This is a genomic window from Acinetobacter sp. YH12117 (assembly GCF_013418865.1).
GTDB lineage: Bacteria > Pseudomonadota > Gammaproteobacteria > Pseudomonadales > Moraxellaceae > Acinetobacter > Acinetobacter indicus.
On record NZ_VPBF01000011.1, the window covers coordinates 1 to 57,671 of the forward strand.

Annotated in this window: 47 protein-coding genes and 2 pseudogenes (1 of these 49 running past the window's edge); 26 read left to right on the top strand and 23 right to left on the bottom strand. The window is 46.5% G+C overall.

Annotated features, from left to right (window positions below):
* Positions 1 to 522 precede the first annotated feature (522 nt).
* On the top strand, positions 523 to 1,884 hold the full coding sequence (locus FTU55_RS05785) for an aromatic acid/H+ symport family MFS transporter (RefSeq protein WP_180046451.1): 1,362 nt from the start codon (positions 523 to 525) through the stop codon (positions 1,882 to 1,884).
* A 79-nt stretch (positions 1,885 to 1,963) separates the two neighbouring features.
* Here FTU55_RS05785 and FTU55_RS05790 read toward each other — a convergent pair whose 3' ends face one another.
* Complete coding sequence (locus FTU55_RS05790) at positions 1,964 to 2,647, bottom strand: TIGR04219 family outer membrane beta-barrel protein (RefSeq protein ID WP_180046453.1); 684 nt, start codon at positions 2,645 to 2,647, stop codon at positions 1,964 to 1,966.
* A gap of 137 nt (positions 2,648 to 2,784) precedes the next feature.
* Here FTU55_RS05790 and FTU55_RS05795 point away from each other — a divergent pair, with 137 nt between their 5' ends.
* From FTU55_RS05795 to FTU55_RS05805, 3 genes are all read left to right on the top strand, one after another.
* Entirely contained in the window at positions 2,785 to 4,236 is a 1,452-nt protein-coding gene (locus FTU55_RS05795; RefSeq protein ID WP_160243664.1) for an aldehyde dehydrogenase family protein, read from the top strand.
* A 525-nt stretch (positions 4,237 to 4,761) separates the two neighbouring features.
* Positions 4,762 to 6,249 carry a sodium-dependent transporter gene (locus FTU55_RS05800; RefSeq protein ID WP_075174678.1) on the top strand — a complete coding sequence of 496 codons (1,488 nt, stop codon included), beginning with the start codon at positions 4,762 to 4,764 and terminating at the stop codon, positions 6,247 to 6,249.
* Between the two features lies 1 nt (position 6,250).
* The gene (locus tag FTU55_RS05805; protein WP_005181164.1) at positions 6,251 to 6,361 is read left to right on the top strand and encodes a methionine/alanine import family NSS transporter small subunit; all 111 of its coding nucleotides are present in this window, start codon (positions 6,251 to 6,253) and stop codon (positions 6,359 to 6,361) included.
* 79 nt (positions 6,362 to 6,440) lie between these two features.
* Here the strand turns inward: FTU55_RS05805 and rsmB are convergent, their stop codons facing one another.
* Positions 6,441 to 7,745, bottom strand: a complete 1,305-nt coding sequence (rsmB, locus tag FTU55_RS05810; RefSeq protein ID WP_180046455.1) for a 16S rRNA (cytosine(967)-C(5))-methyltransferase RsmB — start codon at positions 7,743 to 7,745, stop codon at positions 6,441 to 6,443.
* Entirely contained in the window at positions 7,742 to 8,704 is a 963-nt protein-coding gene (fmt, locus tag FTU55_RS05815) for a methionyl-tRNA formyltransferase (RefSeq protein ID WP_016658903.1), read from the bottom strand. The genes rsmB and fmt overlap by 4 nt, the downstream gene beginning before the upstream one ends.
* A 423-nt stretch (positions 8,705 to 9,127) precedes the next feature.
* Here fmt and ilvD (FTU55_RS05820) point away from each other — a divergent pair, with 423 nt between their 5' ends.
* The 5 genes from ilvD (FTU55_RS05820) to FTU55_RS05840 all read left to right on the top strand — a co-directional run bounded on the left by ilvD (FTU55_RS05820) (position 9,128) and on the right by FTU55_RS05840 (position 15,315).
* Positions 9,128 to 10,957, top strand: coding sequence for a dihydroxy-acid dehydratase (gene ilvD, locus FTU55_RS05820; protein ID WP_075174681.1), 1,830 nt, complete (start codon positions 9,128 to 9,130; stop codon positions 10,955 to 10,957).
* 415 nt (positions 10,958 to 11,372) lie between these two features.
* Entirely contained in the window at positions 11,373 to 13,058 is a 1,686-nt protein-coding gene (gene ilvD / locus FTU55_RS05825; RefSeq protein ID WP_005181175.1) for a dihydroxy-acid dehydratase, read from the top strand.
* A 79-nt stretch (positions 13,059 to 13,137) separates the two neighbouring features.
* Positions 13,138 to 14,460, top strand: a complete 1,323-nt coding sequence (locus FTU55_RS05830) for a hypothetical protein (protein WP_104505695.1) — start codon at positions 13,138 to 13,140, stop codon at positions 14,458 to 14,460.
* A complete protein-coding gene (locus tag FTU55_RS05835; protein WP_075167674.1) occupies positions 14,441 to 14,728 on the top strand; it encodes a chorismate mutase in 288 nt (95 codons plus the stop codon). The genes FTU55_RS05830 and FTU55_RS05835 overlap by 20 nt, the downstream gene beginning before the upstream one ends.
* 410 nt (positions 14,729 to 15,138) lie before the next feature.
* Positions 15,139 to 15,315, top strand: coding sequence for a hypothetical protein (locus FTU55_RS05840; protein ID WP_005181183.1), 177 nt, complete (start codon positions 15,139 to 15,141; stop codon positions 15,313 to 15,315).
* A gap of 242 nt (positions 15,316 to 15,557) precedes the next feature.
* Here FTU55_RS05840 and FTU55_RS05845 read toward each other — a convergent pair whose 3' ends face one another.
* The 3 genes from FTU55_RS05845 to FTU55_RS05855 form a co-directional block, all read right to left on the bottom strand.
* The gene (locus FTU55_RS05845; RefSeq protein WP_075174685.1) at positions 15,558 to 16,868 is read right to left on the bottom strand and encodes a solute carrier family 23 protein; all 1,311 of its coding nucleotides are present in this window, start codon (positions 16,866 to 16,868) and stop codon (positions 15,558 to 15,560) included.
* 299 nt (positions 16,869 to 17,167) lie between these two features.
* A complete protein-coding gene (ppc, locus tag FTU55_RS05850; RefSeq protein ID WP_104472326.1) occupies positions 17,168 to 19,852 on the bottom strand; it encodes a phosphoenolpyruvate carboxylase in 2,685 nt (894 codons plus the stop codon).
* A gap of 139 nt (positions 19,853 to 19,991) precedes the next feature.
* Positions 19,992 to 20,603 carry a TetR/AcrR family transcriptional regulator gene (locus FTU55_RS05855; protein WP_104473566.1) on the bottom strand — a complete coding sequence of 204 codons (612 nt, stop codon included), beginning with the start codon at positions 20,601 to 20,603 and terminating at the stop codon, positions 19,992 to 19,994.
* A gap of 153 nt (positions 20,604 to 20,756) precedes the next feature.
* On the opposite strand from FTU55_RS05855, the gene FTU55_RS05860 reads away from it, so the two are divergent.
* The 4 genes from FTU55_RS05860 to dnaJ all read left to right on the top strand — a co-directional run bounded on the left by FTU55_RS05860 (position 20,757) and on the right by dnaJ (position 26,731).
* On the top strand, positions 20,757 to 21,857 hold the full coding sequence (locus FTU55_RS05860; protein ID WP_180046457.1) for an efflux RND transporter periplasmic adaptor subunit: 1,101 nt from the start codon (positions 20,757 to 20,759) through the stop codon (positions 21,855 to 21,857).
* 2 nt (positions 21,858 to 21,859) lie between these two features.
* Entirely contained in the window at positions 21,860 to 25,006 is a 3,147-nt protein-coding gene (locus FTU55_RS05865; protein WP_180046459.1) for an efflux RND transporter permease subunit, read from the top strand.
* A gap of 131 nt (positions 25,007 to 25,137) precedes the next feature.
* Positions 25,138 to 25,515 carry a hypothetical protein gene (locus tag FTU55_RS05870; RefSeq protein ID WP_005181203.1) on the top strand — a complete coding sequence of 126 codons (378 nt, stop codon included), beginning with the start codon at positions 25,138 to 25,140 and terminating at the stop codon, positions 25,513 to 25,515.
* 106 nt (positions 25,516 to 25,621) lie between these two features.
* Positions 25,622 to 26,731: a molecular chaperone DnaJ gene (gene dnaJ, locus FTU55_RS05875; RefSeq protein ID WP_104472330.1), complete on the top strand. Its 1,110-nt coding sequence runs from the start codon at positions 25,622 to 25,624 to the stop codon at positions 26,729 to 26,731.
* Between the two features lie 86 nt (positions 26,732 to 26,817).
* Here the strand turns inward: dnaJ and FTU55_RS05880 are convergent, their stop codons facing one another.
* Positions 26,818 to 27,090, bottom strand: coding sequence for a hypothetical protein (locus tag FTU55_RS05880; protein WP_016658893.1), 273 nt, complete (start codon positions 27,088 to 27,090; stop codon positions 26,818 to 26,820).
* Between the two features lie 248 nt (positions 27,091 to 27,338).
* Here FTU55_RS05880 and dapB point away from each other — a divergent pair, with 248 nt between their 5' ends.
* Positions 27,339 to 28,160 (top strand): 4-hydroxy-tetrahydrodipicolinate reductase, encoded by an 822-nt coding sequence (dapB, locus tag FTU55_RS05885; protein ID WP_016658892.1) that lies wholly within the window; start codon positions 27,339 to 27,341, stop codon positions 28,158 to 28,160.
* A 56-nt stretch (positions 28,161 to 28,216) separates the two neighbouring features.
* A complete protein-coding gene (locus FTU55_RS05890) occupies positions 28,217 to 28,861 on the top strand; it encodes an START domain-containing protein (protein ID WP_016658891.1) in 645 nt (214 codons plus the stop codon).
* Positions 28,862 to 28,960: 99 nt separating this feature from the next.
* On the opposite strand, the gene FTU55_RS05895 is transcribed toward FTU55_RS05890, so the two are convergent.
* The 4 genes from FTU55_RS05895 to FTU55_RS05910 form a co-directional block, all read right to left on the bottom strand.
* A complete protein-coding gene (locus tag FTU55_RS05895) occupies positions 28,961 to 30,400 on the bottom strand; it encodes a capsule assembly Wzi family protein (protein ID WP_180046461.1) in 1,440 nt (479 codons plus the stop codon).
* 145 nt (positions 30,401 to 30,545) lie between these two features.
* Positions 30,546 to 32,732 carry a polysaccharide biosynthesis tyrosine autokinase gene (locus FTU55_RS05900; protein WP_180046463.1) on the bottom strand — a complete coding sequence of 729 codons (2,187 nt, stop codon included), beginning with the start codon at positions 32,730 to 32,732 and terminating at the stop codon, positions 30,546 to 30,548.
* Positions 32,733 to 32,749: 17 nt separating this feature from the next.
* Positions 32,750 to 33,178: a low molecular weight protein-tyrosine-phosphatase gene (locus FTU55_RS05905; RefSeq protein WP_180046465.1), complete on the bottom strand. Its 429-nt coding sequence runs from the start codon at positions 33,176 to 33,178 to the stop codon at positions 32,750 to 32,752.
* A complete protein-coding gene (locus tag FTU55_RS05910) occupies positions 33,178 to 34,281 on the bottom strand; it encodes a polysaccharide biosynthesis/export family protein (protein WP_180046467.1) in 1,104 nt (367 codons plus the stop codon). Before FTU55_RS05910 ends, FTU55_RS05905 begins: the two co-directional genes overlap by 1 nt.
* A 316-nt stretch (positions 34,282 to 34,597) precedes the next feature.
* Between FTU55_RS05910 and tviB the strand changes: the two genes are divergently transcribed.
* Genes tviB through galE form a run of 11 tightly spaced genes read left to right on the top strand, consistent with a single transcriptional unit; the run spans position 34,598 to position 46,301 of the window.
* Positions 34,598 to 35,875, top strand: coding sequence for a Vi polysaccharide biosynthesis UDP-N-acetylglucosamine C-6 dehydrogenase TviB (tviB, locus tag FTU55_RS05915; protein WP_180046469.1), 1,278 nt, complete (start codon positions 34,598 to 34,600; stop codon positions 35,873 to 35,875).
* Positions 35,876 to 35,896: 21 nt separating this feature from the next.
* Positions 35,897 to 36,916 (top strand): NAD-dependent epimerase/dehydratase family protein, encoded by a 1,020-nt coding sequence (locus FTU55_RS05920; protein WP_180046471.1) that lies wholly within the window; start codon positions 35,897 to 35,899, stop codon positions 36,914 to 36,916.
* Between the two features lie 11 nt (positions 36,917 to 36,927).
* A complete protein-coding gene (locus FTU55_RS05925) occupies positions 36,928 to 37,467 on the top strand; it encodes an acyltransferase (protein WP_180046473.1) in 540 nt (179 codons plus the stop codon).
* Positions 37,468 to 37,470: 3 nt separating this feature from the next.
* Positions 37,471 to 38,598 (top strand): hypothetical protein, encoded by a 1,128-nt coding sequence (locus FTU55_RS05930; protein ID WP_180046475.1) that lies wholly within the window; start codon positions 37,471 to 37,473, stop codon positions 38,596 to 38,598.
* Positions 38,591 to 39,643: a hypothetical protein gene (locus FTU55_RS05935; protein WP_180046478.1), complete on the top strand. Its 1,053-nt coding sequence runs from the start codon at positions 38,591 to 38,593 to the stop codon at positions 39,641 to 39,643. Before FTU55_RS05930 ends, FTU55_RS05935 begins: the two co-directional genes overlap by 8 nt.
* Positions 39,640 to 40,782 (top strand): glycosyltransferase family 4 protein, encoded by a 1,143-nt coding sequence (locus tag FTU55_RS05940; protein ID WP_180046480.1) that lies wholly within the window; start codon positions 39,640 to 39,642, stop codon positions 40,780 to 40,782. Before FTU55_RS05935 ends, FTU55_RS05940 begins: the two co-directional genes overlap by 4 nt.
* A 44-nt stretch (positions 40,783 to 40,826) precedes the next feature.
* A complete protein-coding gene (locus tag FTU55_RS05945) occupies positions 40,827 to 41,450 on the top strand; it encodes a sugar transferase (protein ID WP_180046482.1) in 624 nt (207 codons plus the stop codon).
* Between the two features lie 27 nt (positions 41,451 to 41,477).
* On the top strand, positions 41,478 to 42,353 hold the full coding sequence (galU, locus tag FTU55_RS05950; RefSeq protein ID WP_180046484.1) for a UTP--glucose-1-phosphate uridylyltransferase GalU: 876 nt from the start codon (positions 41,478 to 41,480) through the stop codon (positions 42,351 to 42,353).
* Between the two features lie 18 nt (positions 42,354 to 42,371).
* Positions 42,372 to 43,628 carry a nucleotide sugar dehydrogenase gene (locus FTU55_RS05955; RefSeq protein WP_180046486.1) on the top strand — a complete coding sequence of 419 codons (1,257 nt, stop codon included), beginning with the start codon at positions 42,372 to 42,374 and terminating at the stop codon, positions 43,626 to 43,628.
* Positions 43,628 to 45,292 carry a glucose-6-phosphate isomerase gene (pgi, locus tag FTU55_RS05960; protein WP_180046488.1) on the top strand — a complete coding sequence of 555 codons (1,665 nt, stop codon included), beginning with the start codon at positions 43,628 to 43,630 and terminating at the stop codon, positions 45,290 to 45,292. The genes FTU55_RS05955 and pgi overlap by 1 nt, the downstream gene beginning before the upstream one ends.
* Positions 45,285 to 46,301, top strand: a complete 1,017-nt coding sequence (galE, locus tag FTU55_RS05965; protein WP_180046490.1) for a UDP-glucose 4-epimerase GalE — start codon at positions 45,285 to 45,287, stop codon at positions 46,299 to 46,301. The genes pgi and galE overlap by 8 nt, the downstream gene beginning before the upstream one ends.
* A 55-nt stretch (positions 46,302 to 46,356) precedes the next feature.
* Here galE and FTU55_RS05970 read toward each other — a convergent pair whose 3' ends face one another.
* The 12 genes and pseudogenes from FTU55_RS05970 to FTU55_RS06025 all read right to left on the bottom strand — a co-directional run.
* Positions 46,357 to 47,727, bottom strand: a complete 1,371-nt coding sequence (locus FTU55_RS05970) for a phosphomannomutase CpsG (protein WP_180046492.1) — start codon at positions 47,725 to 47,727, stop codon at positions 46,357 to 46,359.
* Between the two features lie 56 nt (positions 47,728 to 47,783).
* Positions 47,784 to 49,622, bottom strand: coding sequence for a glutamine--fructose-6-phosphate transaminase (isomerizing) (glmS, locus tag FTU55_RS05975; protein WP_180046494.1), 1,839 nt, complete (start codon positions 49,620 to 49,622; stop codon positions 47,784 to 47,786).
* 12 nt (positions 49,623 to 49,634) lie between these two features.
* Positions 49,635 to 50,999 (bottom strand): bifunctional UDP-N-acetylglucosamine diphosphorylase/glucosamine-1-phosphate N-acetyltransferase GlmU, encoded by a 1,365-nt coding sequence (gene glmU, locus FTU55_RS05980; protein WP_180046496.1) that lies wholly within the window; start codon positions 50,997 to 50,999, stop codon positions 49,635 to 49,637.
* A gap of 18 nt (positions 51,000 to 51,017) precedes the next feature.
* On the bottom strand, positions 51,018 to 51,494 hold the full coding sequence (locus FTU55_RS05985) for a phosphatidylglycerophosphatase A (RefSeq protein WP_104472366.1): 477 nt from the start codon (positions 51,492 to 51,494) through the stop codon (positions 51,018 to 51,020).
* 22 nt (positions 51,495 to 51,516) lie between these two features.
* Positions 51,517 to 52,434: a thiamine-phosphate kinase gene (gene thiL, locus FTU55_RS05990; RefSeq protein WP_104505833.1), complete on the bottom strand. Its 918-nt coding sequence runs from the start codon at positions 52,432 to 52,434 to the stop codon at positions 51,517 to 51,519.
* Between the two features lie 16 nt (positions 52,435 to 52,450).
* A complete protein-coding gene (nusB, locus tag FTU55_RS05995) occupies positions 52,451 to 52,900 on the bottom strand; it encodes a transcription antitermination factor NusB (RefSeq protein ID WP_005181335.1) in 450 nt (149 codons plus the stop codon).
* A gap of 4 nt (positions 52,901 to 52,904) precedes the next feature.
* Positions 52,905 to 53,375: a 6,7-dimethyl-8-ribityllumazine synthase gene (ribE, locus tag FTU55_RS06000; RefSeq protein ID WP_005181338.1), complete on the bottom strand. Its 471-nt coding sequence runs from the start codon at positions 53,373 to 53,375 to the stop codon at positions 52,905 to 52,907.
* A 19-nt stretch (positions 53,376 to 53,394) separates the two neighbouring features.
* The gene (ribBA, locus tag FTU55_RS06005; RefSeq protein ID WP_016658863.1) at positions 53,395 to 54,510 is read right to left on the bottom strand and encodes a bifunctional 3,4-dihydroxy-2-butanone-4-phosphate synthase/GTP cyclohydrolase II; all 1,116 of its coding nucleotides are present in this window, start codon (positions 54,508 to 54,510) and stop codon (positions 53,395 to 53,397) included.
* A gap of 664 nt (positions 54,511 to 55,174) precedes the next feature.
* Positions 55,175 to 55,297: pseudogene (locus tag FTU55_RS06010) on the bottom strand (VF530 family DNA-binding protein); the annotation flags it as partial.
* A 41-nt stretch (positions 55,298 to 55,338) separates the two neighbouring features.
* Positions 55,339 to 55,794 (bottom strand): annotated as a pseudogene (locus FTU55_RS06015) (IS3 family transposase); the annotation flags it as partial.
* Between the two features lie 131 nt (positions 55,795 to 55,925).
* Positions 55,926 to 57,422, bottom strand: coding sequence for a succinate CoA transferase (locus FTU55_RS06020; RefSeq protein WP_180046498.1), 1,497 nt, complete (start codon positions 57,420 to 57,422; stop codon positions 55,926 to 55,928).
* Between the two features lie 117 nt (positions 57,423 to 57,539).
* On the bottom strand, positions 57,540 to 57,671 hold the final stretch of the coding sequence (locus tag FTU55_RS06025; RefSeq protein WP_171062587.1) for a thiolase family protein. 1,044 nt of this gene lie beyond the right edge of the window; the window shows 132 of its 1,176 coding nt (coding positions 1,045-1,176); its start codon lies off the right edge, out of view; the stop codon is at positions 57,540 to 57,542.

The following is a 57,671-nucleotide window of genomic DNA, read 5'->3' on the forward strand; positions in this document are numbered from 1 at the left end:
TCCCGAACTCAGAAGTGAAACCTCTTAGCGCTGATGGTAGTGTGGGGTTACCCATGTGAGAGTAAGTCATCGCCAGCTCATTAATTCAAAATCCCCCTAGCTTAAACAGCAGGGGGATTTTTTTATGGGCGTAATTTCTAGTTTCTACATCTACGACTTGGATAGTATTTTTCTGGCTTTATGACACAATTTTTACATTTATTTGCAAATTTGTGTGGTAGAAGTTGTCATTTAAGCCTGTCTTAAAAATTGCAATGATGAAGCTTTTATTTCACTGTTTTGTAATATAAAAATTTTAAAAAATAGAATAAGTTTCCACTAATTATAAGATTTATAACTAAATTTTCTGCTCTGAAATTGAGCTTTATTGCTAAATCAAATCTGATTTTTAAGAAAAATTTATCATTTAGACCTTTTATCCATAGACAAAAAATGAATAATCATTCATTTTATAGACAAAAGTGAATGATTGTTCATTTTTTCATATTAAGAATAAAATCTCACAATTGGAGGTGAGGATTAATGACAGCAACAACAATGAATGTGAATGCTGTAGTGGACAAGGCGAAGTTCAAACCTTTTCATTTAAACGTCGTACTCTGGTGTTTATTTGTAGTCATCTTTGACGGTTATGACCTGGCGATTAATGGCGTAGCCCTACCACTACTGATGCAAGAATGGAATATGACTGCTGTGCAAGCAGGCATGTTGGCCAGTACTGCCCTGGCCGGAATGATGTTCGGTGCCATGTTTTTTGGCATGCTGGCCGATAAGATTGGCCGTAAAAATGTCATTTTAATTTGTGTGACCTTATTTAGCGGTTTTACCTTCTGGGGCGGTTTCGCATCTAACCCGACTGAATTCGGAATTTTGCGCTTTATTGCCGGTTTAGGAATTGGCGGAGTATTACCGAATCTGGTGGCCTTAACCTCTGAATATGCACCACAAAAACTGCGCAGTACCTTGGTGACCACCATGTTTAGTGGGTATGCGGTCGGCGGTATTATGGCTGCGTTACTGGGTGCCTGGTTAACTCCAAGTTTTGGCTGGGAAGTGATGTTCTATATCGCGGGTATTCCACTGTTACTGTTACCGATCTTGTGGAAGTTTTTACCTGAATCATTGACCTTTTTAGTGAAAAAACAGCAGGATGAAAAAGCGCGCCAGATTATCCAGAAAATCACGCCAGAAGAAAAAGTCAGTGCGCAGACTCAACTGGTCTTAAATGAAGTACAGGTGCCGGATGCCTCTATTGCCGCCTTATTTAAGCAAAACCGTGGCATGAGTACCTTATTGTTCTGGTGCTGCTTCTTTATGTGTTTATTGATGGTCTATGCACTGGGCAGCTGGTTACCAAAACTAATGATGGCCGCTGGTTACTCGCTGGGTAGCAGCCTGATGTTCCTGATGTCGATGAATATTGGCGCAGTAATTGGCACCATTGGCGGCGGGATTCTGGCAGACCGTTTCCATTTAAAACCGGTGATTATTGGCATGTTCCTGATGGGGGCTGTGGCGCTGGTTGGATTAGGCTTTAACTCGCCACAACCGGTGATTTACCTACTGGTGGCGCTGGCTGGGGCTTCCGCAATTGGCAGTAGTATTCTGCTATACAGCTTTGTGGCGCAGTATTATCCACTAGCGGTACGTTCAACCGGGATTGGTTGTGCCTCTGCGGTTGGTCGCGTGGGTGCAATTGTCGGCCCGATTATTATTGGGCTGCTATTGGGTATGGAATTACCGCATAAACTGAATTTCTTGGCGGTGGCGATTCCAGCGGTGATTGGTGCAATTGCAGTTGCCCTGATTCGCATCCAGAAAGCCTCTGAGCCGGTTACTGAAACGCCACCGGTGGTGTCTAAGGCCAGTCGCTCTTATAGCTAAACCGATGTAATTCATCTAAACCAACAAAAAGCCTCAGTAGAGGCTTTTTGTTTAAAGGTATAAAGATAATTTGCCTGGCTTAGAAGTGTGCTTCCAGCCCGAGATAAGGACCTTTAAAATCCAGCTGGAGATTACGCTCATCACCTTCGTTCAGTTCCACATCTAAAATGCGGTAACCGGCCTTCAGCCCGACATCGACCAGTAAATTATCAATAAAATTATATTTCAGTTCTGCCTGTGCATCGCTAATGACAGTATCATCAAACTTGGCATAGCTGGCTTCGGCTTTGGCACTTAAACCGGTAAAAGGCAGTTTCACCCCGGCTTCGGCATACAGCATTGGCAAGGTTTCACTGACCTGTTCCACTTCGGTTAAATTCTGCTGCACGGTACCGTCCAGCACCTTGGCACCCACACCAATATCGGCACTGACAATATTGTCCAGAATTTCGTAATAGACAATGAAGTCGGAATAATCGAGGTCGATCCGCTCCATTTTTTCATTCAGAACTTCGCGTTCTGATTCTGCCTCAAGTGTGCTGTGCTTGATTTTGACATTCGGTAATAACGGTACTGGATGTTCAACCGCTAAGGCAAAAGACAAACTGGAGTCATCTTTCATCTCGGGTTGGCCCAAGGCACTCGATAAGTCACTGTTATAATGCCAGTAATCGACGCTACCTTTAACACCAATAATATCGGCCTGTGCGGCGCTAAAACAGTCAAGACCGAGGATGAAACACAATGCTGGACGTGTACGCATAAAAATCCCTGTAGAGCTTGTATATTCTCAGAATAAATTTATTGTGGAGGATGGAACCGGGAAACATCTCGGCGCATCATATCGGGAATTGGTATAAATTGCATTGACGCATCATGCAAAAAATAGAGGACCTGCACATGGCTACGCACACTGATCATCCGCACGATTATCCTTTATATCTGGCTGGACAGCCGCATGTGACCGGCCAGTGGCTAGAGGTCGAAGATAAGTATCTGCAGCGCTGTTATGCACGTGTGGCGCTGGCCGATGCAGAGACGCTAGAGCAGGCGATTCAGGCCGCAGTCCAGGCGGAAGCGGCGATGGCGGCGTTAAAACCGTTTCAGAAACAGAAAATCCTGCTGCATTGTGTGCAGCGTTTTCAGGAATGCCGGGCCGAGCTCACCGAACTGCTGATTATTGAAGGCGGTAAACCGAAAAGGGCTGCCGCTGCTGAAGTAGAGCGCTTAATCAATACCTTCCAACTGGCTGCGGATGCAGTAACCCAGATGGATCAGGGCCGGATGATGCCATTGGCGGTGACTGCTGCGGCTTGCAGTTATCAGGGCATCAGCAAACAGGTACCGATTGGCGCAGTGTCGCTGATCAGTCCATTTAATTTTCCTCTGAATTTAACTGCCCATAAAATTGCACCCGCGATTGCTGCCGGCTGTCCCTTTGTTTTAAAACCGGCCAGCCTAACCCCGATTTCTGCCTTAAAAATTGCCGAGATTCTGGCAGAAACCGATTTACCGGCTGGTGCCTTTTCGGTATTGCCCTGTCCGCGTGAGCAGGCCGATGTGCTGGTCACCGATGACCGCTTTAAACTGCTGAGCTTTACCGGTTCTGATGTGGTGGGCTGGGATATGAAAGCGCGTGCCGGACGTAAAAAGGTCACGCTGGAGCTGGGCGGCAATGCTGCCGTGATGATTGAGGCCGATACCGAGGTCAATGATGCGCTGGTTGACCGGTTAATTGGCGGTGCCTATAACCATGCCGGACAGGTGTGTATTAGTGTGCAGCGTATTCTGGTGCATCGCGCGATTTACACACAGCTTAAAGATAAACTGGTCAGCCGTTTGCAGTCATTACGGGCAGCTGATCCGCGTCTGGACAGCGCTTTGGTTGGGCCGATGATTAAAGAGAACGAAGCCGTGCGCCTGAAAAAATGGCTGGATCAGGCCGTAGCAGAAGGCGCGACGGTACTGGTGGGCGGCGAACAGCAGGGGGTGATGTTCGAGCCGACACTACTGGAGCAGGTTTCGCCAACATCGGAAATTTACCAGAATGAAGCTTTTGGTCCGGTGGCTATTCTGGAGCCGTATGAACAGTTTGAGCAGGGCATTGAACGGATTAACCAGAGCCGCTTTGGTTTGCAGGCCGGGGTCTATACTCAGAATCTGCAGCAGATGCTGTATGCCTGGGACCAGCTGCATGTTGGCGGGGTGATTATTAACGATATTCCATCATTCCGGGTCGATAACATGCCGTATGGCGGGGTCAAGGATTCGGGTCTGGGCCGCGAGGGAATTCAATCGGCAATTCGTGATATGCAGGAAGAGCGTTTGCTGGTGATCCATCAACAGGGTTGATCGCTGGGAGATGCATCAAGGGCAATATTGAACTTGATGCATCCTCATCTATGGATCACGGCAATCTATTGATGAAATACAGTATCCGAAGAAAGCAGTGCGGGTAGGTGATAGGCATTTTATATCATCGGGTATAAATGACCGTTTAAAGGATGGCAATTGAGTTTTCAGTTTTACTTCATAATATATTCCAAAAAGTTTGGTAATTCATAACCAAAATTGTACAATAAATAAGCTGATTAATTGAGCGGTTGAATCAGGATAGATTATAAAAACCCAAGATTTGGAGCAGAAATTACAGAATAATTTTTTAAAAGTGAGTATTGTTGAACCATATAAAAGGGAGTCTTCACGATGCACTTTAAGCAAGTTTTCGTCATCCACTCCCTGTTTGTCATTTAGAAACCAGTACCCAAAAGGTCAAGGCTAAATCAAACACTCAAGATTAATATTGCATGGTGCTTTTTTGCTTGCGAGAAAACCACATAAAAAGCAGTGAAAAAAGCATCTAGGTTTAGGTGTTTTATGTCAGGAAATCGTGAAAACTGGTCCGCGCGATCAGGCTTTATTATTGCAGCGATTGGTTCAGCTGTAGGCTTGGGGAATATTTGGCGTTTTCCCTATGTGGCTTACGAAAATGGTGGTGGTGCCTTCCTGGTGCCGTATCTGGTGGCAATTTTTGCTGCTGGTTTGCCGTTATTATATTTAGATTACGCGGTCGGACATAAGTTCCGTAAAGCGCCGCCACTGGCGTATAAAAAGCTCATGAACAGCGAGTCCTTGGGCTGGTGGCAGGTGATGGTGACCTTGGTCATCGGGATTTACTATGCCAGCGTTCTGTCCTGGGCTGGTAGTTATATGTACTACGCGATTGGCCAGAAATGGGGGGCAGACACCCAGGCCTTCTTCTTTAATTCCTATTTGCAAAATGGCGAAGGGCTGGCCTTGGGCTTTGTACCGACCTTATTCTTCGGTCTGGTGATTGTCTGGGCGGTGGTGATGTTCATTCTCTACGGTGGTGTACGTCGTGGTGTGGAACTGGCCAATAAAATCTTTATGCCGTTACTGGTGGTACTGTTCACGATTCTGGTGATTCAGGCGATCCGTTTACCGGGTGCAACCGCAGGTTTAAATGCCTTCTTTACCCCGAACTGGGAAGCGATGGGCAACTATAAAGTCTGGCTGGCCGCATTTGGTCATATCTTCTTCTCGCTGTCTGTCGGCTTCGGGATCATGCTGACCTATGCTTCATATTTAAAGCGTAAAACCAATATGACCGGTTCCGGTGCGGTGGTTGCGCTGGCCAACTCATCTTTTGAAATTCTGGCCGGTATCGGGGTATTTGCGGCTTTGGGCTTTATGGCGTTCAGCTCAGGCTCAACCGTGGAGGAAGTGGTATCTGGCGGTATTGGTCTGGCTTTTATTGCCTTCCCGAAAATTATTTCCAGCATGGGCGCAGGCGGCGACTTATTTGGCTTCCTGTTTTTTGCCTCGTTGACCGTTGCCGGGATTACTTCCATGGTCAGTATTCTGGAAGTGCCGATTTCAGCTTTCCAGGACAAGTTAGGCTGGTCACGTAAAAAATCGGTCAGCATTATTGCCGGTGGTTCTGCCATTGTTTCGACCCTGATTTTCTCGACCCATAGTGCGATTACCTTTGTCGACATCATTGACTACTTTGCCAATAATATTGGTATTGTTGGCGGTGGTTTACTGTCGATTATTCTGGTGTCGTGGTTCCGTCGTCCGTTATTGTCGCAGTTACAGGCGCATATCAACCAGTACTCTAGTATTAAACTGGGTGCCGGCTGGAACTTCCTGTTAACCGTTGTGACTCCATTATCATTACTGGTGGCTTTAGGCCTAACCATCAAGTCGATTGTTGCAGAAGGTTATGGCGGTTATCCGGCTGAAATCTTATGGTTGGTGGGTGGCGGTACGCTGGCCCTGTTTATTGTGGGTGCCATTGTACTGAGCTGTCTGAAAGACAAAGTCCCGGAAGAGGAGAACTAAGATGAATACTGAAGCAATTATCATGATGATCATCTCGACTGTCCTGCTCTGGGGCGGTTTAATCTTGGCCATGATTCATCTGAGCAAACATCCAGATGAACCGGAGGATTAAGTCTGTGGTACAGGTTTGTGCAGACTAAACCGCTGTAGCATAAAAAAAGGAACCACCTGAGGGTTCCTTTTTTTATCGTCTAGATTTTTTCAATTCGGCAATAATAGAAGCCATCGCCGCGTCCGGCTTCCGGTAACAGCTGGCGACCATACTGCTGTTCGACGCCATAGTCTGTGGCAATTTTAATTTCTTTGGCATCGGCATGCTGGGCAAAGAACTGCTGCATCTGCTGCTCATTTTCTGCTTTTAAAATGGAACAGGTGATATACAGCAAGGTGCCGCCGACTTTTAGCTGGGACCACATCTGTTCCAGAATCTGCTGCTGCAGCTCGACAGTTTGCTGAATGTCAGCGGACTGGCGTAACAGGCGAATATCCGGATGACGGCGCATCACCCCAATGGCAGAGCAGGGTGCATCCAGCACAATACAATCGACCGGTTCGGTTGCGGTCCAGCGCGTAGCATCTGCCGCCAGAATTTCGACCTGCTGCGTATCGGTCAGTTGCAGGCGCTCCAGATTTTCCGTGACCCGTAGCAGGCGTTTCGGGTCCTGATCCAGTGCCACCAAAGTGGCCGGACTAAATTTTTCCAGAATATGTGCGGTTTTTCCGCCCGGGGCTGCACAGGCATCAATCACCACTTTGCCATTTAAATCTGGCAGTAACTGCGCACAAAGCTGGGCATGTTCATCCTGTACCGAGAACCAGCCGGCATCAAAGCCCGGCAGCTCCGGAATCTGCACCGCCTGCTCCAGAATAATTGCCACATCGGAACGTTCACCTGGACGAGCCTGAATACCGGCACCCAACAGTTTATTCAGATAGGCTTCACGGCTGATCTTGCGCTGATTGACCCTTAAAGTCAGTGGCGCTGTCTGTTTCAGGTCCTGGGTCAGCTGCTCCAGCTGTTCCGGCCAGTCTTTTTTCAGACGTTTAAACAGCCAGCTAGGTAAACCATGCGCCGCTTGCAGGGCCTGCTCAAAGACCGATGTTTCACGTGAAACACGTCGCAGGATGGCATTGACCACACCACTGAGTGCCTGAAAGCCCAGCTGCTTGGTGGCAGTCACGGTTTCTGAAATGGCTGCATGGTCGGCAATACGGGTACATAAAATCTGATATAGCCCGACATAGAGACAGGTTTCGACGGTTTCATTGTTCAGCGGTTTGACCAGCAAAGGCAGGGTAATGCTTTTCAGACCATACCATTGACGTAAGGTGCCCAAGACCAGTTCGTGATACAGCGCCCGGTCACGCTCGGCGACCTTGGTCAGATGCAGCGGTAAAATACTGGCCAGAGATTGGCCCTGCTGGACGGCCAATAAAGTACGAATCACTTGGGCGCGTAAGTTCAGATGTGACTGACCGGATGGATGTTGATTCATGCCAGCACCTGCCCAATACTTAATTTCTGGGTTTGTGCAATCTGGACCGGATTCAGCGCTTTACCACCCGGCCATTGCAGGCTGGTCAGACAGATGGCTTTGCCATCGCCACAGGCCACATGCACGCCCTGTTTATCTAGTGCCAGAATGGTCCCCGCCGACTGGCCATTGACCGCTTCATTCGACAGCACAGATCCCCAGACCCGTAAATTACTTTGCTCATCCAGCGGAATAAACGCCACCGGCCACGGGTTAAAGGCGCGAATATTGCGGTCAATTGTCACAGCATCCTGAGACCAGTCAATTTTCGCTTCGGCTTTAGACAGCTTGTGGGCATATACGGTTAAAGCTTCATCCTGTACTTCGCGCTGTTCCAGATACTGTTGTAAAGTCTGCTCCGAAGCCAGTACCGCCACAATTGCCTCTGCACCTTGAATGGCCAACTTATCATGCAGGCTGGCAGAAGTATCTTCGGCTGTAATCGGGCACAGGGTTTTATACATCATATCGCCGGTATCCAGCCCGGCCGCCATCTTCATAATGGTCACGCCGGTTTCAGCATCGCCGGTGGCAATGGCGCGTTGAATTGGCGCCGCTCCTCGCCAGCGTGGCAGCAGCGAACCATGAATATTCAGGCAGCCATATTTGGGTGTATCCAGCACCACTTGTGGCAAAATCAGGCCATAGGCCGCCACCACCATTACATCGGCATTCAGGGCTTTTAGTTCTGCCTGCGCAGCCAGACCTTCTTCTGTGGATGATTTAAAATGTAACGGTTGATACACCGGAAGATCATGCGCCAGCGCCAGTTGTTTTACGGCAGAGGCCGTAAGTTTTTGTCCGCGGCCTGCTTTGCGGTCAGGTTGAGTATAGACCGCCACAATTTCATGCTCGGTTTTTAATAAGGCATCGAGCGCTACAGCTGCAAATTCTGGTGTTCCCGCAAAGATAATTTTCACACATGAGATTCCATATAAACTTGCCCCACATTATATGCGAAAAGCCTTTTTAAGCCTAAATTGTCATGTAAATAGAGGTTGCATCTTCATGAGGTCGGCTGGGTGTTGTTCTTTGCAAACAAAATTTTATTTAAAAAATTAATATCAATAAATTTTGTTTATATAAAAGGTAAAAATTATTCATGAAAATGCTGGAGCTAATGCTTTATGATCAAATCATATCGGCTCCGTAGGCGAGTCTCCCCAGTTTTCATCAGTTGAAAGATCGCAGAATAAAAGGTTCAAAAGACCCGATCACCCAGCACGCTGACAGATTGAGCTGTAGTATGATGTGACGAAATTTCAACTGATAACCTGAAGATCAGTACATTTTAGCCAGAGATGGGGATTCACCCTCTCAAGCACAACTCGTTGGAAATACACATGCCTGACTATCGTTCAAAAACATCGACACACGGAAGAAATATGGCGGGCGCACGTGGCTTATGGCGTGCGACCGGGATGAAAGATGAAGATTTTGGCAAGCCGATTATTGCGGTGGTCAACTCTTTTACCCAGTTTGTACCGGGTCACGTGCATTTAAAAGACCTTGGTCAGCTGGTGGCACGTCAAATTGAAGCGTCAGGTGGTGTAGCCAAAGAATTCAATACCATTGCAGTCGATGACGGCATCGCCATGGGTCATGACGGCATGCTGTATTCCTTGCCATCACGTGACCTGATTGCCGACTCGGTCGAATATATGGTCAGCGCACACTGTGCTGATGCCATGGTTTGTATTTCAAACTGTGACAAAATCACCCCGGGCATGTTAATGGCCGCCATGCGTCTGAATATTCCGGTGGTGTTCGTGTCGGGCGGTCCAATGGAAGCGGGTAAAGTCAAAATCCGTGGCAATGAAAAAGCCATCGACCTGATTGATGCCATGATTGTCGCTGCAGATGACAACTTTACCGATGAAGAAGTGGCAGAATACGAACGTTCCGCCTGTCCAACCTGTGGTTCATGTTCAGGCATGTTCACTGCCAACTCAATGAACTGCTTGACCGAAGCGCTCGGTTTATCTCTTCCAGGTAACGGTTCTACACTGGCCACGCATGCTAACCGTAAAAAACTGTTCGAACGTGCTGGTTCTTTAATTGTGGAACTGGCCAAACGTCACTATGAACAGGATGATTACAGCGTTCTGCCACGTTCAATTGCCACCAAAGCCTCGTATGAAAATGCCATGACGCTGGACATTGCCATGGGCGGTTCAACCAATACTGTATTGCACCTGTTGGCTGCGGCCAATGAAGCCGGTGTTGATTTCACCATGGATGACATCGACCGTTTATCGCGTAAAGTGCCGGTCTTGTGTAAAGTGGCTCCGGCAAAAAATGATGTACATATGGAAGATGTCCACCGTGCCGGCGGGATCATGGGTATTCTAGGCGAGCTGGATCGTGCCGGTTTGCTGGATACTTCTGTACCGACCGTACATGAAGCCACTTTAAAAGATGCCTTAGATAAATGGGACATCATCCGTACTGAAAATGAAGAGGTGTACACCTTCTTCAAATCGGCGCCAGGTGGCGTTCCGACCCAGACTGCATTCTCACAGGACCGTTATTATTCACGCCTTGATGGCGACCGTGAAAATGGCGTGATCCGTAATGCTGAACATGCCTTCTCTAAAGATGGTGGTCTGGCCGTGCTGTACGGCAACATCGCGCTGGATGGCTGTATCGTAAAAACTGCGGGTGTAGATGAATCCATCCTGAAATTTAATGGTACAGCTCGCGTATTTGAAAGCCAGGATGCCGCAGTAGAGGCGATTCTGGGTGGTAAAATCAGCGCCGGTGATGTGGTGGTGATTCGTTACGAAGGTCCACGTGGTGGTCCGGGGATGCAGGAAATGCTGTACCCAACCAGCTACCTGAAATCTAAAGGTCTGGGCAAAGACTGTGCCTTGCTAACCGATGGCCGTTTCTCGGGCGGTTCATCTGGCCTGTCGATTGGTCACGTCTCTCCGGAAGCGGCAGAAGGTGGCGCGATTGGTCTGGTCGAAGATGGCGATCGCATTGAAATTGATATTCCAAACCGTAGCATTCACCTGGCGGTTGATGATGCAACCATGGCAGCGCGCCGTGAAGCACAGGAAGCCAAAGGCTGGCAGCCCGCTGAAGAACGTCCGCGCAAGATTTCTAAAGCGCTGAAAGCCTATGCCATGCACACCACCAGTGCGGCCAAAGGCGCGGTACGTGAAATCTAAGCGCTAAGTTTTTAGAGCTAAAAAAGCACTCCTGATGGGGTGCTTTTTTATGTGAGAAGCTAAGTTTGAAATGGATCGCTTCAGCACGACACCGTCTTAAAAAGAAGGATTTGATGACGGTTAATCATCTTCGGTTCGACCTATCTTGTGAAATACATTGCTCATTGGGCAAAAGGAGGTAAAACCATTTTCATCTGCAAAACTCGTTCAGTACCCGCAGGTTTCACTGATATCGCAAAACCATTTAATATGAATTGTAGTCCTGCCTCGGACCGTTGCAGATGACTTGGGTATAGATCAAATGTTCGAGAAACCGCTGAAAGCTATATTGTACGGATTTAATTCTATACAATAATCGTAGAATAAATTGCCAAACACTGCGACTTCAATCCAGTGATCGCCAAGGAAGAAACCAATGAGTAAAGATAATATCCGCGAACATTCCGCCCCGGTCTATGAGGGCATTGAAAATGCACCGGCACGTTCCATGATGCGCGCCACCGGCTTTCAGGATGAGGATTTTACGCGTCCTTTTATCGGGATTGCCTCAACCTGGGCCAATGTCACGCCGTGTAATATGCATATTGATGGGCTGGCGCGTGAAGCCGAAGCCGGGGTCAATGCCGCTGGCGGTAAGGGGATTATCTTTAATACCATCACCATTTCTGACGGGATTTCAAACGGCACCGAGGGCATGAAATATTCGCTGCTGACCCGCGAAATTATTGCCGATTCGATTGAAGCCGTGGTTGGCTGTCAGGCCTATGATGGGGTGATTGCCATTGGCGGCTGCGATAAAAATATGCCAGGCTGTATTATGGGGCTGGCGCGCCTCAACCGTCCGGGGCTGTTTGTCTATGGCGGCACCATCAAGCCGGGCGCAGGCCATACCGACATGATTTCGGTATTTGAAGCGGTCGGGCAGCATGCCAAGGGCGAAATTAATGAAATTCAGGTCAAACAGATTGAAGAAGTGGCTTTGCCGGGACCGGGTTCCTGTGGCGGCATGTACACCGCCAACTCGATGGCCTCGGCGATTGAAGCCTTGGGCATGAGTTTACCGGGTTCATCGGCGCAGGAAGCGGTGTCTGAGGACAAGAAAATTGACTGTCAGCGTGCTGGTGAAGCGGTAATGAACCTGCTGCGTCTGGACATTAAACCGCGCGACATTATGACCAAAGCCGCGTTTGAAAATGCCATTAAAGTGCTGATTGCCCTGGGCGGTTCCACCAATGGCGTGCTGCATTTACTGGCGATGGCGCATACGGCCGGGGTCGAGCTGAGTCTGGATGATTTTGTCCGCATTGGTCAGGATATTCCGGTGGTGGCCGATGTACGTCCATCCGGTCAATACCTGATGTCTGAACTGATTGCGATTGGCGGGATTCAGCCGCTGATGAAACGGATGCTGGATGCCGGCATGCTCGATGGTTCCTGCCTGACCGTGACCGGTAAAACACTGGCCGAAAACCTGGCGGATGTTGAAGACTATCCGGAAGGCCAGCAGATTATCCTGCCATTTGATGCGCCGGTGAAAAAAGATTCACATCTGGTGATTTTAAAAGGCAACCTGTCGCCAACCGGTGCGGTGGCAAAAATTACCGGTAAAGAAGGGCTGTATTTTGAAGGCCCGGCACGGGTGTTTGAAGGCGAAATTGGTGCTATGCGCGGTATTCTTGACGGTCAGGTGCAGCCGGGCGAAGTGGTGGTAATTCGCGGTGTTGGTCCAAAAGGCGGACCGGGCATGCCTGAAATGCTAAAACCGACTTCGGCGATTATTGGTAAAGGCCTGGGCGATGCTGTGGCCCTGATTACCGATGGCCGTTTCTCTGGCGGCAGTCATGGCTTTGTGATTGGCCATGTGACCCCGGAAGCCTATGAAGGTGGGCCAATTGGTTTGGTGAAAAATGGCGATAAAATCTCCATCAATGCCGAAACCCGTGAAATGACCTGGCATGTGTCTGAACAGGAAATTGCCGCGCGTCAGGCGGCCTGGGTCAAGCCAAAACCAAATTATACGCATGGTGCACTGGCCAAATTTGCCCGACTGACCTCAGGGGCAGAGACCGGCGCCGTGACCGATTTAAATTTGGATGTGTAATTGATCATTTAAGATCAAATTGTTATAAACCGGTGTAGTATCTTTTATTCCGCCGTTTAATCCTTTAGAGGCTCAGCTCATGTCACTGTTACGCCGTTGGTTTGATCCAATCCGATCGAGTTGGTTTTATCAAAAACCGTCTCGTCAAGCGGTGTTACCGATTGAGCAGGGCCTCAGTATTCATCTGCGTTTAGATGATGTGTATAGCTATCTGGCAGTGCAGGAACTGCCACAGCTTGAAGAAATTCTCTCCGATGCCTTAAAGCCGTTAAAGGTAATTATTTCCAGTGGCAGTGCAGAGCCGCCGAACCAGATGTCGGCGCTGGAATGGCAGAACTATTGCCTGAATGATGCACAGATCCTGTCCAAGCAGCATCGTTTCAGTTTTCATGACACCCCGGAACAGCCGACCCCGGAAGCCTTGGCGCAAGCTGAAACCATCTTGCGGCATACGCCTTTGCGTGGTCAGGATTTTCTGTATTTGCTGGAAGATGTATTCCATATGCTCTGGCAAAAACAGTATGGCAAATTGCGCACCCTGTATGCCATGGCCAGTCGCCATCATCAGGAACAGCATTTTCCGGAACGGATTTTTAATCAGGATGCCATCCTTGCCAGCTATTTCGAGTTTGGTGGCCGCCAGTATCATGCGGTAGATGATTTGTTGCGCCTGACCCGGCGCCTAAAACAGCAGAAGCTGCTGACCGGTAATCCGATTTTCCTGATTAATCATATTGAATGGCGTGAGCATTTAATTAATGATGCCGAAGCCTTAAATGAAATTCAGCGTATGGACCCGGAGCTGGATTTATATATCGCGCTGGAAGATCCGATTTCCTGGCTGCTGCTGGCCTATATTCAGGAAGAGCTGGCCAATTATTATAATATTCATTTGAATGTCTATCCGCTCAGTTATCAGGGCCGTGACCTGTTTGACTGGAGTCTGGCCACCCGTTTATCCAAACGCACCGAAGTCGCCTTTACCCCGTTTTGCCGGCCGACCCAAGATGCCACCTATCAGATGGCGCGACTGTTTTATAGCGTGCCGGAAGAACAGCGTATGCAGGCCATTCACCGAATTTTGCAGGCGGTGTGGACCCAGGGCAAAGACCTGTCTTTTAAAGCCCATTTCGAGCAGTTACGCCGTGAGTTGAATATTGTTGAACTGAGCAGTGCCGATATTGAACAGTATCTGAAAGACAATGACATGCTCTGTGAAATGAAGTCCCAGCCGAATTTACCGGTGCTGGAGCTGCGGGTTGATGGGCAAAGTTATGTGTTTAATAGCCTTTATCGCGTCTGGATGATTGAAAGTATTTTCAGTAATGTGTTAGAAGAAAAGTACAAAAGTGAAAACGAAGCTGAAAATGACATCTTACAACATGAAAAAAGAGAAAGTTGAGTCGCTGGAACAGGCTCGCGCACAGATTGATGTGATTGATAGTGCTTTGGTGGAGCTGATTGCAGCGCGTCAATATTATGTTGATCAGACCACCCGTTTTAAAAAATCAGAAACCGATATGCAGACCCCGGAACGCCAGGCCCAGATTCTGGAGCGTTTGCGTAGCCAGGCCACCAGTTTAGGACTTGATGCCCAGCTAATTGAACAGCTGTACCAGACCATGTTCCAGCACTTTATTCAGCGTGAACTGAAACAGTTTAGACCTTAAAACCGATAACAATTAAAAACGCGCTGGCACTCTGTTTTCATCACAGCAGGCCGGGATAATGTTCCTGATTCCGGCGGCGCGGATTATTTTTGTTCGTCTTTAATCTTTAGCCAGAACCGTAGACATCAGCACTCGGCAGGTGAGATGAATCTGGGAGGTTATTTCGCTTCAAGATCAAGGTTGGTTGAAAAACAAGCGAATCATCTAACTTTAATTTAAAAATAAACCGATGGCGGTATTTTGCGTAAAGCTAGAGCCCGGCAGGCTTTGCGCGCGTCTATAGTTTTTTGGTAAACTAAATATATTGATTTTATTACATATTTTAACACGATAGATTTGACTTAATTGAAAATGTATATATATTGTATATACATCTTTTTGTTAAAGCGTCTTTATTTTGGAGTGAAGCAATGAGCGAGCAAATCAAAAAAATAAAGACAGGCAAAAAAGATGGACAACTTTTAATTCGTATTAATAGTGCTGAACGCGATGAATTTATTCATTTGTGTGAAGAACTGGATACTAGTGCTGCTCGTGAATTAAGAAAATTTATTCGTAGCTTTGTGAAACAGCACAAGCGCGAATAGCCTTACTAGGGAGTAATACCATGGCGAAGCAAGTTAAATCGTTAAAGCAAAAAATCAAAGCACGTTTGAAAAAGATTTCAAAACATCAGGGCAAATTGAAACAGCTGCAAAAAGCCCTGAAAAAGCAAAAATAATTTAATTTTGCCTTGAAACCTGACTGCTAGCGTTTAGGTTTCAGATAAAAAACCGAAGCCGGTACTGATCATACCGGCTTCGGTTTTTTTGTATATTAGTCAGGGCAGTTATGCTTTTTCTGATTTTTCGCCCAGGCTAAAGAACAGGTTCAGTAACAGTGCGGCAAAGGTTGCCGTCCCAATACCACCCAGGTTAAAGCTGCCAAATTGCAGGGCAAAGTCACCAGTACCTAAAATAATGGTCACTGCCGCCACCATCAGGTTTTTGTTTTTCGAGAAGTCGACTTTGTTTTCAATCCAGATTTTCGCTCCAGCAATGGTAATCAGACCAAACACCACAATTGAGGCACCGGTTAAAATCGCGCTTGGAATGGTATGAATAATGGCACCAAACTTAGGCGATAAACCAAGGAAAATGGCAAACACACCGGCAACCGCAAAAATAATGGTCGAGTAGACACGCGTCACTGCCATCACGCCAATATTTTCACCATAGGTGGTCATGCCTGGCGCACCGACACCACCGGCTAAAGTGGTGGCTACACCATCGGCAACAAAGGCTTTACCAATATGCGGGTCCAGGTTTTCACCGGTCATGGCACTCACGGCTTTAATATGGCCCAGGTTTTCTGCCACCAGAATCAGCGCCACCGGGGCAATGATCAGCATGGCATTAACTTCAAATTCCGGACCATGGAAGGTTGGCAGGCCAAACCATGCCGCCTGCTGGATTGGGGCAAAGTTAATTGGCGTGCCATAACCCATGACATTACTGACAATAAAGTAAACCAGATAGGCCAGCAGCAGACCCACCAGGAGCAACAGGCGCTGTAACAGTCCTTTGGTAAATACTGCAATTGAACCCATACATAGGACAGTCACCAGCGCCATCCACATATTAAATGGATTACCGGCTACGCCTTTGACCGTGACCGGCGCCAGGTTCAGACCAATGATCATTACCACTGCACCAGTGACCACAGGTGGCATTAATTTTTCAATCCAGCGCGTGCCGGTGGCCATGACCAGAAAGCCGAGCAGGGCATATAAAATACCGCAGGCAATAATCCCGCCGGCTGCCACCGCAATATTCGGGTTGGGTCCGCCCGTGCCGGATGCGGCATAACCGGTCGCAGCAATTACCACTCCAATAAAGGCAAAGCTGGAACCTAAATAACTAGGAACGCGACCACCGGTCATAATAAAGAACAGGATGGTACAGATCCCGGACATCAGAATGGCCAGGTTCGGGTCAAAGCCCATCAGGAAAGGCGCAAGTACCGTCGCACCAAACATGGCAAACGCGTGCTGAACCCCCAGAACCACAGTTTGCGCAGGTGGAAGATACTCATTGGTACCTACAGGACGTGCATCGATACTGCCTTGATACGGGCGCCATTTGGGAAACCAATTGGACATATTTTGAGCACTCTAAAGACAAATTGTGCCAATCATACTCCTGTTTTTTAAAAGATTTAATCGGAGATACAAAATTTTTGTTCAAATTAATTCTATGACTTTGCTTTGTTTTTTACCGCAGGGTAAAAATTTTTCACTATAAAAATAGTATGAAATCAGTAGATTAATTCATCGACTCTGGCTGGAGGGAATATATAAATAATAATTATTTTATTCATAAAAAAAGAAATGACAGATTTATGACTGCTTAAAAATACAGCACATGCAGAACATGTGCTGTATGTTTTTGCCAATTTGACTTAGCCGGTGTTGCGTAATCCGGCGGCAATACCGGCAATGGTGACCATTAAGGCATGATCTACCGGACTATGCTCGGCCTGCTGGCTGTTGAGATACTGGCGGCGGCGTTTCATCAGTTCGGCCTGCAGCAGATGTAGCGGCAGCAAATATGGTTTACGCACTTTCATCGACTGATCCAGTACATCATTACTGCTGAGTAGCTGTGACTCACCTTTCAGCGCCAGCAAGGTCTGGACTGCATCTTTCAGGCGTTGACGCAGCTCGGCACCCAGCGCTTTCAGTTCTTCATCTTCAGTCAGATGCGCCTCATAGTAGAGCGCAATATGCCCATCGGCCTTGGACAGAACCATCTCCAGCATATCCACCAAGGTCTGAAAATACGGCCATTCGCGCAGCATTTCTTCCAGCAGCGCCTGCTGGTCCTGGGCAATCACCTGGTTAATGGCCGCACCGGTGCCCAGCCAGGCTGGTAGCATCAGGCGAATCTGGGTCCAGGCAAATACCCAGGGAATGGCGCGTAGCGATTCAATGCCGCCGCTGACTTTACGCTTGGCCGGACGTGAACCAAGCGGCAGCATTTGCAGCTCCAGTTCCGGGGTCACGGTACGCAGGTATTTCACAAAATGCGGATTTTCCCGCACGGTCTGGCGATAGACCTGCACCGACAGGTCAGTCATGCTGTGCATTAACTGGCGCCATTCCTGTTTAGGAACCGGCGGTGGCAGCAAGGTCGCCTCCAGTGTCGCAGCGGTATAGATTTCCAGATTCTGTAAGGCAATTTCTTCCAGACCAAACTTGAAGCGGATCATTTCGCCCTGTTCGGTAACGCGAATCGCGCCGGAAATGGAACCTGGTGGTTGCGAGAACAGGGCCTGCTGGGTCGGTGCCCCGCCACGGCTGATAGAACCGCCACGGCCGTGGAACAGAGTCAGCTGAACCCCGTGCTGCTGTGCCACAGCGGTCAGTTCTTCCTGGGCACGATACTGGGCCCAGTTGGCCGACATAAAGCCGGCATCTTTGGCCGAGTCGGAGTAGCCAATCATCACCTCATGTTTGCCCTGAATATGCTGCTTGTACCAGTGCATGCCAAACAGGGTGTGCATGGTATTGGCTGCGCCGTCCAGATCTTTCAGGGTTTCAAACAGCGGCACCACGCGTAGCGGCGTTTGAATACCGGCTTCTTTTTGCAGCAATAACACCGCCAGCACATCACTTGGATATTCGGCCATGGAAATAATATAGGCACCCAGCGATTCTGATGGCTGTTCGGCCAGAGTCCGCATGGTGGCAAACACTTCCTGCACATCCGGATGTTCAATCAGGCTCTGTTTCGGTTCCTGCAGGTATTTAGGCAACAGCGGACGTTTGCTTTGCAGTTCCTGTAGCAGGAAATTCTGCCGCGCCTGTTCGGTCCAGGTTTCAAAATTGCCCAGACCAAGATATTCGGTAATTGCCGAAATGGCCTGACGATGCCGGCCAGATTCCTGACGGATATCCAGCTTGAGCAGTTCAATTCCGAAACAGTTGACCCGGCGAATGAAATCCAGCAGCTTGCCATTGGCAATTTCTGGCATGTTGCAGGCCATTAACGAGCGGTGACATAACAATAACGGGGTCAGCAGTTCCTGTTTGCTTTTAATCACCTGGCTGTCATCAGCATCCAGTCCTTGCAGCTTTTGCGCCAGCCAGTCACGGGTGGCCGTTAAACGCTGGCGCGTCTCACGTAAATATTCACGATACGGTTCAGGATGCGGCGTACCAATGGCAGCCAGCAGCTCCGGACTGCATTGCTGGATCGACAGTTCCCAGCGCAAATCTTCAATATCGCGCAGGTACAAATCGGCGGCTTTCCAGCGCGAGAGCCACAGCACTTCCTGGGTCACCTGATGGGTCACATTCGGGTTGCCATCGCGGTCACCGCCCATCCAGGAGGCAAAGCGCAGCGGTGCAATTTCCAGCGGCAGCTGCTGGCCACACTGGGCCTGCACCATGCTGTCCAGTTCCCGGATAAATTTAGGCACTGCATTCCACAGTGTCTGTTCAATGGTGGTAAAACCCCATTTGGCTTCATCAATCGGGGTCGGGCGATGCTGACGAATTTCATCGGTCTGCCAGGCCGAGCTGATTAATTGTTTCAGTTCTTCCAGTACGGCCTGACGTTCACGCGGGGTCAGTTTCTGCTGGTCAAAAGCCGACAGGCAGGCATTGATGCCATCATATTTCTGAATGAGGGTGCGGCGGCTAACTTCGGTCGGATGCGCGGTTAAGACCAGTTCAATATTCAGTTCACAAATTTGCTGGAACAAGGTCTCGGCAGAAATATCGTGCTGCTGGAATTTCTGAAACAGATGATCGAGTGGATTCGGGGAGGGCGCGCTATCATCAAATTCGCTCTGGCGGCGGCTACGCACCACATGATACTGCTCGGCAATATTGGCAAAATTTAAAAAGTGGGTAAAGGCACGGGTCAGCGGCAGAATTTCTTCATCTTCCAGACTGGACAGCAGTTGTTCGAGTTGTTTTTCTGCTTCAATCTGGCCATCACGGGCGCCTTTGGCCAGCGCACGAATCTGTTCGACCTGATTAAACAAATCTTGTCCGGCGTGCTGTTTCAGGGTATCGCCCAGTAAATTTCCCAGCAGACGCACATCTTCGCGTAATGGAGCAGCAATTTGTTGAATCATTTTTTTCCCTCTCCAGAGTTCCTGTTTTGACTATACCCGGAATTCGTGACAATCCAAGCCAAGATAAGGCGAAAGTCGGATAATTTTTATCCGGAAGCGCTGCAAAAAAGCCGGTTTTGTTCAAGGCTTAGGCAGCCAGTCACTCGGAGATGGCTTGCAGGAACAGCTGGATACTGGACTGGATCAGCTGCTGCTGTTCATCGGCGGCCGGAATCGGACGGATGCCGAGCAAAATTTCATGATGGCGCTGACCGAGTAACAACGACAACATCAACTGGATTAACTGTTCTAGCGGCATCTGCTGGATAAAACCTAAATCAATGGCCTGCTGGAAAAAGTGCTGCCAGACTTGGTTCAGCTTTTGATGCGAGGCCTGATAAAACTGCTGTAACAGCGGACTTTGCTGTGAGGCCAAATCGAGCAGCAGATATTCCAGCTTGATGGCTTCGGGTAAATAGACAATTTCCAGGGACAGCGCACACAGCTGCGCCAGCGCCTGCTGGAAATTGCTGTCGGCACTGAGCTGCGGCGGACGCGCCATAATCAGGGCTTCACAGGTATCTTCAATGGCACAGGTAAACAAGGTGGCCTTGTCCTGAAAATGATTATAGACCGTCAGTTTGGTCACGCCGGCATCACGGGCAATTTCATTCATGCTCGAACCATGATAGCCCTGCTTTAAAAACAAGGATTTAGCCGATTCCAGAATGCGCTGGCGTTTTTCGAGATCTTTGGGACGTCCGACGTTCATTTGCTGAAAATATCCTAAATAAAATAAAAACAGTCATTGTATTTTGCTGTTTCTTGCAATTAATGTACTCATCGGTATATTAATTAAAAATTGATCATTTTTAATATATTGCTATTTTGCCTGAAAAACATCTGACAAATAAGAGTCAACCGCATGAGCACGATTAACACGGTAGTTCTCAGCCTGATCCTGGTGTGTAGCACCCTGGTCGGTTGCAGCAAGGACAGCGCCAGTACTGAACAGAATATTCCCTATGTGATGGTGGCCCAGCCCACCTCCAGTCATCAGGCACAAAAAAGCTATGCTGGTGAGGTGCAGGCGCGTCAGCAGACCGCGTTGGCCTTTCGGGTCGGTGGTCAGGTGGTGGAACGCTATGTTGATGTTGGCGATCAGGTCAAGGTCGGGCAGGTGCTGGCACGTTTAGATGTTAAAGATGCCCAGTTACAGCTGAATGCAGCGCGCGCCCAGCTCGACAGTGCCCAGTCGGCCGCCAAAATTGCCCAAGATGAATTGCAACGTTTTCAGCAGCTGTTGCCAATGAATGCGGTTAGCCGCTCGCAATACGATGCCATCGACAATCAGTACAAATCTGCCGTGGCGGTGCTGAAACAGGCGCAGTCCAATTATGCGGTGGCGCAGAACCAGACCGTATATAACCGGCTGGTGGCCAATAAAAACGGGGTGATTACCGCACGCAATATTGAAGTGGGGCAGGTGGTGGCAGCCGGTCAGGCAGCCTATCAGCTGGCAATTTCCGGTGAACGTGAAGTGGTGATTGGCGTGCCGGAGCAGGCCATGAGCCAGATTAAAGTCGGTCAGCCGGCCACAGTCACCTTGTGGTCACAGCCGGATCAGCGCTTTGAAGCCTATGTGCGGGAGATTTCACCGGCAGCTGACCAGTCACGTACTTTTAGTGTCAAGGTGGCGCTGCGTGCTGCCAATCCGGCCATCCAGCTGGGACAAAGTGCGCGGGTGTTTTTAAATGGCAATGCACAGCAGCAGCTGACCGTACCGCTGTCCAGCGTCTCGGCCAATGGCCAGCAGGCCTATGTCCTGGTGGTGGGTGCCAATCATCAACTACGTAAAGTAGATGTGCAGCTGGGCGCTTATGGCCGTGACAGCGTACCGGTACTTAGCGGGCTGAAGCCAACGGACTATGTGGTGGTGGGTGGGGTACATCTGCTGCGCGACCAGCAAAAAATTCATCCGATTGACCGGGAAAACCGTGCCGTCAAGCTTCAGGCAGGGGGTTAAGCATGAGCGCACCGCTAAACTTTAACCTGTCGGAATGGGCCTTAAAAAACAAGGGCCTGATTCTGTATTTCATGCTGCTGCTCGGCATTATTGGCATGTATTCCTATTCCAAATTGTCGCAGAGTGAAGACCCGCCGTTTACCTTTAAGGTGATGGTGGTGCAGACCTACTGGCCGGGCGCAACCGCCAAGGAAGTCTCCTTGCAGGTCACTGACCGGATTGAAAAAGAGCTGATGACCACCGGGCAGTACGAGCGGATTCTGGCCTATTCACGTCCGGGAGAATCAATGGTGACCTTTATTGCCAAAGATTCGCTGCGTTCTGGGCAAATTCCGGATATCTGGTATACGGTACGCAAGAAAATCAATGATATCCGGCATGAGCTGCCCCAAGGCGTGCAGGGGCCGTTTTTTAACGATGAATTTGGCGATACCTTCGGCAATATTTATGTGCTGACCGGTGAAGATTTTGACTATGCCACCTTAAAAGAATATGCCGACCGCCTGCAGCTACAATTGCAACGGGTCAAGGATGTCAGCAAGGTCGAACTGATTGGCCTGCAAGACCAGAAAATCTGGATTGAACTGTCCAATACCAAAGCGGCCCAGCTCGGTATTCCGGTTACCGCCATCCAGCAGGCATTGCAGCAGCAGAACAGCATGGCCAGTGCCGGCTTTTTTGAAACCGAAACTGACCGGATTCAGGTCCGGGTTAGTGGCCAGCTAAACAGTGTTGAAGCCTTGCAGCAGATGCCGCTACTGGTCAATGGCACCACCATTCAGCTGGGTGATGTTGCTGAGATTTACCGCGGTTTTAGCGATCCGGCCCAGCCGCGGATGCGCTTTATGGGCGAAAACGGGATTGGCATTGCCGTATCCATGCGTAAAGGCGGTGACATTCTGGCGCTGGGGGAGAACCTGGCCAGCGAATTCCAGCGGCTACAACAGACCTTGCCACTGGGCATGCAGCTGCAAAAAGTCTCGGATCAGCCGGTGGCGGTCAAGCACAGTGTTAATGAATTTATGAAGGTACTGGCCGAGGCGGTGATTATTGTGCTGCTGGTCAGCTTTTTCTCGCTCGGGTTTCGTACCGGTCTGGTGGTGGCTTTTTCCATTCCACTGGTGCTGGCAATGACCTTTGCCGGCATGAACCTGTTTGATGTCGGCCTGCACAAGATTTCCCTCGGCGCCCTGATTCTGGCGCTGGGCCTGCTGGTGGATGATGCCATTATTGCAGTAGAGATGATGGCCATTAAAATGGAGCAAGGCTATAGCCGGCTTCAGGCGGCCGGTTTTACCTGGAAAACCACGGCTTTTCCAATGCTGACCGGTACCCTGATTACTGCGGCCGGCTTTTTACCGATTGCCACGGCCGCGTCCAGTACCGGCGAATATACCCGCTCCATCTTCCAGGTGGTGACCATTGCCTTGGTGGTGTCCTGGTTTGCCGCGGTGCTGTTTGTGCCGTATCTGGGTGATAAACTGCTGCCCGATTTTAATCAGCAGCCACAACAGGCCAGCTGGTATCAGCGCCTTTGGGCACGCTTACGCAAGCAGCCCGCTCCAGCGCCTGTGGTGCATCATGTCGGTGAGCAGCATGATCCATATCAGACCCGTTTTTATCAGGGCTTTCGCCGCTGGGTCGATACTTGTGTGACCTATCGCAAAACCGTGATTGCCGCTACGGTAGGCATTTTTGTGCTGTCGATTTTGATGTTCAAGCTGGTGCCGCAGCAGTTTTTCCCGCCATCGAACCGGGCCGAAATTCTGGTTGATCTGAAACTTGAAGAAGGCGCTTCGTTAAAAGCCACCGAAGCCGCAGTACAAAAGGTCGAGCAGTTCCTGGCCAAGCAGGAGGGGATTGATAACTATGTGGCCTATGTGGGCACCGGCTCGCCGCGTTTTTATTTACCGCTGGATCAGCAGTTACCGCAAACCAGTTTTGCCCAGTTTGTGGTGCTGGCTTCATCGCTAGAAGACCGGGATGAAATTCGCCGTTCGCTGGATGAGCAGATTCGTAAATTATTACCGGAAGCGCGTACCCGCGTATCGCTGCTGGAAAATGGTCCGCCGGTTGGCTATCCACTCCAGTTCAGGGTTTCCGGTGAAGATCTGGCTCAGGTGCGGCAATGGGCACAGCAGGTCGCAGCTCAGGTCGATGACAATCCAAACACCACCAATGTCCATCTGGATTGGGGTGAGCCAAGCAAGGTGATTCATCTGCAGATTGATCAGGACCGGGCGCGACAAATGGGCGTCAGCAGTGTTGATCTGGCTAACTTCCTCAACAGTTCCATTCTTGGCAGCGCGATTGACCAGTACCGGGAAAAACGTGAACTGATTGAAATCCGCCTGCGCGGTGATGCAGCCGAGCGGGTTGATGTCGGTTCGCTCAGCAGCCTGGCAGTGCCGACTGCACAGGGCAGTAGTGTGCCATTGGCCCAGATTGCCCAGATTGAATACCGCTTTGAAGAAGGCCTGATCTGGCACCGTAACCGTTTACCGACCATTACCGTACGGGCTGACATCAGCAGCGGTTTACAGCCAGCCACGGTGGTGGGGGAGCTAAGCGAACCCTTACAGCAGATTCGCAGCCAGTTGCCAAACGGCTACCTGCTGGAAGTCGGCGGGACGGTGGAAGAATCGGCGCGTGGACAAAGCTCGGTCAATGCCGGTATGCCACTGTTTTTGGCGGTAGTGTTTACCCTGTTAATGCTACAGCTAAAAAGCATATCACGGGCCTGTATCGTGTTTTTAACCGCACCGCTTGGCATTATTGGGGTGGTGCTGTTCCTGCTACTGTTCAATAAACCTTTTGGTTTTGTGGCCATGCTCGGCACCATTGCGCTGTCGGGGATGATCATGCGTAACTCGCTGATTCTGATTGACCAGATCGAGCAGGATATTCAGGCCGGTGAAGCGCCGTGGGATGCGATTATCAATGCCACGGTGCGCCGCTGCCGTCCAATTGTGCTGACGGCACTGGCCGCCGTGCTGGCCATGATTCCGCTGTCGCGCAGTATTTTCTTTGGCCCGATGGCGGTGGCCATCATGGGCGGATTGATTATTGCGACGCTGCTCACTTTATTCTTTTTGCCGGCCCTGTATGCGCAGTGGTTTAAAGTGAAAAAAAATCAGAATATGGCCTGATTTTGTGTCAATATAAGGTGCGAAAGCTTGAAAATTTCAATATAGTAGCACCTTCATTTTTACAATTTTCAATAGGTAAATTTACTGCATATTATAAAACCAAACATGCAGTAAATGGGGTTGAAGCACACATGCAGCAAGATAGCTTAGCCAAGTTACGTCGTTCGATTGCTCTTTCTTACGTCTTCATGTTTTTCGCCCTGTTTACCTTAATTAGCGCTATTTTTGCCTACTGGCTGGCCCGTAAAGTGGTGATGGTCGATCAGACTGAAGTCTGGTTACAGGCCCAGGCACTCTGGGTCATGCGCAATGTCATGATCTACTCCATTTTGGCGGTATTTGCTGCCCTGTGGTTTATTCCGCTATTTTTCTATGCCTGGAATGATGCCACTTGGGTCACTGCGACCACCATTGCCGGTGTGGTGTTTAGCGCCATTGCCTTCTTATATTTACTCAATGCCTGGATCAAAGGCTTAAGTAAATTCATGAAAAACAAGGCGGTGTTTTAAGCAGCCTAAATTTTTTTCGCTGCCTGCCCTTGTAAATCTGGGATAAACCCCAATTTCAGACCTCAGTTGAGTCTTAAATAAAATTCCGTGAGGAGCATCGCCAGACATGGCTAAACGTGATTATTATGAGGTTTTGGGTGTTGCTAAAACCGCTAGTGATGATGAAATTAAAAAAGCCTACCGTAAGTTGGCGATGAAATATCATCCGGACCGTAACCCAGATAACCCGGAAGCTGAAGAAAAATTTAAAGAAGCTTCAGAAGCCTATGAAGTGCTGTCGGACAGCGAAAAACGCAGCATGTACGACCGTATGGGCCATCAGGCCTTTGAAGGCGGCATGGGCGGTGGTGGCTTCGGCGGCGGCTTTAGTGCTGAAGATATCTTTAGCCAGTTCGGCGATATTTTTGGGGGTGCCTTTGGGGGCGGTGGCCGTCAGCAACGTGCGCGCCGAGGTTCGGACCTGCGCTATGTGATGGAACTGACCCTGGAAGAAGCGGTTAAAGGGGTGAAAAAAACCATCAGCTTTACCGCACCTGCACCGTGTGATGCCTGTGATGGTAAAGGTTCGCAAAATCCGAATGATGTCGAAACCTGTAAAACCTGTCATGGTGCCGGTCAGGTACGTATGCAGCAAGGTTTCTTCTCGGTGCAGCAGACCTGTAGCACCTGTCGTGGCCAGGGCAAAATCATCAAGAACCCATGTAACAAATGTCATGGTTCAGGGGTATCTGACCGTCAGCAAACTCTGGAAGTTACCATTCCAGCCGGTGTCGACAATGGCGACCGGGTACGTTTAACCGGTAAAGGTGAAGCGATCCGTGATGGCCAGGCCGGCGACCTGTACGTAGAAGTGGTGGTGCGCGAGCATGAAATCTTCCAGCGTGATGGTGCCGATCTGTATATGGATGTGCCGGTTTCAATTGCCGATGCCGCACTGGGTAAAGAAATTGAAATTCCGACGCTGGATGGCCGGGTGAGCCTGAAAATTCCGGAAGGTACCCAAACCGGTAAACTGTTCCGCCTGCGCGGTAAAGGCGTGAAACCGGTACGTACCAGCATGGTCGGTGATCTGCTGTGCCGTATTGTGGTGGAAACCCCGGTGAACCTGACTTCGCGTCAGCGTGAACTACTGAAAGAACTGCAAGCGACGCTGGATGGCGATAACAACAATTCGTCACCAAAGAAAAAATCATTCTTTGACCGCCTGTTTGACTAATTCAGTTTAACTAAGCCAGTTTAAACAGCGCGCTCAAACACAAAGGGAGATGAACATCATCTCCCTTTTTTATGGCGAATAAAAAATTAAACCCCTTCCACCGGGTCAATTTCTGCCACCAGCGCATCGTCCTGAGATACAGCCATCTCGGTGCTCTGTTCGCTTTGTTCTTCTTCAATTGCATCAATTAACGCCACTTGTGCTGCTTCTTCTGCCGATACTGCTGGCTGTAAAGTGGTGGTAATGCGGACCTGAGACAGGCTTTCTAAGGTATCACCCGGTTGTAATGGTGGTTCTGCCCAAGCCGAGCTCATCAGTAGCCCCATACACACTGCCATCCCCAGTTGTTTCGAATGCATGCTTGATCTCCTTATAATCTCTATTCTATTCATTCGTGACGGCTAGTCTGCTGTAGCAATTTTGCACTTTTGTGAAAAAACGCGAGAAATCAGAACTTTCTTTTCAATTTCTATTTTTAAATTACCGGGTGCGCGGGTTACGGTTGAGTCATCTTAGTTTTTTTTGGCTTTTTTAGACTGCCGGCTTAGTCTGGGCAGGGAGTTTTGATATAGTAAGGACAATTTCGAATCAACATCAGGAATATGTTATGTCAGCAACTCCACGCATTGGTGTACTAGGTGCCGGTGGTCGTATGGGACGCATCCTTATTCAAGCCGTTGAGCAGGCCGGTTATCAACTTGCAGCTGCGGTGGAACGTCCGGAAAGTAGCTTAATCGGTGCAGATGCAGGCGAGCTTGCGGGCATTGGTAGCCTGGGTGTAAAAGTGGTTGGCAGTCTGGAAGAGGTGGTAAAGCAGTGTGACGTGGTCATCGACTTTACTGCACCGGCAGCTACTGTGAACCATCTGAAAATTTGTCGTGAAGCAGGCGTGGCGATTGTGATTGGCACTACCGGCATGAATGATGAACAGAAAGCCTATCTGGATGAATCGGCAACGCAAACTCCGGTGGTCTATGCAGCCAACTATTCAGTGGGTGTGAATGTTTCAATTAAGCTTTTAGAACTTGCTTCTAAAGTATTTGGCGATACGGTAGATATTGAAGTGATTGAAGCGCACCATCGTCATAAAGTCGATGCGCCATCAGGTACTGCTTTAATGATGGGTGAAGCAATTGCAGAAACCCTGGGCCGTGACCTGAAAAAAGATGCGGTCTATCATCGTGAAGGGCATACCGGTCCGCGTGAGCGTCAAAGCATTGGTTTCCAGACCATTCGTGGCGGCGATATTGTCGGTGAACACACCGCCATGTTTATTGGTGAAGGCGAGCGCGTAGAAATTACCCACAAAGCCACCAACCGGATGAACTTTGCTGCCGGTGCCGTGCGTGCTGCTGCCTGGGTGGTCGGTCGTGATGCGCGTAAATATGACATGAAAGATGTCTTGGGTTTTAACGATATTCAAGTTTAAAACCGCTGTAAAATCCGTTATAACAACACTAAAACTAAAATAAGATGAACAATGGAATGAAAAAATGGATTGTATTGGCCGGTGCGCTCGCCATGGCGGCGAGTGTACCCGCCCAGAATTTGCAGAATGCCAAACTCAATATTCATAAAAATAATATTAAGGTCTGGACCTATCAGCATCCGCAAAACCCGGTGTTCCTGTACAAGGCAGAAACCACTTTTCCGGTCTCGATTGAAAAAGCCGCTGGCCTGATTCTGGATGTCGAGCATGCCATCAGCTGGGTGCCGTATATGGGCAGCGTTAAGGTACTGTCGCGTGATGACCAGAAAGGTGAGTTCCTGCTGTATATGGTGCTGGATTTTCCTTTTCCGCTAAAAGACCGCGATCTGGTGGTCAAAGGCAGAATGTTTAAAGATGCCCAAGGCGTGATTCATATTCAGAACAAGGCGGTCAGTCAGGGTTATCCCTTAAACCCGAGCTATGTGCGTTTAACCCATTATGAAGGCGACTGGACCTTTCAAAAACTGGGGGCCAACCGGGTTAAGGTGTCTACCTATGGCTATGCCGATCCGGCCGGTTCGATTCCAACCAGTTTTGTGAATATGTTTGTGCAGCAGCAGCCTTATCAGATGCTACAAAAAATGAAACTGGAACTGAGTCTGCCGGGGCGCGAGCGGCCCTTGCCGGCGATTTTAAGATAAAAAATACCCGTCTGGTGCTAGACGGGTCATGCATCAGCGGACTCAGACAGCGTATTCAGATAGTGCTGATCTGAGTCTTTAAAACGACATTTAACGGCCTTAGTAGCTAAACAGCCCTTTTTCCAGCGGGAATTCAATGCCGATTGAGGCACCGCCATCTTGACCATGCAGGTCTGAATCCCCCAGCCAGCCATTCAGTTTAAGTGGAATATCCGGACGTAGGTAATGGGTCCAGGTGATATCTAAAGCTTTTAGCTCATCTTGTTCGGGGAAAGCCGCATTGGTGGGCCGACCCGACCCATTCAGTTTAGCAAACAGCACCCGGCCATGCAGACGGTTTAAAGGATCAAAACGGATATCACCGCCCACAGCAATCATCTGGCCATCGCCGCCCATTGCATGCGCCAATGGGTAACCATGTTGATAGAAGCCATCGGTATAAACACTATGATTATAGGAGATTCCTTGTGCCTTGCCATTGGTACGGGTATCAGCCCATTCGGTATACAGCTGGTAGGGCATATTCTGGTAGCTGGATGAATAATCCACCCCGGCCAGATACATTTTTTTCGCTGGCAGGCCGCCGGCTTCATCTTCACCGACATACTGGGCATAGATACCCAGCGGCATTTGCACTAAAGGTTGCAGGTTTAAACGCGCATCAAAACCGGCAATCTGGTTGGATGGATTGACTGTATCCCCATAGACATTATCTTTACCAATGATTGCATCCCATAAAGAATCAAAGTTTTCCGGACGTCCTTCACCCCCCCACTGAATGGCACGTGAAGCACCCAGTTCCAGATAGGGAAGCGGCTGAGCAGTAACACGCAGGCCAATCAGCTTGGCATCCGGGACCGCATCATAATGGTCCAGTTGACCGGCAAAGGCCTGATATTGCCATGGCCCAATCCAGGACAGCCATTTGCTGCTAAAAGCAGTCTGTTCTGCCCGCTGTGCAGTAATGCCATAGACTGGGCGGCTGGCATCGCCACGAATCAGACTCCCTTCATGACCTGGTCCCCAATAGGTCGGAATCTGGCCGGCAATTAGCCACTGATTCCAGAGTTTCCCGGCAATATAAGAGCCTTCAACATTCACATCCTGATCATGATCAATCTGTGGGTCTTTTTCAGCATTGACCCGTAATCGGGCATCCCATTGGCTACCGCCAGCATTCAGTTCCAGACCAGCCTGATATTGTGATTTTTCCTGATCACCAAAGGCTTGAGGCAGATACTTATGATCAGTTTCTGCAAACAGCGCAGCTTTCAGAAGCTGATTATCGGCATTTAAATGAGTGAGGACTGCATCCACTACTTTTTGCTGGACAGGGGTGCTGATTTTTGCCTGAGACAGGGCACGCTGAATTTCATCACCACTCATGGGCCAGGTGGAAGTACTGATCTGAATGACCCCTTGCTGATTCAACCAATTCAGGTCTGTACGCAGGTTCTGGTCATTCAGCACAATCCCTTGGGCAAAGGTCAGGGATGAGCTGAGGGCAAGGGTTGCAAGCAATATTTTTGATAGACGCATTTTTGATTCTCAGGAGTTTTTTGCTCTCCACACCATAGGCGGACGAGTTTATTTTTTCAATGCAAACTGTTGAGTAGAGTTGTAATCTGGGAAGATTAAAAATCCCGCCGTAGCGAGATTTTTAAAGCAATCGGTCACTGTAAAATTAGTCATTATCCTTATTGGCTTTATAGGCATAGGAATAGTTATAGCCATAACCATAGCCTGCACTAGAGCGCTGAATATCATTCAGGATAATACCATTGACTTTCACACCCACCTGTTCAAAACGGTTGATGGTCAATTCAAGCTCTTTCATTTGTGTCTTGGCATAGCGTGCAATCACCAGATTCACCCCGGCATGCTGGGAAATAATAATCCCGTCTGTGACGGCCAGAATTGGTGGAGTATCAATCAGGATATGATCATATTGTCCTGACAGCTGATTCAGCATCGTCGCAAATTGTGTGGTGCTGAGCAGTTCAGACGGGTTGGCCGGACTCTTGCCACGGGCAATTACATCTAGACCGGATACTTCCGTAGCTTTAATGACCTGGCTTAATTCGGTTTGACCATTTAAGTAGTCTGCCAGACCCGGTTGAGCTTGCTGATTAAAATATTTATGCAAATAACCGCGGCGCAAGTCAGCATCAATAATCAGTACCCGTTTCTGGCTTTGCGCCAGAATGGTGGCCAGGTTGGTTGAAATAAAGGACTTGCCGACTTCCGGTGCTGGGCCAGAAACCATAATAATATTGTTCTTGGCACTGCTTAAGGCAAAATGAATGGCAGTACGCATACTGCGTAGGCTTTCAATGGCAATATCATCACTATTTTTAACCGCAAGAATAGGAATATTCTTTTTCTTCTTCAGCAGTTTAATCCGGCTTTCCTGTACAGGCGAACGCGGCACAGTGGCATACACCGGCAAGTCCAGCTCATTTTCAATTTGGGTAGAATCTTTAACGCCACTACGCAGCATATTCCGTAATAAGGCCAGCAGTGTGCCGAGGAAACCACCGAGGAAAATTGATAAAATGAGAATCTGTAATTTCTTTGGCTTAATCGGTTCAATCGGTTCCACCGCGGTATCGACAATACGTACATTACCAATTTCACCGGCTTTGGCAATACGTAACTGCTGATAAGAATTAAGCAGGCCGGTATACAGCTGTTGTTTCACTTCTACTTCGCGGAACAGTTGCAGGTACTGACGTTGCAATTCTGGTAAGCGTCTTAAAGTTCCATCTAGCTCATTAATCTTTTTATTAATGGCCGATAATTGCGCATTCATTTGCTGCATGATTGGGTGTTCGGCCGTATATTTGGCCGATGCCTCAGCCACTTTTTGTTCCAGCTCGGCCTTTTGGGTTTCCAGGGTCACGCTTTGGGTCAGATACAGCTCTGATTCCTTGGTGACATCGACCGTATTGTACTGCTGGCGGAAACGGTTAAATTCACGTTCAGCGACATCGAGTTGCTGTTTGAGTTCAGGCAGCTGATCTTCCAGGAACTTTAAGGTTTGTGCGGTTTCAGCCGAGCGACGTTCAATATTCTGTTGACTATAGGCCGCTAAAATGGCATTGAGCACCTGGGTAATATGCTGCTTGTCGGTACCCTGGTAGTTGAGGCCCAGCACACCGGTCAGTTTGCCTTTTTCGGCCACCGAATAGTCCGCGAGCAAGCTGCGAACCGCGGCAGGCAGGCTTTGCTTCTGGATCAGATAAGTGCTATCAAAGCTGTCCTGACTATAAATACCGACTTTCCATAGGCCATATTCAGACTGTAATTGACTGACTTGGTTTAAAGGCGCTGAAAAAACTACTTGTTCGGTTTCTTCATCCGTCAGGCTGTATTTGCCTTGTGAAAATTTGAGGATTAAGTTTTTATCTTGAAAGTATCGCGGAATATCGAACTGGCGAATATCAAAGCTTTTCTGGTTGTCTTTAAACAGCACGGATTTGCCTGAATATTCACTGTCATATTCATGCTTATTCAGTAAGCGGCTCCAGAAACTGTCTTCTGTACCATGAATGTGAATATTTAAATTCAGGCGATCAATAACGGTACCGAGTACCAGACGCGATTTCAGAATCTCAATTTCGGCCTGAGCCGGTGATTTCTGCTCAATCATATCGGACAAATCGCCCAATAAGGCGGCAGATGCCCCTTTATTTTCTTCGACCTGAACCAGTGCATCGACCTGATAGGTGTCTGGTGTGGTTCTTAAATAAAGTAAGGCACAGACCAAACTTAAAATGACACAGAGAGCAATCAGTTTCCACTGGGCAATTAAGGAGAAAAACAATTCCTTCAGGTCAATGGTATCTTCTGTATTGGTATTTTGGCTCATAGTCTTTTGTTCGAAAGTTAAATATATTTTTTCCAGTCTGCAATGCAGGCCTGAATGAGCTGGCAGGTGTTATCAAATACTGCCTGATCATGCTGGTAAGGATCGGCCACATTTTTACTTTGCCAGTGGCCGAGTCTAAAGGTTTTACCTTTGGCAAAGGGCCAGGTCTGTTCCACATGTTTTTGCTGATTCTGACTCATGACTAAAATCAGGTCGGCTTTCTTGACCAGCTCGGCATTCAGCTTGCGGGCCACATGCGGGCTCATATCAATCCCTAAACGCTGCATGCACAGGCTGGCTTTGTCATCGGCTGCATGACCGACCAGCCCGGAAATACCGGCAGATTCAATTTGTAAATGCGGAAATTCCTGTTTTAAAAAGTATTCCGCCATCGGGCTACGGCAAATATTGCCAATACAGACCACCAGAATATTGTTAATTTTCATTATTTACCCAAATTATCTAGTTGATAAACGACACTAGAGAAAGGAATAAGCTGATTCACGACACGTTGCCAGCGCGCAAGGCCCGATGCATCGACATAGACAATATCATTACTGCGCATTTTAAACTGATTAGCCAGACCAAAGTCGGCAATGCTGGTTAAGTCCAGATGATAGACTTCGGTTTGCGCACCACTTGGCTGACTGCGTAACACATAAATTTTACTACGGCTGGCCGACAATGGATTTAAGCCCAGACTTTCACCGAGGACATCACTCAGGCTCATGCCCTGATCTCGAAGCGGTAAAGACTGATTTTTACCCGACTCACCCATGACATAGATTTTCTGGTTTTCGCGGCTGTTTACATAGAGGGTGTCATTGGGTTGAATGAGCAGATTATGTAAAGAAAAACCGGCTTGTTCCAGCTCAATACTGTTTAAATGATAGGTTTGCCCCTGACGTACCAAGGTAATAGAGGCATTATTGCCTTGCTGGGCATTGACACCACCCGCCAGACCTAAAGCGGTATAGACACTGGTCGGCTGATCACTTAAATAGAACTGGCCGCCTTTCATTACATTGCCCTGTACCGAGTAACGTTGTCCCTGATAAGACAGAACCCGTGCTACTACATCAGGCGTTTTTAAATAACGCGATAACTGACTGCGCAGCTCACGGTTTACCTGACTTAAAGATTTACCGGCAGCTTTATAGCGACCAATAATCGGGAATTGAATATAGCCACTTTGGTCAATTTGATAGCCATTGGCCTGAATGGCCTGTTCATTACTAATAGTATTGGTAGGTGGGGTAATTTCTGGGTAAGCCCATAAATAGATCGACAGAATGTCGCCTGGACTAAGGTTATAGTTGCGATGTGACTGGGTAAACAGGTGAGCATAAGCTTGCTGAATATTTTGTACGGCCGGTTGCAAACCGAGTACAGTATCTTGAGTAAGTCGGACCACATTCACCGAAGTCCCCAAGTCTGTTCGATAGACACCCTCAGCAGGTAAGTCATAGGTCTGTAAGCCGGAGGTAACCGCACACCCGCTTGCTGTCACCAAAAAAGACAGTAGAATTATAGATTTAAATTGTCTCACACGTATTCCCGCTCTCGATTTTTCTAAAATCATAAAAAATAAAAAATAGTTTACCGAAGTTATTTTAAGGGTATATAACAAATTGTAAGTAGATTGCGAAAGTATACGCAAGCATGACCTGAAAATTGAGGCAAAAAGTATCTAAATTGTGAGGCAACGCAAAATTATAGAAAGATGATTTGCAAAAAACTGACACAAAAGGAAACATTTTAGATTTTTTGGCTAAAAATCATAACAGAACATTCATGATTTTCTGCTAATATTCCTGCCGAAAGATTTGCTCTTCATAAGTATAGTATATAAATAAGGCGTTAAAATGCTAAAGCTCTCTGACCTGAAAATTGCCGTAATTGGTTTAGGCTATGTTGGTTTGCCACTTGCCGTGGAATTTGGAAAAAAGGTTCCAGTAATTGGTTTCGATATTCATCAAAAACGGATTGAAGAATTACAAAGTGGTCAAGACCATACTCTAGAAGTATCACCAGAAGAGCTGCAACAGGCGAATCAGCTTTCCTATTCAGCCAATTTGGATGATTTAAAAAGCTGCAACTTTTTTATTGTGACGGTGCCTACGCCAATTGATGACTATAAACAACCCGATTTAACCCCACTCATTAAGGCTTCGACCAGTATTGGTCAGGTGTTAAAAAAAGGCGATGTCGTGGTGTATGAATCTACTGTATACCCAGGCGCAACTGAAGAAGACTGTATTCCGGTATTAGAAAAGGTTTCAGGTTTGAAGTTTAATCAAGACTTCTTTGCCGGTTATAGTCCGGAACGGATTAATCCGGGGGACAAGTTGCACCGTGTTACCAATATTTTAAAAATTACCTCAGGATCTACTCCAGAAGTCGCAGACTTTGTTGATCAGGTCTATAACCTGATTATTGAAGCCGGCACCCATAAAGCAACCAGTATTAAAGTCGCTGAAGCAGCAAAAGTCATTGAAAATACCCAACGTGATGTCAACATCGCACTCATTAATGAGCTGGCTGTGATCTTTAATAAAATGGGAATTGATACTGAAGCGGTTCTGAAAGCCGCAGGTACAAAGTGGAACTTTTTGCCATTTCGTCCTGGTTTGGTCGGTGGTCACTGTATTGGGGTAGACCCGTATTATTTAACCCATAAAGCGCAGTCGATTGGTTATCATCCTGAAATTATTTTAGCCGGCCGTCGTCTCAATGATGGCATGGGAGCTTATGTAGTCACCCAGCTGGTAAAAGCAATGATTAAGAAAAAGATTCAGGTAGAAGGTGCTAGGGTTTTAGTGTTGGGCTTGAGTTTTAAAGAGAATTGCCCAGATATTCGTAATACTAAGATTATTGATATTGTGAATGAGCTACAAGAATATAATATTCAGGCAGATGTTTATGACCCTTGGGTCGATACTCAAGAAGCACAACATGAATACGGTATTACCCCAATTACAAGCTTAGAACAAGGCCGGTATGATGCCGTTATTTTAGCGGTTGCGCATGAGCAGTTTAAAGCAATGGGGGCTACAGATATTCGTGCTTTAGCCAAGCCGGAACATATTTTATATGACTTAAAATATGTATTAGAACAATCTGAATCTGACATCCGTTTATAATTTTTAGGGACCCGTATAAGAATGAGCCAATATCAGACCGTATGTGAGCAATTAAAACAAAATCCTAAAACCTGGTTAGTAACAGGTGTAGCAGGTTTTATTGGCTCTAACCTTTTAGAAACCTTATTAAAATTAGACCAGACTGTAGTAGGGCTAGATAACTTTGCTACAGGTCATCAACATAATTTAGATGAAGTCCAAAGCTTGGTATCTGCTGAGCAGTGGGAAAAATTTAGGTTTATTGAAGGTGATATTTGTAATTTAGAAGATTGTCAAAAAGCCTGTACTGGTGTGGACTATGTATTACACCAAGCTGCTTTAGGTTCTGTACCACGTTCTATTGCTGACCCGATTACCACCAATGCGGCTAATATTACAGGCTTTTTAAATATGTTGGTGGCAGCCCGTGATGCAAATGTATCTAGCTTTACTTATGCCGCCAGTAGCTCAACCTATGGTGATCATCCTGCATTACCAAAAGTGGAAGAGAACATTGGTAATCCACTGTCACCTTATGCGGTGACTAAGTATGTCAATGAATTATATGCTGATGTTTTTGCACGCGCATATGGCTTTAAAGCAATTGGTTTACGTTACTTTAACGTGTTTGGTCAACGCCAAGATCCAAATGGTGCCTATGCGGCAGTGATTCCAAAGTGGACAGCAGCCATGATTGCGGGTGATGATGTATTTATTAATGGTGATGGTGAAACTAGTCGTGACTTCTGCTTTATCAATAATACTGTGCAAGCCAATATTTTGGCGGCAACAGCATCAGATGAAGCGAAGAATCAAGTCTATAACGTAGCAGTCGGTGACCGTACGACATTGAATGAATTATACCGCGCGATTCAAGTAGCACTTGCGGAAAATGATGTGCAGTTTGAGCGTGATCCGGTATACCGTGATTTCCGTGCTGGTGATGTCCGTCATTCACAAGCGAGTATTGCCAAAATTCAGCAACATTTGGGTTATGCGCCTGAGTTTAAAATTGCCGAAGGCATTCAATTGGCCATGCGTTGGTATATTATTTCAAAATAAGTGATAAAATTATGTGGAAACTTCTTTATTTGTTATCGAAAGTATTTTCATATTTACCATATTTTATTTTTAAGTTTATTTGGCGAGTCTTAGATGTCTTTGAGGGAAATGTAGGTGCTATTCTCCGATACATTTTGATTGCAGGTAGGTTAAAAAAATGTGGAAAGATGGTTTTTTGGGGTTCTAGAGTATATGTTGAAAATCCTGAAGAATTGTCATTAGGTGATAATGTTAGTATTCATCATCAATGTACACTTATTTGTTTAGGTGGGATAGAGATTGGAAATTTTGTTGCGATAGCTCACAATACTAGTATTGTTTCAACAAATCATACATGGGGTAATGAATTAATCGCTATAAAATATAATCCATTAGACAAAAAGAAAACAGTCATTGAGGACGATGTTTGGATAGGATGTGGTGTTAGGATCCTATCCGGTTCCACAATACCTCAGCGATCTATAATCGCTGCTGGAGCGGTCGTATCAAAGCAGCTTACTTCAAATGGTATTTATGGCGGAATTCCAGCAAAGCTAATAAAAAAGGTTTGAAGTTTGCTAAATATTTTTAAGTTAGTAAGTACTAAATTACTGTCAATTAGTGCAGTAATTTCAGTATTTATATATTTATATTTGCTAAATGGCTTTGAATTAATTGGTGAATACTCAGCGTTAACAGCTGTTGTTGCACCGTTAGTTACATTTAGTTTATATAAATATCTTGAGTTAATAAACATTGCTTGTAATGATAATAAAAAATTTTTTCTTCAAGAAATCTTGCCATCAACTGTTATCACTTACTTATTTGGTTGTTTATTTTTAATTTTAATAAATTATTTTTTAGAGATATTTGATCAGAGAGTTTTTTTAATTTTTATATTTATTAAGTATTTAGATCTTAGGTTTGAACTTTCAATTGGTTTTTTCTCGAGTAAAAAAAATTTTTCATACGTTTTAAAGCAGAATTTTATTAGAATATTTATGTTTTGGTTTGTAGCATTAATTTTCTTCTTAAGTAATTTTTCAATTGATTTAGAATTAGCTTTGGTTGTCTATTTGATATCTCAATTGCCAATATTTTTATATGAATTTTTTTTAATTCGTGAAAAATATAATCTGTGTCTAGTAAGAAAATATATTATATCTAACTTTAAATATGGTGTATTGAATACGGTCGTAAGTTTAAATAGTATAGTTCCAAGATATTTAATTATGTATTTTGGGGATAATAAGAGTTTAGGTATTTATACAATATTGCATTTATTTTCTAGTAATTTTGTAAATGTATTACAACATCCATTAAGTGTGTATTGTGAGAAAATTAATCAAAAGATTGACTTGGATCTTAGAAATAAATTAATATTCCCTGGGTTTTCTTTATTTTTTTCTGGATTTATTCTAGTTTGGTTTGATGAAGATTACTTTTTACTTTTTATATTTTTTATCTTAGTTTTAGCTTCCTTTTTGATAAGAGGTGTTTTTATAACTATAAGTGTTGTACGAAATGTTAATTTGAATTTTTTTATGATTTTATCTATCGTATTTAGTGCAGTGTTTATATGTTTATATGTTTATATGTTTAATTTAAATAATTATGTAGTTCTTGGTTGTTTATATATTTTGTGCTCAAATTTTATTTTTATGGTCTTGGGTGAAAGAAAAGTGAGTAAAGCATATGAATAAATTTTTTACTTATAAAAATTTTACGTTCATATTTTCATTAATTTTTTTGAAATTTTTTTTAATATATTTAGTTATCTATTTTAATTTTGGCCAAGGCATCTTTTTAAAAAATGGAGATGCTGAAACTTATCATTTGTATGCGACAGGTTATTTATATGATAGGGTTGCTACAAATTTTTGGTTCTGGTTTTTAAAAGAGCTAAATAGTTTGGGGATTTATAATAGGGAGATTATTATTTATTGTATTTTGTTTATTAACACTATTATTTTACCTATTGTTTATACAAAAATAGTTTTTGAGTATAATTTTATAAAAAATCATCTTTATTATTTTTTATCAATTTTTTTACTATTTTTTTTTCCAAGCATATTATATCACTCATTTGATATTTTTCGTGATGTGGTTATGCTTTTTGTTTTTTTTATATCATTGTATTTGGTGAAAAAAAATAATTGTCAATTAAATATAAATTTAATACCAGTTTTGTTTTTTGGATTGTGGTTATTCTGGTTTAGGGATTATCTCGGTTTTTCTTTTCTGTTAGCTTATTTTGCTTCCATGTATGTAAAAATATATAAAAGTCTTTTTTATACTAAGTTATTTGTATATTTAGTTCTTTTATTTATTTTTAACTACTTGGGGTTATTTGATCCCTTAATTGAATATCGTAATTGGTTTGTAGAAAATGATGCCAATACAAACTTGAAAATTGATTTCTCTAATAAATCAATGTTTTTCTTAAACTTTTTACATAGTTCTTTTATTCAACTTTTTGGCTTTTATTTTATTAATGTATCTTCCTTTATCTTATTTTTTTTAGAGTCCGTTCCTTTTATTATATGTTTGATATATATTATAAAAAACAGGTCGATCGCAAATGAATTTTTGAATTTTTGTTTTATATTTTTTATTTTCTATACTTCAATTTGGTTGATTTCTAATGATAATTTTGGAACAGCTATTAGGCTTCGCTGGTTTTCATATTTTCCAATTTATATTTCAGCACTTATTCTTTATCAGATAAAAAATGGTAGTAAAAAATGAAATTTTCGATTATTTCTAATAATTTGACGTCAGTTCTAAACTTACGTAAAGATTTGTTGTTAGATATACAGAAGAAAGGATATCAAATTCATGTCTTGGCTCCAAATTTAAATGAGTTTGAAAAAGAAGCTTCTTTATTAAAATCTATTGGTTTTAATCTTCATGAAATATCATTAGCTCGTTCAGGTACCAATCCTATAGAGGATTTGAAAACCATTTTATCTATATACTCTGCTCTGAGAAAAATACAGCCAAATGCTATTTTGAGCTATACGATTAAACCAATTATTTATGGTACTCTAGTTGCATCTTTTTTGAAAATCCCTAAAATTTTCACTTTAATTAGTGGATTAGGTTTTGCTTTTCAATCAACAAACGAAAGCAGTCAATTAGGTTTTGTTAAGAAACTGGTTTATTTTTTATATAAGAAAGCAATAAACTGTTCAGAGAAAGTATTTTTTCAGAATGATGATGATCGTCAGTTACTTTTGGATTTAAATATTCTTAATAATAAAACAGATACTGTGACTGTAAATGGTTCTGGTGTTAATTTAGAAAAATTTAAGCAAGTCCCTTTGTTATTTGATGAAAGTCAAAAACAGGTTTTGCCATATTTTGTAATGGTTGCACGATTATTGAAAGACAAGGGGGTATTTGAATACTTTTACGCAGCTAAAGCTCTAAAAAATAAATATCCTGAAGTTATATTTAATCTTGTAGGAGGATTAGATGATAATCCTGCAAGTCTTTCACAAGCCGAATTGAATGATTGGATTGATTCAGGTGTTATTAAATATTGGGGAAAAATATCTGATGTTCGTCCAGCATTAGCTGAAAGTAATATTTTTGTTTTACCTTCCTATCGTGAGGGTGTGCCTAGATCAACATTGGAAGCTATGGCTATGGGGAGAGCTATCATTACTACCAATGCGCCAGGATGTAAAGAAACTGTATATGATGGAAAGAATGGATTTAAAGTAACGGTTCAATCAGTAGATGAATTGTATGAAGCTATGGAAAAAATTATTTTATCTCCAAATGCTATAGTATCAATGGGGCAGTTTTCTAGAAAACTAGCTATTGAGAAATATGATGTAAATAAAGTTAACAATCATATGATTGCGGAAATGCGGCTGTAACTAGTCAGTGTTCTTGTTAAATTTTAAATTAAAGAGGAAAGGCGATGAAACGCTTAGTAGATATATTAATTGCTTTAATAGCATTAATTATTCTCTCTCCAATATTTGTTATAGTGGCCTACAAAGTAAGAAAAAATCTTGGTTCGCCAATTTTCTTTTATCAAGAGCGACCTGGTAAAAATGCAAAACTTTTTAAAATGATAAAGTTTCGCTCAATGAAAGACGCTGTTGACCGTGATGGTAATCCTTTGCCTGATGAAATGCGGATTACACCATTTGGGCAAAAATTGCGTTCAACGAGTCTTGATGAAATGCCGCAGCTCATTAATGTGTTAAAAGGCGATATGAGCATCGTCGGCCCTAGACCTATGTTAAAAGAATTCTTGGAACTTTATTCGCCAGAACAGGCTCGCCGTTTAGAGGTTAGACCTGGCATGACGGGACTTGCGCAGATTAGCGGCCGTAACGAACTTGATTACGAAGAACGTTTTAAATGTGATGTTTGGTATGTAGATAATCATAATATTTTTGTTGATTTTAAAATCATGCTTAAAACAGTGAAAGTCATGCTCAAGCGCGAAGGTATTAATGCACCGGGGCATGTAGGTCCTTCTTTATTCGAGGGAAATGAACCAAAAGAAAACGATGATGAAGTAAAATCATCTTAATTCAAATTCCATTGATTTGTATGAATTATGATCAAAAAAGCCATTCTCCCCGTCGCAGGCTTAGGCACACGCTTTTTACCTGCAAGTAAGTCTATTCCTAAAGAAATGGTCACTGTTGTGGATCGCCCTGCAATTGAATATGTGGTGCGTGAAGCAGTTGCTGCAGGTATTAAACAAATTATCTTAGTGACGCATTCTTCCAAAGCTTCGATTGAAAATTATTTTGATCGTAATTTTGAGTTAGAAATGACTCTAGAATCTAAGAAGAAATTGGATCTGCTTAAAGAAATTACCGAAATTTTACCACCACAAGTCAGCGTGGTCAGTGTGCGTCAGCCACAGCCGCTGGGCCTGGGTCATGCAGTGTTGTGTGCCAAAGACATTGTCGGCGATGACGCTTTTGCCGTGTTACTGCCAGATGTATTGGTCAAAGACCAGGCAGAAAAAAATGATCTAGCCTTAATGATTGAACGTTTTAATGCCACACAGGCGGCGCAGATTATGGTTGAGGCCGTGCCGGAGCATCTGGTCGATCAATATGGCATTGTGGATGTTGCCGCTGCCCCTGCCGAGGGTCAGAGTGCGGCAATGCAGGGGATTGTCGAGAAACCGGCGGTCGGTACAGCACCGTCTAATCTTTCCGTGATCGGGCGTTATGTATTGCCGGCCAAAATTATGCAGCTATTGGCCACCACACCGAAAGGGGCCGGGAATGAAATCCAGCTGACTGATGCCATTGCCGCATTACAGCAGCTAGAAACCGTCGAAGCCTACCGGATGAAAGGCCAGACCTTTGATTGTGGCAGCAAACTGGGTTACTTAAAGGCAGTCTTGCATTACGGGGTGGATCATCCAAGTTTAGGTGCAGCATTTAAACAGTTGATTCAAGAGCTTAAAGACTAATACAGGGCAGAGGTCAGCATGAAGGTTGCAGTTTTTGGTCGAACGCTTTATGCCGGGGTGATGGCGGCGCTATTGGCAGAATGTGGGCACAAGGTCTATTGGTGTGACATTTTCCAGCAAGATAGCCCGGAAGCGCCTGATTTTCAGGATGAGGCGGTCAATCGCCTGCTGCAGCAGCAACATGCCCAAGGTTTCTTGCATTACTGTAGTCTGAAAGAGCTGAGCTTACAGATGGATGTCTATCTGTTTAGCCTGAATCCGGCAGAAGAACCGCTGCTGATTGAACTGTTGCAGCAGCTCCAGCAGCGTCCGATCATTCATCCGAAACTGATGATCAATGCCTCGACCCTCGGTCTGCAGGGTACGGCACGTCTGAAACAGCTACTACCTGAAGATGACTGGGTGTATTTGCCGGATATGAGCCAGGAAGGCAATGCACTGGCCAGTATTACCCAGGCGGAACAGCTGACCGTGGGCTGTATGAACCCACAGGTGCAGAGCAAAGTGCAGGAGTTTTTACGTCCTTTATTCCCGCGCAAGCAGCAATACCTGTTTATGCCGGTGCTGGATGCGGAATTTACCAAGCTGAGCATTTCCGGCATGCTGGCAACCCGGATCAGTTATATCAATGACTTGGCTGTGGTGGCAGAAAAACTCGGCATTGATATTGAACATGTGCGTCAGGGCATGGCCGCCGATAGCCGGATTGGCGCGTCCTATATGTACCCGGGTGCCGGTTTTGGTGGAGAAAATTTCTCACATGATGTCCTGACCCTGGCCAATACCGTGTCAACTACCGGGGTGAAAAGCCAGCTTTTGGCCCAGGTCTGGGAAATTAACGAGCAGCAAAAAGAGCTGCTGTTTCGCAAACTGTGGAACTATTATCAGGGCAATTTAAAAGGCAAAACCATTGCCATCTGGGGCGCCGCGTTTAAGGAAAATACCTCACGCGTGCACCATTCACCCATTCACGCCATGCTCAAGGCACTCTGGGCACAAGGGCTCACGGTTAAATTACACGATCCGCAGGCCTTGCCAGAAATTCAGGCATTGTATGGCGAACGCGATGACCTGATTTTGTGTCAGGACCAGTATGAAGCCGTCAAAGACAGCCATGCACTGTGTCTGTTAACCGCCTGGAAACATTACTGGAGTCCGGACTATAAAACCCTGCTCAACAGTATGCAGCATCCACTAATTTTAGATGGACGTAATATCTATGATCCGCAATTTGTCAAAGCGCAAGGCTTTGCCTATATGGGAGTAGGACGCTAATGAGCAATTCAGCAGCGCTACATACGCGTGATTCACTGTTATTACAGTTACAGACTTTAAAAAATCAGTTTGAACAGCGTCATTTAACCGATTTATTTGCCCAGGATGCGCAGCGTTTCGAGCACTTCTCCGTACGTTTAAAATCGCTGGTTTTCGATTATAGCAAGCAGCGGATCGATGCCGAAGTACTGGCGCAGCTGATTCGCTTTGCTGAGGCACATGACTTATCGGGCTGGATCAACACCCTGTTTTCCACCGATACGATTAACTATACCGAACAGCGTGCAGCCATGCATTGGGCGCTGCGTTTGCCAGAACAGGACAGTACTCATCCGGAACTGGCTGAGCAGGTGCAGACCCAGCTACAGCGAATGTATCAGCTGGTAGAAAAAATTCATGCCGGACAATGCCGCGGTGCCACCGGTGAAGTAATTCAGGATGTGGTCAATATCGGCGTTGGTGGTTCAGACTTGGGCCCTTTGATGGCCACTCAGGCGCTGTCCGATTTTAAACATCCAAGTGCCAAGCCACTGAGCGTGCATTTCGTTTCGACCATGGATGGCAGCCAGCTCTCGGATCTGCTGCATAAGCTGCGTCCGGAAACCACGCTATTTATTATTTCCTCTAAATCTTTTGGCACCATTGATACCTTGTCCAATGCACAAACCGTCCGTTTATGGCTGGAAAAAGCCTTGGGTAAACAGGCACGTGTATTACAGCATCATTTTGTTGGGGTATCGACCAAGCCCGATAAAATGACCGCATGGGGCATTGCGCCAGAAAACCAGTTCCTGCTGTGGGATTGGGTCGGTGGCCGTTATTCACTCTGGTCCTGTATCGGCTTGCCAATTGCGCTGATTATCGGGGTGGAAGGTTTTAAAGCCTTTCTGGCCGGGGCCTATGCGGTGGATCAGCATTTTCAGACCGTACCATTTGCACAGAATATTCCGGTGTTGATGGGCTTATTGGGCATCTGGAACAATAATTTTCTGGATATTCAGACCCATGCGGTTTTGCCCTATGATGGCCGCTTAAAATATTTTGCCTCTTATCTGCAGCAGCTGGAAATGGAATCAAATGGTAAATCGATTCAGCGCAGTGGCGACGCGGTTGAACTGGATACCTGTCCAATTGTCTGGGGTGAAGTGGGACCGAATGCCCAGCATGCGTTTTATCAGCTGCTACATCAGGGCACACAGGCGGTCAGCTGTGATTTTATTGCCCCGGTCAAACGCTACAATGCCAACCAGTTTACCTATGCCGAAAGTGCAGAGGCGCTGGTCGAACAGCACCATCTGGCCCTGTCTAACTGTCTGGCGCAATCACGCTTACTGGCTTTTGGCAATCAGGCGCTAGATCAGGCCGAGCTGGCCAGTTTGCCGGCTTATAAGCAATATGCCGGTAATCAGCCGAGTTCAACCTTCCTGATTCAGGAGTTGAATCCATATAGCTTGGGCATGCTGATTGCCTTGTATGAGCATAAGGTGTTTGTCCAGTCGGTAATCTGGAATATTAACCCCTTTGATCAGTGGGGCGTAGAAAAGGGCAAGGAAATTGCCAATCAGCTGTTGCCAATTTTAAATGGCCAGCAGCAGGATGTATCGGCACTGGATGCTTCGACACAGGGTTTATTACACATTTTATTAGGAAAATCAGATGGCTAATATTCTAGTCACCGGTGGCGCCGGTTATATTGGTTCGCATACCTGTCTGGAGCTGCTCAATGTCGGGCATCAGGTGGTGGTGCTGGATAACTTATCGAACAGTTCGGCAGAATCATTACAACGGGTACAAGCACTGACCCAGAAAAGTCTCCATTTTATTGAAGGGGATATTCGGGATGGTGCCGGTCTGGATCAGCTGTTCCAGCAGCACAAGATTGATGCGGTGATTCATTTTGCCGGTCTTAAAGCGGTGGGGGAAAGTCAGCAAATTCCACTGGCTTATTTTGAGCATAATATTGCGGGTTCTATCAGTCTGGCCCAGGCGATGCAACGCGCAGGGGTGTTTAAACTGGTCTTTAGCTCGTCTGCAACAGTGTATGATGAAGCCAATACCTCTCCTTTAAATGAAGAAATGCCCACCGGGATGCCAAGTAACAATTATGGCTATACCAAACTGATTATTGAACAGTTATTGGAAAAACTGGCAGTTGCTGATGAGCGCTGGTCAATTGCCTTATTACGTTATTTTAATCCGGTTGGTGCGCATAAAAGTGGCCAGATTGGTGAAGATCCGCAAGGCATTCCAAATAACCTGATGCCTTATGTGACCCAGGTGGCTGTCGGTCGTCGTGAAAAGCTTTCAATCTTTGGTAGCGATTACGATACCGTCGATGGCACAGGCGTCCGCGATTATATCCATGTGGTGGACCTGGCCAATGCACACTTATGCGCACTGAATAACCGTTTAAATGCCCAGGGCTGTCGTGCCTGGAATATTGGAACCGGAAACGGGATTTCCGTGTTGCAGGTGAAAAATACCTTTGAACAGGTCAATGGGGTACAGATTCCATTTGAACTGGCGCCACGCCGGGCGGGCGATGTGGCAACCTCTTTTGCAGACAATCGGCGTGCTATTGCCGAGCTAGGCTGGCAACCGCAGTATGGTCTGGAAGATATGCTGGCCGATAGCTGGAACTGGCAAAAACAGAATCCAAATGGCTATCGTTAGTCACATCTTCATCTCAGTACAATAAAAAATGGAGCGTTGAGCTCCATTTTTTATATTAAGCCTGAATCAAACGGGTCAATTCATCGACATAGTCTTGCATTGGTTTGGGTTGCTGGTCACGGCGGCTTTCAATATTTAAACGTAATAATGGCTCGGTATTGGAAGCCCGTACATTAAAACGCCAGGCACCAAAATCCAGACTTACACCATCGGTCTGGTCAATGGCCGGGTTCTGATCGGCATAGTGTTTAAAGATCTTTTGAATAGTGGCTTGGGTATCGGCCACTTTAAAATTAATTTCACCTGAGCATGGGAACTTGGCAATCATCTCTTCAACCAGACTCGATAAGGATTGACCGGTTTCAGACAGCACCGCAATCGCCAGTAGCCATGGAATCATGCCGCTATCACAATAGGCAAAGTCACGGAAATAGTGGTGGGCACTCATTTCTCCGCCATAAACCGCGTTGTGCTCACGCATCACATCTTTAATAAAGGCATGCCCAGATTTGGACTGGATTGCTTCGCCCTGATACTGTTCCACCACATCAAAGGTGTTCCAGACCAGTCGCGGATCATGCACAATTTTTTCACCGGACTGTTTCAACAAGAAAGCCTGTGCTAACAGACCCACGATGTAATAACCTTCAATAAACTGGCCTTTTTCATCAAACAGGAAGCAGCGGTCAAAGTCGCCATCCCAGGCAATGCCCAGATCTGCGCCATGCGCCAGTACCGCCTCGCGGGTGCTGTCGCGGTTTTCTACCAGAATCGGGTTCGGAATCCCATTCGGGAACGTGCCATCGGCTTCATGGTGAATTTTGACAAACTCCACCGGAACATTCAGGGCCTTGAATTTGTCTTCAATTGCATCAATCACATGACCAGCAGCACCATTGCCGGCATTCACCACCAGCTTCATCGGGCGAATCTTGGCTGGATCAATATAGGTCATCAGATGATCTACAAATTCCGGTAAAATATTGTAGGACTGGGTGGTTCCTTTAACTGCGACTTCGGTAAATGTAGCGGCTTCTGCTAAAGCCTGAATTTCTTTTAAGCCAGTATCGGCACTGATGGGACGGGCATTCTCGCGCACCAGTTTCATGCCGTTATAGTCCATTGGGTTGTGACTGGCAGTGATTTCAATCCCGCCCTGGACATCCAGATGGAAGGCGGCAAAATAGACTTCTTCAGTACCGGTCATGCCCAGATCAAGGACATTGACGCCTGCATCATTCAGGCCTTTGATGGTGGCCTGTTTTAAATCTTCACTGCTTAAACGGATATCGCAGCCAATCGCCACAGTTTTTGGCTGGTAAATCTGGCCATAGGCACGGCCAATTTTATAGGCAATCTCTTCATTCAGTTCGCTGCCCAGTTTGCCGCGAATATCGTAAGCTTTAAAGCAAGTCAGTTGGGTCATTATTTTTCTCCATGCAGAAGAAAAAAGGCCGGTGAACCAGCCTTTTTCTGTTGTGCTTATTCTACCGTCACCGATTTGGCCAGGTTACGTGGCTGATCCACATCGGTACCGCGCAGTACCGCGACATGATAGGACAGCAGCTGGACCGGAATACTGTAAACAATTGGCGCCAGCACCGCACTGATTGATGGAATATGTACCACATGCTGACGCTCTTTGGTTTTAACGCCACTGTGCTCATCAGCAAAGACAAACAGCTCGCCACCACGGGCCTGTACTTCTTCCATGTTGGATTTCAGTTTATCCAGCATGTCATCTTTTGGTGCCAGAATCACCACCGGCATTTCATTGTCGACCAGGGCTAGCGGACCATGTTTCAGTTCACCGGCGGCATAACCTTCGGCATGAATATAGGAAATTTCCTTCAGCTTCAGGGCACCTTCAAGCGCAATCGGGAACTGGGTGCCACGGCCGAGGAACAGGCAGTGGTTCTTTTCCACAAACAGCTCGGATAAGTGCAGAATCGCCGGGTTATGTTGCAGGGTATCCAGAATCACTTTTGGCGTATGCCACAATTCCGCGATAATCTCGGTAACCGTCCTGTCTGCAATGCTCTGTTTGACCTGACCAATTTTCAGAATCAGCAGCATCAGCGCAGCCAGTTGCGTGGTAAAGGCTTTGGTTGATGCCACGCCAATTTCCGGTCCAGCCAAAGTTAACAGGCTGTGATGGGTTTCGCGTACCATTGATGAGGTGGCTACGTTACAAATTGCCATGGTGCAGATGTTTAGCGCTTTGGCTGCAGCACGTTTTTGGGTATCGCGTAGTGCAGCCAAGGTATCGGCGGTTTCACCCGATTGGGAAATACAGATATACAGGGTGTTGTTAACAATTACCGGTGCGCGATAGCGGTACTCGCTGGCAATTTCGACCTGACATGGTACATCAATCAGCTGTTCAAACCAGTACTTGGCAATCATGCCGGCATGGTAGCTGGTACCGCAGGCAATAATCTGCACTTGCTGGATGTTGGCGAAGTCCTGCTCGGCCTGGGCCAGAAAGTCTTCACGCAGCGCATTGCCATTTAAGGCCTGAGAGATGGTTTGCTGAATGGCTTCTGGCTGCTCATAAATCTCTTTGAGCATGTAGTGCTTGTATTCACCTTTAGAGGCATTGCTGACCGTCGCATCCAGCTCTTTCACCGGACGGTTCACCAGCTGACCATCAACAAAAACTTCGATGGTTTCACGGGTTAAACGGGCAATATCGCCTTCTTCCAGATAAATAAAGCGGTTGGTGATTGGCAACAACGCCAGCTGATCCGAGCTGATAAAGTTCTCGCCAATCCCGACACCAATCACCAGTGGTGAACCTTCACGAACGGTAATCAGCTCATCCGGGTGGTCGGTATGGATAATACCGAGTGCATAGGCGCCTTTGAGCTGCGGCACCACCTGTTTCACTGCTTCCAGTAAACTTGGGGTGGATTTCAGGGCATCATTGACCAGATGCGCAACCACTTCGGTATCGGTTTGCGAGGTAAATACATAACCAAGCGCTTCCAGATCATCTTTGAGTTCCTGGAAGTTTTCAATAATTCCGTTATGCACCACCGCCACATTGCCTGAAATATGCGGATGGGCATTATTTTCAGTTGGCTTGCCATGAGTCGCCCAGCGTGTATGTGCGATCCCCAACGAACCGGTTAATTCGGCTTCAATAACTGCCTGTTCCAGATTGGCCACTTTCCCGACACGACGTTCACGTAATACATGACCGCCATTGATTAGCGCCAGACCGGCAGAATCATAGCCCCGGTATTCCAGACGCTTTAAGCCTTCAATCAGGATATTGCTAATATTACGTTCTGCAACGCCACCGACGATACCACACATAATCTTTTCCTCTTATTTTTTCAGTTTTTGGGGACGTTGATAATTATCTTTACTCAACTGTTTTGAGCGTTCAAAGGCCAGGCTATGGTCAGCCACATCACGGGTAATTACCGAGCCGGCACCCACCGTTGCGCCGTTGCCAATGGTTACTGGTGCCACCAGCGAGCTGTTTGAGCCAATGAAAGCCGCATCGCCAATGATGGTTTTGAATTTATTGGCGCCGTCATAGTTACAGGTAATGGTGCCTGCGCCAATATTGGAACCGGCACCGACTTCTGCATCGCCTAAATAGGTAAAGTGATTGGCTTTGGAGCCGACACCAATTTGGGTGTTTTTGACTTCAACAAAGTTGCCAATATGCACCTCATTGGCCAGCACTGCACCCGGACGCAAGCGGGCAAATGGACCAATCTGTACATCTTCACCGACAACAGCATTTTCAAAGACGCTGTACGGCTGAACTTTGGTGCCGGCCGCAATTTTGCTGTTTTTAATCACACAGCCTGCGCCAATTTCAACGCGATCGCCGAGCTCGACTTCACCTTCAATAATCACATTGATGTCAATACGTACGTCTTGACCTACTTTGAGTGAACCACGTAAGTCGAAGCGACTTGGATCAATCAGATGCACGCCTTGCTGCATTAACTGTTTGGCCTGGAAGTTCTGGAATTCACGTTCCAAGGCGGCCAGTTGCACCCGGTCATTGACACCTTCGACTTCAAAGGCACGTTCCGGCTGAACCGAAGCCACCTGCATGCCATCGGCAATGGCCATGGCCACAATATCGGTCAGGTAGTATTCGCCCTGTGCGTTGTCATTGGACAGTTTTGGTAACCACTGATGCAGTTTGGCATTGCTGACGCAGTAAATGCCGGTATTGATTTCCTGAATCTGGCGCTGGGCCTCAGAAGCATCTTTATGTTCAACAATGGCCTGAATCTGGCCATTGTCACGTACAATACGGCCGTAACCGGTCGCATCTGGCAGGGTCAGCGTGACCAGACCAATACCGGTAGCCTGACTGGCCTCGACCAGTTGCTGTAAGGTGGCCTGGCTAATGCACGGCACATCACCGGATAGAATAATTGAAACACCATCTTGACCCAGTACCGGCAGCGCCATTTGGACCGCATGTCCGGTCCCGAGCTGCTCGGCCTGTTCCACCCATTGAACCGTTTCATGGGCAAAGGCCTGTTGTACCTGTTCGCCGCCATGGCCATAAATGGTAATAATATTATCTGCTTGTAATTGTTGTGCCGTTTCAATCACGTGACCCAGAAGCGGGCGTCCTGCAAGGGGTTGAAGCACTTTCGGAAGGCTGGAGCGCATACGCGTTCCTTTCCCTGCGGCAAGAATAATCACGGTGGTAGACATGTATAATCCTAGTTATTGCTAAACCAAAATAAAATAAAGATAAATTAAAATACAGATTGCTGCCCAGAGTCCGGCAATCAGATCATCCAGCATAATGCCAAAGCCGCCATCGACCTGACGGTCAATCACCCGGATGGGCCAGGGTTTCCAGACATCAAACAGCCGGAACAGGGCAAAGCCTGCAATGACCCACATCGTATTCATCTGGCCAAAATAGATCAGCGGTAAAAAGGTAATCGACTGTCCGGCAAATTCATCCCAAACAATACGGCCATCATCATGGACGCCCATCACCCGTGCGGTTTGCCCGCAGATATAAATCCCGACCAGTGACATCAGCAGAATCGCCACAACTGAATAGGCAAAACCAAGCCACAGCCACAGCGGAATAAATAGCAGCGCAAAAGCCGAGCCGAAGGTGCCGGGAGCTTTGGGTAACAGGCCTGATCCAAACCCGACCCCACAGAAGACAACCAGGCGGTCGGGCCAGCTCATCGCTTTAAAATGAATGGCAGGTTTAGGCAAAGTGTTGGTATCCCTGGAATTGGAGCGAATGATCTACGCCATTCTGCACAAAATGAAGTTCGGGTGCTGCATGAATTTGTCCAATCTTGGTAACGCGGACATTCAGCGGTTGTTGTAAAAGTTGTTCAAAATGCTGCGGGCTGATGCTAAAGCACAGTTCATAGTCATCGCCGCCAGCCAGCGCATATTGCCAGCGCTGTGTGTCAGGTAAATGACGCAGAGTATCGCTAAGCGGTAACAGATCCAGATCTAGGGTGGCGCCAACCTTTGAGGCTTTAAGAATATGCCCCAAGTCTTGGGCCAGACCATCCGAAACATCAATCATGCTCGAGGCCAGACCTTTCAGTTGCTGGCCCAGTTCGCAGCGCGGGGTTGGATAATCCAGACGCTGCTGCAGTGCATGACCTGGATGCTTCAGGCCAAAGGCGGCATCACCGACGGTGCCGCTGACACAGATATAGTCGCCAGGCTGGGCACCGGCGCGGGTAATCGCCTGACCGGTATCTATCCAGCCCAAGGCGGTCACGGATAAGGTTAAATGCGGACTTTGGGTGGTATCTCCACCAATTAAGCGCACCCCAAATTGATCGCAGCAATCATACAGACCCTGGCTAAAGGCTTTCAGCCAGTCGTGATCAATTTGGGGTAGGCTCAAGGCCAGTAGAATACTGTGCGGCGTGGCACCCATGGCAGCAATATCGGAGAGATTGACTGCAACAGATTTCCAGCCAATGGCATGTGGATCAGTATCTAATGGGAAGTGTCGTCCAGCAACCAGCGTGTCGGCGCAAATCACCAGCTGTTGCTGTGGGGGAGGAGTCAGCACGGCTGAGTCATCACCAACACCTAAGTCGACAGAACTGCCGTGCTGCCGATTGAAATAGGTGTCAATAATGGAAAACTCAGCCATCGCATCAATCTGTCAATTATTTAGATTGCTGTTTTTCTGCTGCACGTAATGAGCTGGCCAAACGGTCAAGAACACCGTTAATGTATTTATGGCTGTCTGCACCGCCAAAATGTTTTGCCAGCTCAATGGCTTCGTCTAAAACCACGCGGTATGGAATTTCCAGATGTTCTTTCAATTCATAGGCGCCCAGACGAAGGGTTGCGAGTTCAACGCCGTCAAGGGCATCAATTTCGCGGTCAAGCACAGGGATTAAGAGCGCATCCAATGCTTCATGATTGGCAACCACTTGAGTCAACAATTCATGATAATAGCCGAGATCCACTTTGTGCATGGCATTTTCGACACGCGTGCGTGCTTCAATCTCGTGCACCGGATTGTGGCTCATCTGCCATTCATAAATTCCTTGTACAGCAAAACGACGTGCTTTACGTTTTGCTGCATAAGTTGCTTGAAGTGTTTGCGACATAGCGTTAAATAGCCTTTAACAAGTTAACCATTTCAATTGCAGTTAAAGCAGCTTCGCTACCTTTATTACCTGCTTTTGTACCCGAGCGTTCAATCGCTTGTTCGATACTATCCGTAGTCAATACACCGTTAATGACCGGTAAGCCAGTGTCCAGGCCAACCACGCCTAAACCTTTGGCACATTCGCCTGCAACAAAGTCGAAGTGAGGCGTACTGCCACGAATCACCGCGCCCAGTGCAATAATGGCATCGAAACGATCAGATGCTGCCAGTTTTTTCGCAACAACCGGAAGTTCCCACGCCCCTGGTGCATGAACAACAGTGATATTATCCTCTGATACACCATGACGTTTCAATGTGTCGATGGCACCTTCCAGCAAATGTTCCACCACAAAGCTATTAAAACGACCAACTAAAATCGCGTAACGGCCTTCGCTCGCGAGATGTAACATACCTTCAATACGGCGAACTGCCATAGCAAACCTCGATGATTTCTTAAGTTGTTTGTTGTGCGGTGACGTATTCCACCACTTCCAAGTTAAAGCCGGACAAGGCATTGAAACGTAATGGCGAGCTGAGCAGCTTCATTTTTTCAACACCTAAATCACGTAAAATCTGTGCACCGACACCAATGGTCTGATACTGCTGAGACAGCGCCGCATTGGATTTACTTTTCTTCGGTGCATTTAAGCTGTCCAGTGCCGGACCTAAATCCTGCAGATGACGCTGGCCAATCCAGACCAATACGCCACGATCACTATTGGCAATTTCTTTTAAGGCACGGTCCAGATTCCAGGCCGGTTCACCATCCTGCTTGTTCAGTTTTAGCAGGTCACGGGTTGGGTTAAAACCATGCACGCGAACGGTGGTCACGCCATCTTTTGGCTCACCTTTGACCAGCGCCAGATGAATATCCGGGTTACCCAGTTCACGGTAACGATACAGGTCAAAGCTGCCATATTCGGTATCAATGCTTTGCTGATCCAGACGCTCAACGGTTTGTTCATTGGTCATGCGGTAATGGATCAGGTCGGCGATGGTGCCCATTTTCAGACCGTGTTTTTCGGCAAACACTTCCAGATCGGCACGGCGCGCCATGGTGCCATCTTCTTTAATAATTTCACAAATCACTGATGCTGGCTCTAGACCGGCCAAACGGGACAGGTCACAGCCGGCTTCAGTATGACCGGCGCGGTGCAGCACACCACCTGGTTGTGCCATCAGCGGGAAAATATGACCCGGCTGGACAATATCGGCCGGTTTGGCATGAGCAGCAACCGCAGTACGAATAGTATGCGCACGTTCAGCCGCGGAAATTCCGGTGGTGATGCCTTCTGCGGCTTCAATCGACAGGGTAAAGTTGGTGCCATGCTGGGCACCGTTGGCATCGACCATGAGTGGCAGGTTTAACTGCTGGCAACGCTCACGGCTTAGGGTCAGGCAGACCAGACCGCGGGCATGGGTAATCATAAAGTTGATGTCTTCCGGGCGAACATGCGTGGCAGCCATGACTAAATCGCCTTCATTTTCACGATCTTCATCATCCATCAAGATAACCATTTTTCCTGCACGGATATCTGCTACGAGCTCTTCAACTGTATTGAGCGGCATCAACCTTCACCTTCTTTTTGTCTCAACGGACATTTTCATGACATTAATTGTGGCATAGTCTAACGCTTTTTCGTAGGTTTTGCCTATGCTTATCCGTTTCCCGGTCTGCTTCATTGTTATACACAGTGGTTGCTGGCTTGAAAAGGGCCGGCGTCTGGAAAAAGCTTGAATTGTGCAGAATATTTAAGCAATTGATCTGTATAAAAATATAAACAGCAGCCCGTAAAAACTGGGAGTTTTTTAAAAACGCTTTTATATATTTAGACTACGATTTAAATCAGCCAGATAAAACAGGAATGGCGAACAGGCTTGGGGTGAGGTTCAAAAATTTTAGAATGGGCAATAAAAAAAGCCCCAATCTTTCGATCAGGGCTTTTTGAATTTGGAGCGGGAAACGAGACTCGAACTCGCGACCCCAACCTTGGCAAGGTCACCGACATAAAATACACTAAATAACATAATTGGTATTTTAATAAACTCTATATATAACAGTTATATAGAGTTTTTATTTTGTATGGTGTAATTTAAGGTAGGGTGGGGTACTTTGATTTTTGGTCACTAATTTATTGTGATAATCAACAATAATAACCAACATTCATATGCTTAATCTAAGAGTGTTTTACTGACTGGTATAATTTTATAATGAGAGGGGTGTTGCCTGGGGCTACGGTTTCTGTTTTGCCTTTTGGCGTAAGACGTACAAATATAAGCTTTCTACTTTTTCACGTGCCCATGGTGTGGTACGCAAGAATCGCAATGATGATTTAACACTTGGGTCTATGCAAAAACTGAACCGTACCGGGTTTGTCGGAGACTTTTTTATTTAAGCTAGGCCACCTGACCTAACGGGTTAATCTTATCATAGTATATTGCTTCAAACTCAAAAGGCGATACATAACCCAGTGCACTGTGTACACGCTTTTTATTGAACCAATCTACCCAGTTTAGTGTCGCAAGTTGTACATCTGCTAAACCTTGCCAATCTGCTTTTAAATATTCAATCACCTCTGTTTTGTATAAGCCATTCACCGTTTCAGCCAGAGCATTATCGTATGAATCACCAGTTGTACCGACTGATGCTCGTAAATTTGCAGCTTCTAAACGATTGGTATAGCGAATGGAAAGATATTGAACACCTCTATCGGAATGATGAATCACATTCTTTGGCATGCCTCGATCGTGCAATGCTTGTTCTAATGCATCAAGCACCATATCTGTATTCATCCGTGTAGATACTTTCCATCCAACAATTGCTCGTGAGAACACATCAATAATAAAGGCGGTATTGAGGAGTTATCCAAGGGTTGTAAAAGGAAAACCTCAAAAATACCCAAGAAAAAGCCAGTCAATCTCTTAACTGACTGGCATTACCGTATACAACGGGCTTTATTTAATGATCAACGCGATTAAACGTATTAAGCGGTTTTCATTGAACCGGTTTCTTCAAATTGGGCATGCCAAGACAAAGCTTCATTCAATAAATGTGGTGTCTGACCACCACGCGCGCAGGCACGTTCAAAATAATAATTTAAACTATCACGGTAATCTGGATGAGCACAGATATCGATAATCTTGCGGGCACGTTCACGCGGTGCCAAACCACGCAGATCTGCCAAACCTTGCTCAGTCACCAGAATATCAACGTCATGATCGGTATGGTCGGTATGGCTGACTAGGGGAACGACTGAAGAAATCGCACCACCTTTGGCATAGGATTTGGTCACAAAGATGGCAATATGCGCATGACGGGTAAAATCTCCCGAGCCTCCAATGCCGTTCATCATCTTGGTTCCAGTAACATGGGTTGAATTCACATTTCCGTAAATATCAAACTCAAGTGCTGTATTAATCGCAATAATCCCGAGACGGCGAATCAGTTCAGGATTATTGGAAAGTTCCTGTGGACGCAAGACAATTTTATCTTTGTATCGATCAAAATTGTTCATCACTCGTGCGGCACAGTCATCGGTCAGGGTCATGGAGCAACCTGAAGCAAAGGCCATCTTGCCTGAATCGATAAGCTGGAAAGTGCAATCCTGCAAGACTTCAGAATACATTTCCAGATTATTGAAATTGGAATGTTCGAAGCCGGCAAAGACCGCATTGGCCACGGAGCCCACACCGGATTGCAGCGGCCCCAGATTTTCAGGTAAACGCCCTGCTGCCACTTCCTGTTCAAAGAAATGAATCAGGTGACTGGCAATCGCCAGCGTTTCTTGATCCGGTTCGTCCATGCCAAAGGAAGTGTCTGGAATCTCATTGATGACAATCGCAGAAATTTTTTCAGGTGCAACATGAATCCCGATTGTTCCAATTTTGTCACTGGCTTGAGTCAGAGGAATTGGCTCGCGGTTTGGGCGCGCTTGAGGTACATAGATATCGTGAACACCTTCTAGCGCGGGATTAATCGTCATATCAATTTCAATAATGACCCGATCTGCCATTTCGATGAAATTTGCAGAATTTCCGCAAGAGCCTGTCGGAATAATCTGACCGTCTTCAGTAATCGCAGTTGCAGCAATTACAGCCACATTAATCGCTGGCAAGTTTTTATGACGGATATTATCGGCCAGTTCAGAGAGATGCTGATCGACATACATCACTTCACCGGCATTAATCGCTTTACGTAAAGAAGGATCTGCCTGATAAGGATAACGGCGGGTTATGACATGTGCTTCATTGAGTTTTCCATCAATCCGGTTCCCCAGACTTGCACCTGTCGCCAAGGTAATATGAATTGGATACTTCTGTGCATATTCAGCCAAGGCCAAAGGCACAGTTTTCGCTTCACCTGCCCCCCCAAAACCACTTAAACCAACTACATCGCCATCTTGAATCAGTTGTAGTGCTTTTTCGACAGATACGACTTTATCTTGTAATCGGAGCAAACGAATGCGCTCTAAACCCTTCATAAAAAATCTCAAAAATATAAAATAAAGAGGCATCTGCTCCTGATGAACCAAGAGCATTAGCGTCTAAATCAATCAATAATTAATTTTGCTAATTCGAGCATTGAATTTTGGCTGGACTTAAACCAGTTCCACTGCAATCGCAGTTGCTTCACCGCCACCGATACACAGTGCGGCAATACCTTTCTTGCCACCAGTACGTTTTAAGGCATGAATCAAGGTCACAATAATACGGGAACCAGAAGACCCCAG

What these genes read in the sequence shown, in the direction of transcription:
- FTU55_RS05870 (WP_005181203.1), top strand. Translation starts at nt 25,138, where the DNA reads ATGCAGCAAGATAGCTTAGCCAAGTTACGTCGTTCGATTGCTCTTTCT.
- FTU55_RS05945 (WP_180046482.1), top strand. Translation starts at nt 40,827, where the DNA reads ATGAAACGCTTAGTAGATATATTAATTGCTTTAATAGCATTAATTATT.
- ilvD (WP_005181175.1), top strand. Translation starts at nt 11,373, where the DNA reads ATGAGTAAAGATAATATCCGCGAACATTCCGCCCCGGTCTATGAGGGC.
- glmU (WP_180046496.1), bottom strand. Translation starts at nt 50,999, where the DNA reads ATGTCTACCACCGTGATTATTCTTGCCGCAGGGAAAGGAACGCGTATG.
- FTU55_RS05900 (WP_180046463.1), bottom strand. Translation starts at nt 32,732, where the DNA reads ATGAGCCAAAATACCAATACAGAAGATACCATTGACCTGAAGGAATTG.
- FTU55_RS05935 (WP_180046478.1), top strand. Translation starts at nt 38,591, where the DNA reads ATGAATAAATTTTTTACTTATAAAAATTTTACGTTCATATTTTCATTA.
- FTU55_RS05855 (WP_104473566.1), bottom strand. Translation starts at nt 20,603, where the DNA reads ATGAACGTCGGACGTCCCAAAGATCTCGAAAAACGCCAGCGCATTCTG.
- FTU55_RS05840 (WP_005181183.1), top strand. Translation starts at nt 15,139, where the DNA reads ATGAGCGAGCAAATCAAAAAAATAAAGACAGGCAAAAAAGATGGACAA.
- FTU55_RS05940 (WP_180046480.1), top strand. Translation starts at nt 39,640, where the DNA reads ATGAAATTTTCGATTATTTCTAATAATTTGACGTCAGTTCTAAACTTA.
- glmS (WP_180046494.1), bottom strand. Translation starts at nt 49,622, where the DNA reads ATGTGTGGTATCGTCGGTGGCGTTGCAGAACGTAATATTAGCAATATC.
- nusB (WP_005181335.1), bottom strand. Translation starts at nt 52,900, where the DNA reads ATGTCGCAAACACTTCAAGCAACTTATGCAGCAAAACGTAAAGCACGT.
- dnaJ (WP_104472330.1), top strand. Translation starts at nt 25,622, where the DNA reads ATGGCTAAACGTGATTATTATGAGGTTTTGGGTGTTGCTAAAACCGCT.
- FTU55_RS05985 (WP_104472366.1), bottom strand. Translation starts at nt 51,494, where the DNA reads ATGAGCTGGCCCGACCGCCTGGTTGTCTTCTGTGGGGTCGGGTTTGGA.
- FTU55_RS05790 (WP_180046453.1), bottom strand. Translation starts at nt 2,647, where the DNA reads ATGCGTACACGTCCAGCATTGTGTTTCATCCTCGGTCTTGACTGTTTT.
- ribE (WP_005181338.1), bottom strand. Translation starts at nt 53,375, where the DNA reads ATGGCAGTTCGCCGTATTGAAGGTATGTTACATCTCGCGAGCGAAGGC.
- FTU55_RS05830 (WP_104505695.1), top strand. Translation starts at nt 13,138, where the DNA reads ATGTCACTGTTACGCCGTTGGTTTGATCCAATCCGATCGAGTTGGTTT.
- FTU55_RS05880 (WP_016658893.1), bottom strand. Translation starts at nt 27,090, where the DNA reads ATGCATTCGAAACAACTGGGGATGGCAGTGTGTATGGGGCTACTGATG.
- ilvD (WP_075174681.1), top strand. Translation starts at nt 9,128, where the DNA reads ATGCCTGACTATCGTTCAAAAACATCGACACACGGAAGAAATATGGCG.
- FTU55_RS05795 (WP_160243664.1), top strand. Translation starts at nt 2,785, where the DNA reads ATGGCTACGCACACTGATCATCCGCACGATTATCCTTTATATCTGGCT.
- galU (WP_180046484.1), top strand. Translation starts at nt 41,478, where the DNA reads ATGATCAAAAAAGCCATTCTCCCCGTCGCAGGCTTAGGCACACGCTTT.
- FTU55_RS05860 (WP_180046457.1), top strand. Translation starts at nt 20,757, where the DNA reads ATGAGCACGATTAACACGGTAGTTCTCAGCCTGATCCTGGTGTGTAGC.
- pgi (WP_180046488.1), top strand. Translation starts at nt 43,628, where the DNA reads ATGAGCAATTCAGCAGCGCTACATACGCGTGATTCACTGTTATTACAG.
- FTU55_RS05865 (WP_180046459.1), top strand. Translation starts at nt 21,860, where the DNA reads ATGAGCGCACCGCTAAACTTTAACCTGTCGGAATGGGCCTTAAAAAAC.
- ppc (WP_104472326.1), bottom strand. Translation starts at nt 19,852, where the DNA reads ATGATTCAACAAATTGCTGCTCCATTACGCGAAGATGTGCGTCTGCTG.
- dapB (WP_016658892.1), top strand. Translation starts at nt 27,339, where the DNA reads ATGTCAGCAACTCCACGCATTGGTGTACTAGGTGCCGGTGGTCGTATG.
- FTU55_RS05835 (WP_075167674.1), top strand. Translation starts at nt 14,441, where the DNA reads ATGAAAAAAGAGAAAGTTGAGTCGCTGGAACAGGCTCGCGCACAGATT.
- FTU55_RS05800 (WP_075174678.1), top strand. Translation starts at nt 4,762, where the DNA reads ATGTCAGGAAATCGTGAAAACTGGTCCGCGCGATCAGGCTTTATTATT.
- FTU55_RS06020 (WP_180046498.1), bottom strand. Translation starts at nt 57,422, where the DNA reads ATGAAGGGTTTAGAGCGCATTCGTTTGCTCCGATTACAAGATAAAGTC.
- FTU55_RS05805 (WP_005181164.1), top strand. Translation starts at nt 6,251, where the DNA reads ATGAATACTGAAGCAATTATCATGATGATCATCTCGACTGTCCTGCTC.
- FTU55_RS05925 (WP_180046473.1), top strand. Translation starts at nt 36,928, where the DNA reads ATGTGGAAACTTCTTTATTTGTTATCGAAAGTATTTTCATATTTACCA.
- FTU55_RS05920 (WP_180046471.1), top strand. Translation starts at nt 35,897, where the DNA reads ATGAGCCAATATCAGACCGTATGTGAGCAATTAAAACAAAATCCTAAA.
- FTU55_RS05845 (WP_075174685.1), bottom strand. Translation starts at nt 16,868, where the DNA reads ATGTCCAATTGGTTTCCCAAATGGCGCCCGTATCAAGGCAGTATCGAT.
- FTU55_RS05890 (WP_016658891.1), top strand. Translation starts at nt 28,217, where the DNA reads ATGAAAAAATGGATTGTATTGGCCGGTGCGCTCGCCATGGCGGCGAGT.
- FTU55_RS05970 (WP_180046492.1), bottom strand. Translation starts at nt 47,727, where the DNA reads ATGACCCAACTGACTTGCTTTAAAGCTTACGATATTCGCGGCAAACTG.
- galE (WP_180046490.1), top strand. Translation starts at nt 45,285, where the DNA reads ATGGCTAATATTCTAGTCACCGGTGGCGCCGGTTATATTGGTTCGCAT.
- FTU55_RS05955 (WP_180046486.1), top strand. Translation starts at nt 42,372, where the DNA reads ATGAAGGTTGCAGTTTTTGGTCGAACGCTTTATGCCGGGGTGATGGCG.
- FTU55_RS05905 (WP_180046465.1), bottom strand. Translation starts at nt 33,178, where the DNA reads ATGAAAATTAACAATATTCTGGTGGTCTGTATTGGCAATATTTGCCGT.
- FTU55_RS05785 (WP_180046451.1), top strand. Translation starts at nt 523, where the DNA reads ATGACAGCAACAACAATGAATGTGAATGCTGTAGTGGACAAGGCGAAG.
- tviB (WP_180046469.1), top strand. Translation starts at nt 34,598, where the DNA reads ATGCTAAAGCTCTCTGACCTGAAAATTGCCGTAATTGGTTTAGGCTAT.
- thiL (WP_104505833.1), bottom strand. Translation starts at nt 52,434, where the DNA reads ATGGCTGAGTTTTCCATTATTGACACCTATTTCAATCGGCAGCACGGC.
- FTU55_RS05895 (WP_180046461.1), bottom strand. Translation starts at nt 30,400, where the DNA reads ATGCGTCTATCAAAAATATTGCTTGCAACCCTTGCCCTCAGCTCATCC.
- rsmB (WP_180046455.1), bottom strand. Translation starts at nt 7,745, where the DNA reads ATGAATCAACATCCATCCGGTCAGTCACATCTGAACTTACGCGCCCAA.
- ribBA (WP_016658863.1), bottom strand. Translation starts at nt 54,510, where the DNA reads ATGCCGCTCAATACAGTTGAAGAGCTCGTAGCAGATATCCGTGCAGGA.